The organism is Anabaena sp. CCY 9402-a (genome assembly GCF_963920945.1).
GTDB classification, from domain to species: domain Bacteria; phylum Cyanobacteriota; class Cyanobacteriia; order Cyanobacteriales; family Nostocaceae; genus Trichormus; species Trichormus minutissimus.
The window spans coordinates 1-46,894 of record NZ_CAWUDL010000051.1 but is presented as its reverse complement, the minus strand read 5'-3'; the positions used below and the strand labels follow the sequence as shown (position 1 = coordinate 46,894).

The following is a 46,894-nucleotide window of genomic DNA, read 5'->3' as shown; positions in this document are numbered from 1 at the left end:
GTCAACGGAGTTCTCAGGTAGATGAATGAGTATCAAAGACTCGTCAACGGAGTTCAGAACCGGATAAGTCTAACTCCTTTGCCAAATTTTAATGGTTTTATCCAAACTCCCACTGACCAACATCTCGCCGGAACTGGTAAAAGTCAGCGCGGTGACAATATCAGTGTGACCTGTAAAGGTAGCTAATAACTCGCCGGAGTCAAAATGCCATAACTTGATAGTTTGGTCAGCACTGCTACTAGCAATAATTTGTTCATCGGGACTAAGCGCGATCGCATACACTTTATCTGTATGTCCCTTAAGAGTGCGAATTAATTTACCACTCTCCAGATGCCAAATTTTAATAGTCTGATCCCAGCTACCACTGGCCAGCCATTGACCATCTGCACTAATTTTCAAAGCACGGACAATGTGACCGTGACCCGTGAGGGTATGTAGGGGTTCTTTGTCTTTGAGATTCTTCGTATTCCAGGGTTCTGAGGTATGCCAGACTTTGATTTTACGGTAGCTACCGGTTACTAAGGTTTGACCGTCACGGCTTAACGCCAAAGAATGAGCAGCCGTATCATCTAAAGATAGGATAGCTTTTACCTGACGACTCATCAAATCCCAAAAGAAGATTTTTCTGTCATCGCCTCCAGTGGCTAACATTTGTCCATCGGGAGTGAAAGCAACGCAGCGCACCACGCCATGATGTTTGTGCAGAATATCTATTAAATCTAATGCGCCTGTATGCCAAATTTTAATTGACGAATCTGCGCCACCACTCACCAACATCTGGCCGTCTGCACTAAAAGCTAGGGAACTAATTTCATCTATTAGTCCAGAAAATACCCAAGGATATTCTGACAAAGTATCGATTAAATCGCCCTTGCTTAAATCCCATAACTTAGTCTCTCCATGACTACCACTAGCCAATATCGGTGTAATTATGCCGTTGTCATACTTAGAATTAAAAGCTAAACAATTAATTCCTTTAGTATGTCCTTTTAACGTCTGCCAACATTCCCAATCACCAATAATTTCTTTTTTAGGATGGTCTGATGATACAGTTTTAATTGTTTCAGGGATGGTTCTTTCAACAACTATTGGCAAGATATCTTTTTTAATATCTTTTTTAAGACTTAATGATTCTAAATACCAACTTAAACCCCCTGCATACAACAAGTTACTAGGAGCAACATACATTTTGGGTTCTGTTAATCCGATTTGATGGGTGGGTAAAAAGCCAGCAATCACAGCTTGTTTTTCACAACCCAACTTACCCGTAGATGGATAAAATAGACACAGAAAAACTAATACTTGGTGATGTCTTAAATCATCTTGAGTGACTGACCACCTGATTTTATCTTTCTTAATGCCATTAAAACTTTCACCATCAGCAACATAAACTTGTACACTCAATTTAGGGTTATCTGCTAACAAGTAAGTAAACTTACTTTCACCCCGCAAGTTCCCTTCATCGTCTAGCACCATATTCTGCGCGGTGTCTTGGGGAATTTTCTTTAGTAGCTTCCCTAGACGCGTGCTGATAATGCGATCAACAATTTGCTCGCGCAAAATATAATCTTCCGCTTGCTGCTGGAAATATGTCGGAAAAGGGATCGTCCAGTCAGGGGGTTCGGGATATTCGGGGGGTATGGGAGGCGGATTTTTCGCCAGGATTTTGGCTTGTTGGCGAGAAAATTCGATAATTTTTGCCAACGGCTCTCCACAAAATGCCATCACTTCGCTGTGACACCCTCTAACTTGACTTTCTAACAAAGATAGATCGTAAGTTTTGGGTTTTTTCACACGTTGAAGGAAGTCAGCCTGTTGAGCTTTGAGTAAGCTAATCCAATCCATCTGCATTCCTGCGGCACAATGTTGCATACTTAAGGTAAGCTATACCAATGCAATGACTCAAGTTTATAACTTCTAGTTAATTAAAAATTCCGTAATCCTCGCAGTCTAATAGAACACAATCAAAGGCAGAATTTGCAGAGAGTATCCACCATAAAGGATGAAGACCCTTGATTGAGAACGGGACTGAAGTATTGAGAATTTAAATGATGTCCGTCAATTCTAACTAACCTTAACAATAAGATACTGTTGCCCTAGAAACAGTTATATTTCTAAAGACAATTATTCTTGAAGATGATTAAGCCTCAACATAAAAAGCTGATTTAAAAGTAACCTAATGTTACAAAAACAAATAGATATACTAATTTGTTATGTTGTGATACATTTTCATCAATTTTAAGTTTTATGTTCCGGCGTAGAGGATTGAGTACCTGCGTTGTAAGTGTTATTCGATTCTAGTTGTTTAATTTTTCTGTGCAAATCAAACTCTTCACTACTGACTATTGTTTCTAGATTGGCGATTCTTTGCTCTAATATCTCTATCGGTTGGCCTGATAAAGATTTGGATGGTGATTTTTTATCATCAGAACGCCAGACAGCGACAGTACCAGCAACTGCACCGCCAATAGCTGCTAACGGGAGGATGGGGCCACTTCGAGTCACAGCCGATAGTGGAATACAAATGGCGAAAAGACCAACTGTCATTCCCCAAATTTTCGAGGTAGCAGCAACCCTGATATCTTCCTGTGGTTGTTTAGCCATAAATTTTGCCAAGAGGATTTACTTAACTAGATTCGCACAATCGCCGATAAAAATACCTCCCACATTAGGGTTAAATATAATTACGCCTCCACCTCTGATACAATCCTTTGAGCGTAATTGATTTTTATTCAAAATTCCTATGACAAGTACATCTCACATTTTCCTTGTAGGAGCTAGTCGCGGTGTTGGTAAAGAAATTGCCAATTACTTGAGTAAACAGAATATTCAAGTCACCGCACTGGTCAGAAACGAAACATCTCGTGCTGAACTCGAAGCAATGGGAGTTGAGGTAGTTGTAGGAGATGCCTTAAATATAGATGACTTAGAAAGTTCTATTATTACAGACAAACCGATTCACGCTGTTATCAGTACACTAGGCGGTTTACCTACAGACCAAGAAAAACCAGATTATTTAGGAAATAAGAATATCATTGATGCCGCAGTAAAAGCTGGCGTAGAGAAGTTTGTTCTAGTAACTTCCATTGGGACTGGTAATAGTGTCGGTGCTTTGTCTCCCCAAGCTTTAAACGCACTGCAAACAGTTTTAGTAGAAAAGGACAAAGCAGAACAGCATTTAATTGCTAGCGGACTCATCTACACGATTATCCGTCCTGGTGGGCTAAAATCAGAGCCAGCCACAGGTAACGGTGTGTTAACGGAAGATACACGCATTGTTGGGAGTATCCATCGCGCAGATGTAGCAGAGTTAGTTTGTCGCTGTTTAAGTTCCGAGAGTGCTAATAATAAAATTCTGTCAGCAATAGATAAGAAGATGCTCTTTACACAAACAGAGTTTGTTGAGTTTAAACTAGATTAGTTGGGGACTGGGGACTGGGGAATAATAACTAATAACTATTGATCTATGCCAAATACTATTTCAATTACTGATTCACTAGTTCCTAATCCTGTACCGAAATCAACAATCATTCGGTTAGAAAACATCTTTAAAATTTACGGTAGAGGAGAAACTGAAGTTAAAGCCCTCAATGATGTAAATCTTGTCATTAATGAGGGTGAATACTGTTCCATTATGGGGCCTTCAGGTTCAGGTAAATCTACGGCTATGAATATTATTGGTTGTCTAGACCGCCCCACCACAGGACATTACTATTTAGATAACGTCGATGTGGCGCAAATGAATGACGCAGACTTGGCGCATATCCGCAATAAAAAACTGGGGTTTGTCTTCCAACAATTCCACCTATTACCCCAACTCAGTGCATTAGAAAACGTGATGCTGCCAATGGTGTATGCTGGTGTCAATCCTAGCGAAAGAAGCGATCGCGCCGCCCAAGCACTCACCAAAGTCGGTTTAGCCAATCGCATCAACAACAAACCCACTCAACTATCAGGCGGACAACAACAAAGAGTAGCGATCGCCCGTGCTATTGTGAACCGTCCCGTTGTCCTGCTAGCTGATGAACCCACGGGCGCACTCGATTCACACACCACTCAAGAAGTATTAGATATTTTTACCGAACTCAATACTAGTGGTATCACGGTAGTTATGGTGACACACGAACCAGAAGTTGCCCGTCAAACCCGGCGTATTGTCTGGTTTCGGGACGGTCAAGTTGTACATTCTCACCTCACACCTGAAGAATTAAATAATCCGTAATTCGTAATACTCGCAAAGCGAGTTCGCGGAGCGTTACGCAGTAAAGCAAGCTACGTAATTCGTACTTAGACAGTATTAATTACAAAAATTTTTTCCTGTCACCTGTCACCTGTCACCTGTCACCTATCTACGCCAATAAAACTGAATTCTCTACTAAATTATTGCCAATAGTCTGTAACTTCGTAACCTAGTTCTTCCAGCATTTGCCGGAGTAGGGGTAAACTGAGTCCGATAACGTTGCTGTGACAACCTTCTATTTTTTCTACAAATAGACTACCAAAACCTTCTAGAGCGAATGCACCAGCACACTTGAGGGGTTCACCTGTAGCTACATAGGCTTGAATAGCGCGATCGCTAAGTTGAGCAAAATATACTCTTGTCACCTGACATTTAACTACAGTGCGGTTTTGGTCAACGTCAATCAAAACATGACCTGTGTATAAATCGCCAAAGCTACCCCGCATTAATTGCCAACGTGCGATCGCTTCGGCTGCATCTGCTGGTTTGCCGTGAATCTTACTATCGATTGCTAATACTGAATCACAACCCATAATCAACCCTGATGCAAACTGCGGTACTACAGTTTCCGCCTTGCGTTGAGCCAGAATTTGAACTAACTGTGCAGGTTCAGTGATTTGAACTTGTGACTCATCAAAATCACTAGGACTGACTATTGGTTCAATCCCAACAGTTTGCAGCAAGCGTCGTCGCGCTGGGGAAGCAGAGGCTAGTACGAATTGGGGAATTTTCATAAAATTTTTGGGTAAGTAGAGACGCGATATATTGCGTCTGCACAATAGTCATTAGTTACTCTACCTTGTCTCCCATACCCCATGACGGCAGTTGCTCCACTTGAGGAGACCTCCTTCTCTACGGGACACTACGCGCAGAGTCCCGCAGGGAACAGAGACAAGACCACACTACCTCCCCCACACTCCATTCCCTATTTAATACACAGAAAAAGAATTGACTACATCTTTCATCATGTTTTTAACTCTTTGCCAACGTCTTTCGGGAATAGAGGCATTAAAGGTAAAAAGTTTACCACGGCTCACAGCAACACTAGTCACGTTGTGCCGTTTTTGCTGATCGGTAAGTGTTACCAAATACTCAAGAATATAATATATTTTTCCATCAGATTCTTGTTCTAGGGCGTTAACCAATTCAGCCGAACGTCCAGAATCAGGAGGTGCTAAAGCTGACTTACCCAACTTGTATCCTACTTCCGTTGGTGTTCCTAATTCTTTTAATGTTTTGTTCTCTGGAACAGGACTAATGATCACAGAGACATTTTCTGATATCTCAATTAAATCGTGAAATACAACGTCGGGGCCATTGGCAACTTTCACCTGCAACCAGCCATTAGGATATAAAAATTCATAGCCATCAGTTGTGTCTACAAAGCTTTTGAATCCGGCAGCAGAGGCAATATCAGGATTACTGAAGCTGAAACTTAACACCAATAGCAAAATAAATACAAGTCTTTTCCACATTTTTACAGTTTCCTTTCGGCTGGAAGCAACACAAGCAAGCATAATTTCTCATTTTCATTGTCCCATCAACTGTGTCGCTTCGCATCATTTCGCTCTCTTAGTAGATGAGGATCACTAACTATATGCTTACCACTAACGAATTACGCTGGTTTCATCCTGGTACGCTCCCATCAGATATTCTGGTTTGGTTTCAGCAAAATTGTTTGATTAATCAATTGCAACCACCAGAAGTAAGAGAGGATGTGTATCTATATGCGCCAGGATCTGATTTTTTGGGAATCAAACTCAGACAAGATAGGCTGGAAGTCAAATGGCGCAAAGCAGAACTGGGTATAGTTGATTTTGGTAAATTAGTGGCAGGAAAAGCCGAAACATGGGCTAAATGCTCGTGTAGCGATTCCACGGGGGAAATTTTTCAGCCTGCAACAGTTTTAGGAAATGCTGCTTGGGTAAGTGTGCAGAAAGTTCGTTATTTACAGCTTTATCGGATTTTGCCAGATTTTTCACTAATACCACTTACTAATCATGAAAATATTAATAACGGCTGTAGTGTGGAAATTACGCAATTACTAGTTCAAAATTCTCCCTGGTGGAGTCTGGCTTTTGAAGCTAATGGTGATGATGTGCGACTAATGGCAAATCTTCAAGCAACAGCTAATTGGGTATTCAATACTTACCAAAGTACAGCATTACAGGCTGCTAATTCCTACGCTTATCCTCACTGGTTGGGACTTAATAACTAATAAATTTGCAACACAACTAGCGTCATATCATCAGTGTTTTGTCCATCTTGTCCAATAAATTGCTGTACCTGATCAAATAGGTAATCAACAATTTCCTGGGGACTATCACAAGACCTACAAGCTTTATGGAACGCAGCAACAAAATTTTCTTCGTCGAAGCGATCGCCACTAGCCGCCGCCGCATCGGTTAAACCATCTGTATAATAAATAACTGTATCCCCAGGCTCTAACTGTACTTGGGCATCTTCATATTGGCTATTGGCATCCAAGCCAATTAACATTCCCAAGGTATCCAAACGGCTAATACTTTTCGTCGCTGCGTGCCACCACAACGGAGGGTTATGTGCAGCATTACTATAAGACAAAACGCGATTGTGCGGATTATATTCTGAGTAAAATAGCGTTATAAAGCGGTGAGAATTTTCCAAATCAGCATACATGACTCGGTTTAAGTTTTGCAGCACTCCCCCTGGAGAATTGCCATGCAAAACCTCTCCTCGCAGCATTCCCCGCATCATCGTCATAATTAGACCAGCCGGGACACCTTTCCCCATGACATCCCCAATTACCAATCCCCAACGTCCTGCATTCTGACTACTGTTAATAATGTGTGGATAAATTTGATTGTGATTAGTGGGAATAAAATCATAGTAGTCTCCACCTACACGATTAGCTGGTTTACAGCGTGCCGCCAAGACAGCACCAGGAATAGAAGGACATTGACGGGGTAGAAGTCGCCTTTGAATCTCCGCACCAATTTCTAATTCTTGGTCTAGGCGTTCTTTTTTTCTCAGTTCTACTCCTAGTTCATCATTTTCAATTGCTACCGCCGTTTGATCTGCCACTAGCCGGACTAACTTTTGTCTGGTTTCTGTCCAGCTATATTCCGGGTCGCGGCTGAGTACATATAACCATCCCCGTTCTGTGTGCTTGACCAAAATTGCTGTGCCGAAAATCTGCACATCCGGCCCTAAGTGACGGTGCATCTGCGCGTCCAAAATCCCTGTTGCTGTGGCTAGGGGTGCGCTATTGGCTGCCAGTGAAACTTGACTACTAGCGGTTTCTAAAGCTTTGCGGATGTTCTTGCGTTGGCGACTATCCTGCCAATGTAACTGCTCTAACCTAATTTGACCATTGGGCTTATAAAGAAACAGCGCACTACCATCAGCATCTGTAACTCTTGTCGCCATTAATGGAATCAGTTCCAAAAACTGATTCAAATTATTAAAGCTTCTGAGGGCAAATCCCAAGGAACTCAGCAAATCTTGAATTTTATTCTGTTCCCGGTGCAACCTTGCCACGAGTTCTTTGAGTGCTACAACTGGTGTGACATCGGTCGTCGTAGCACTAATATTATTGTCAGTAGGTTGAGATGACACTTGAGACACAGGTACAGTTACTATTGCACTGGAAAAATAGACATTAGATTACTTATACAATTTTTGCCTTGACATTGCTAAACCATATTGGGTCAAGATTTGTCACTTTAGCAAGAGTAAAAAGACGTAAGACATAACTCGATACAAGTATTGCATTGGGTTATAAAACTTATATCTCAAGATAGGAATGTTAATAAATGCAGTTTTAGGCAAAAATTGCTCCGCAAAAATCAGCAATTATCCTTCTCTATGGGAAAAAAGTTTACCCTTACATATCACAATTAGCAAATCATACATCTTCAGACATAGAAATTCCGAACTATTCAGACGTTTTTTGATGAATTCAAAAAAGAACTATAAATGTTGATAACACATAAATGCAAAAAAGCACATCATGCCATATCTAACCCGCATTTCTCACAAACAGTAGGGGCGGGTTGAGCAAAATATTTCGTGAATGATTCGAGCATATCTGTGAACCCGCCCCTACAGACTCTGGACTGAGGTTGCAATAATTGGTGATAAATCCGGGCTAAGTGCCGTATTAGTGGGAAATTTTAGCTTGAACTAGAAAAATGGGGCATTGGGCATTAGGGTAGAATTATTCTGCCTTCTGCCTTCTGCCGTTCTTTTTGACTTTTGACTTTTGAATTTTGAATTCCGCTACGCGGTGCTAGCCACTCAATAAGGCTTCGACAAATTCATAACTAGAGAAAGGGCGTAGGTCTTCCATTCCTTCGCCTGCACCAATAAAACGGATGGGTAAGCCTAGCTGCTGTACTACTGCTAGGGCTACGCCTCCCTTAGCCGTTCCATCTAGCTTGGTTAAGACTACGCCACTGAGTTGAGCAGCTTGGGAGAAGACTTCAGCTTGTCGCAATCCATTTTGACCTAAAGTAGCATCTAAAACCAAAAGCGATTCTATTTTGGCATCAGGGGCTTTTTTGTCGATAATTCGCCGGATTTTACTGAGTTCATCCATTAAGTTTTTCTTATTTTGCAGTCTGCCGGCGGTATCCACCAAAAGTAATTCGGTTTCTCTGGCTTGAGCAGCTGCGATCGCATCAAATACCACGGCTGCCGGGTCAGTATTCTTACCAGGGTTAGCAATCACTTCTACACCACTTCTAGCACCCCAAACTTTCACCTGTTCTACTGCGGCAGCCCGGAAAGTATCAGCTGCGCCAATTAAGCATCGGTAGCCAGATTTTTGGGCTAGGTGAGAAATTTTACCGATGGTGGTGGTTTTGCCTGCACCATTCACCCCAGTGATTAACCAAATATTTAGGGTATCTTTTTCCGGGGCAAAGCTGGCTGTATGGGTAGTGTTGAGGGGTGCTTCTAGCATATCCCGCAAGATTTTTTTCAAGTAGGCGATCGCTTCTTCTGGTGGTGTCACTTCTGAGCGCAGTTTTTTCTGGAGCGCACTGATAATATAATCAGTTGCTTCTACACCTACATCCGCTTGCAGCAGTAACGCCTCAATTTCTGTGACAGCCGCTTGGTTGAGTGGCCCTTGTCCAACAATTGCCTTCAGTTGGTTAAGGATATTTCGACGGGTTTTATCTAATCCTTCTCGCAGCTTTTTCAGCCAGGTAATTTCTTCAATAGAAATATCTTCCGGCCGCCTACCTTGTGATGCTAATACTTCGGCTGACCAAACAAATCCGTCATCAAAATCTAATCCAGGAATTACTTCTACCGCTTCCGTTGTAGTCGCTACTGGTTGCACTACTTCGGGTTCAGGTACTTCAATCGCACTGGCAATAAGTCGTTCCTGCTTGGCTGCTTGTTCAGCTGCTGCCCTTTCTAAAAAAGATAAAGTTGTAGGTTTTGCCGTCTCTTGGGCAATTTCTGGCTCTGTTGAGGTTTCGACAACAGTTGCAGTTTCTTCTACTATTTCTGGTGTATTAACAATTATTTCTGGAGACTCTTCCGTCGCTACTTCTGCTTCTGAGGTAGTTTCTGTAACTTCAGTTATAGCAGTTGTAGTTGCTTCAACTTCAGGCGTTTCCTCTGGTGTGGAAACATCTGCTGAGTCTGGTTGAGGCTGTTGTTTCTCTTGGATATTTTTATAAGCAGCTTTAGCAAACGCCAACAAGTCGGCCGTTGAGTCTGGTGCAGCGTCTGCTGTTGTTGGTGACGTTGCGGCTGACTCTGGTTGGGGTTCTTGTATCGGAGGTGTTTCTGCTGGTTGTGTATTCGGGGAATTTTTATCTTGACGATTGAACCAATTAAAAACCATTGCAGCTAGCGGTGTTAGTTGTTCTGTGAGGTAGGAGCTATGCGTTTATAAGTTAGAATCTATGAGTTTAATTTAACTTGTTACTCTGATGTGGTGTGAAAACCTCCGGGTTATCCTCACCTGTTCGTCCTCCTCACTACCCACTCACAACTTACCACTCATGATGGTTCTTTTCGTGAACGTCTATGACTTTTGACTTCCCTCGTTCGCGTAGCGTCCCGTAGGGAAGCGACTTAACTTCTGCCCTGCGGGACTACGCAGGTTGTTTTTGCTCTGTGACTCGGCGCAGAACACCGTTAATAAACCGATGACCTTCATCGCCACTGTAGCGTTTTGCTAGCTCTACAGCTTCATTAATTGCTACTCTATCTGGGAGGTTGAAGAAGAGCATTTCTGACACAGCAATTCGCAGAATATCTCGATCAATTTGGGCTAAACGGGTAACTTGCCAGTCTACTAAAGCCAAGGAAATTTGTTCATCAATGATAATGCGATTTTCGTTGATGATTTGGACAAGTTTGATAGCATATTTACCGACTTCCCGATCCTGATTGGCTAGCTGAATTAATTCGGGGAACTCTAGGGCTGCGCCTAATTGATTAATGGCGGTTTGAGTACATTCGATCGCCTCTTTAAGCATAGTTCTCGCACTATTGAGATCAGAAGCGCGAGTTTCACTGGTTAAAAGGCGATCGTGACTGCGTTGTAGCTCCCCAGTGGCGTTATCCAAGCTATCTTGTACTTCTGCTCTAAGGGTACGTACTGTAGCTAACACCAGCTTAGGTAGGTGTTCTTCTGTCAATTTTTTGGGATTAACTGGTAACTGGCTCAGGCTTAAAAGTGCCAGTTCACGGGCTATTTGTTGTGGTTTGCGGTCTTGCATAAAAGTTTAACTGTTTCAATAATAATGTAATTTCAGAGTTACAAATCTATCAATTTTAATTGAGCCAAACATCCATATTATTCTGTTTGGCTACAAATTTACCGGATTTTTTTTTAGGTTTCTTCGATAGGGATGATGGGATGTGGAATATCGCTATTGGATTTTTCTAGTTTGTGTTCTTTGATCGCTAAAGGGGATAAAGGTGTGTTGGGGGTGACAATCCCTCCAGAGACTACGACTTTAAAGGCATCTTCAACCGATATTGAGAGGTTGACTACTTCATCTTCTGGAACTACGGCATACCATCCTGTGGTCGGATTGGGAGTGGTGGGGATAAAAATACTTAACATTGGTTGAGACATTTGGGCTTGAATTTCACTCCCAATGACACCTGTCACAAAAGCGATCGCCCATATTCCTTTGCGGGGATACTCGACTAAAATGACCCGCCGAAATTTGTTATTAGAGTCTTTGAGGAGAGTTTCCAAAAGCTGCTTCAGTGTTTTATATACCTGTCCAGCTAAGGGAATCGCCTGTAATAATCGCTCACCAAAATCTAGTAACCACCGCCCAGCAATATTGCGAGCCATTAACCCAATCAACAGAATACTGAGTAATGGTACAGCTAGCCCTACCGCTAAATTCAGGAAATTTACTAGAATTGGGTGTAATCCATCAAAGGGATTTAGTTGTTTAGGAACTTGAGTGAGAAAATTAATTACCCAATTAGCAATGGTAATCGTTAGCCAGATAGTCGTTGCTAGTGGAATCACTACCAACAGTCCAGCAATTAAGTCATTCTTCAAGTCCTGTTTTAGACGATCAATTCTCAAGCCCCTATTCTCCTTCTTTAGAATAGTGGAAATTTCTTTATTCGTATTCATGCCATTAGATTTGTCCAATGATTAAGACATGACTTGTGATATTTTTTACCGCAAGTTACTGTCTACAACGACAAGTAGTTAAGTTATTGCCATGACATATGCCCTATTAACTAGGAAACTAGTTGTTTACCTGCAAAAGTGCAAATAGACACATTCCAACTTAGATTAAAGCCAGTTGGTTTTTGAGGTTGTTACTTTTCTTTGTACGAGTTGTAAACGATTGTTGCAAATATAGGAGATATTAATTATCCTATCGCGCTTAATTAAAAGCTGCTAATACTGAAAAATTAGCAAAAAGCAGTAATTAGCGCAGTTTTTTATCCTGATTTGCAACCTAGGAGGGGTGATTTTTCTGAGAATGGGATTTAAAAATTTTAACTGATCGTAACGGCTAAATAAACTCACCCTGAATTAAGTGACTAAGACAGCTAGGAAATCTCAGTCACTGAGTCTAAGAGCAATTCAACACTCAAAATTCCAAATTCAAAATTAAGAAATAAGTAGAACAACTTGAAAATACCAAACTATGTTAAATAATGTAAAAAACCTAAGATTGAGTTCGTAGTAAGGACTTTAGTCCTTTTTTGTTCGCGGAGCGTCCCGCAGGGAACGGAGAGAACGCAGAGAGAACTAAAGTTCTTACTACAAACCTTTAATTATTTACCCTGTTCTACTTAGGCTTGGACATTGGTGTAACATTTCCCCCATCACCTATCACCTGTCATCTGTCACCTGTCACCTATTTACTTAGGCATTTCTGAAACTGTGTAGCTCACTTCTAATTGGCTTTGTTTTTCTTGAGCCACGGGTGCTGCTAGGCTAGGTGTGGGGATGTTTTTCATCTCCCAAGCTTTCAACAGAATTAGGTATTCATAAAAAGCCTGTAAAGTACACCAAGCCAAACCAGCGCGTCCGTCTAAGCAACCACCCAGAAAAAAGTACATATACAAAAAGCGCAGTAAAGGTCTAGCGGGTAAACGCAAAGACAAATCTTTCAACGCTCGTCGTTTTTCAATTTCCGACTTACCAAAAAACAAATCTCGCCAGTCTACCTTGCCCTTTTCTAATTGATACAAAGTTTCTCTAGCTTCATCAGTAGAATAACGGTTGTGCTTTTCAATCCAACGGCTCAAACCCTTGCTACAAGTATAGTGAGGATAAGTTTCTTTGACGAAACTGGTTGCACCATCGCACACTTCCCGTTCAGTATGACCATAGTCTGTAAACCAAACTTTCCCATGACGGAAAAGACGCATTTGATAGCGGGGGTATTGAGTGCTGCGGCGAATCCATTGATTGAGGAAAATCACCCGTTCAGCAACGTAGTAGCCGATGTAGTCTGGGTTTTGCTTTGCCTGTTCGCATTCAGCAAATAGTTCTGGTGTCATCCGTTCATCGGCTTCGAGAATATACACCCACTCGTGTTTAGGGGGGATAGACTCTAACATCCAAGTGCGTTGTCGTCCGTGACTCTCAAAAGCGTGTTGAACAACGCGGACGGGATAACGACTGGCGATTTCTACAGTGCGATCGCTACTGCATGAGTCTACAACAATAATGTCATCTGAGAGCATCGCCGACTCGATACAAGCGGCAATATCTAATTCTTCGTTATATGTCAGTATGTAAATTGAGAACATTTTCTAAAATTATAGTAATTTTGCTAGATGCTAATTATCTTTTTATTATCAGATTAATAATAGTTAAAGACAGTATAAATTATCAAAAATTGTTTAATATTTTATACTGTCGTAGTGAATAGTGAATTAACGTGCTGGTACTTTACCTTTAGGTTTACTACCTTGAAAAGCACCCATACCTCTTAAACCTGTCCAACCAATGATGATATAACCAATAGCTAGGAGTAAGCTGCTAATGCCAATTCGCAGTCCTGATTTCCAAGCGTTGTCTTTAGCTTGTTTGGAAGCATCGTCCCTACGTTGGCGAATTTGATTCAATCTTTGATTAGCTAGTCCTTGAGGATCTGTTTGCTGGGCAATAAACTGATCAAGTTCTTTGGGATTGGCTTTAAACTTCTTGAGCAGTTCTTTTTGTGCGGCTGGAATTTGGGGACTATTGAGTGCTTGTTGATATTTTTGCTCGTCTTTGAGTAATTCGCTAAACTGAGCTTTTGCTTGGGTGCGTAATTGTTCTAACTGAGCTTTGCCTTGCTCATTGTTTATTTGCGCTTGAAATTGGTTTAACTGATTTTTTAGTTGACTTTCCGCCTGGTCGGCATCTTGGCTAATTTGATTCACTGTTTGGGTGCTAGCTTGTCGCACATTGTTCAGGTGTAAGGGAAAAATTAGCAAGAATATTAACCCTAAGATGCTAGACAGTATTAAAACAGGAAATCTGAAGTCAAAACCTTTGGGGCCATCACTAGCTTCCTGCATCCAATAACCGGTAAATAATGCTCCCACACCAACCAAGGGTACGATACCTCGATCAACTAGTGCGGTTGCTACGTTGATTTGCCATATCCTATCTGTGGGTTGGAAAGGAAACAACAGAATCAAAAAATCTAGCAAAAAAGACACAATTAAAATGATTCCCACCACTTTTAGGGTGAGAGCGGCATTTGCAGAAGTAAAACGATTAACCATAGTTGTGCAAACTCTTACTCAAGTCAGAAATGATGATCCTATTTAAAGTTACTGGAATATTGTTCCCATAATGCTGTTTGTCATGTGAATCTGTCTGCACATATTAAGATGGAGTAGATATAATTTGCTTGCAAACTACACTACGGTAACATTTGTTATGCAAAGTGTACGATCAAAATTAGAGTATTTTAAGATACAAAGATAATCTATTGCTCATTACTTTTCTCAAGGTTAGCGTTTGTATCTAAGATTCTTTCCCAAATCCGTAAATCTTCTGGACGATCAATATCAGACAATGCAGGTAAGCAAACATACGAGATGTTAAGTTTTTTAGCAACATCTACAGTTTGTTGTAAAACTTGAGCAGTTCCCCAATTGATGTTAACGAATAGTTCCGGGATGAAATGACGTAAGCCAATCAAGTAATAGCCTCCGTCAAGTGCTGGGCCTAACACTAAGTCAAAAGTTTGCAGTTGTGCAAAAGCTTGAGCCAGAATTTGAGAGTTAGCGTCAGGGCAATCAGTACCTATGATAATTACTTGTGCGGCATTTTTCTCGAAAGACTCGAAAAGCGATCGCGCCATGCGATCGCCTAAATCCCCTTCGCCTTGACACTGGTATAATAAGCTATATCCCAACCACTCTTGCATAAGTTGCAAATCACCCCCAGCAAATCGCACTTCTATAGATATGCTGTTTTGCAACGCTTGAGCCTGAGATAGTGTGTACTCAGTCATCTGTCGTTGCAAGTCAGCAGCACCAAGAGTACCCAAAGCTGGGATCATTCTGGTTTTCGTCTTCCCCGGTTCTGGATAGCGAGTAAAAATAATTAGGTGCTGTTTGGCAATTTTTAGTGATGTCAGCACACAAAACCTAGATAAGAACAGTAGATATTTTAATAGCAATAATCACCACTACCATTGGCTGTTTTATTTTCTTTTTCTTTTCGCATTGCCCCTAAAATTGTAGAAATATAAACACAACGCTTGGCTTTACTGCCATACCTACTAGACAAAGTTATTCTTCCTAGAGGTGGTTGCGGGACATTACCCTTATAATCAAATTGAATGTTTTTGACACCATTTGATTCCTGTAGAGTTGTTTCTTCGTCAAAACGAACACTACCATCAAGCTTGTTCCACTTAGCCACAGCAGGGTCTACACTAGCAGGATGAACTGCTAATTGCAAAGTACCATTTTGCTCGCGGAAACTAACTTGCCAAGTTAATTTTTCTTTACCTGCTTGGCTTTTAGCTTGTTGCATAGCATCGTAAACTTCATTTTGTGCCTGACTAAGACGCTGAGTATTGACGAAAGTTAACCAGCTAGGTGAAACCAAAGCAGCTAAGATACCGATAATTAAAAAAACTACTAATATCTCTGGCAGAGTGAAACCACTTGTTGAGCGGTGATTAGAGATATTTTTTTTGTAACTGATAAATAGTAAACGCACCTGAAAGTAAGTTTATTAATGGTTATATTAACTAATTTGTACTTTTGTATTTATCTTTGTCAATAATTTGGTAGATATATCAATAGGTAAAATAATAATTACAACCGTTTTTAAGAATAATTTCAATATAAATTTTGTTCGTTTAAATCTAGCAGATTCGTTCAAAAAATAATTATAGAGAAATTTAGCAGCAACTAAACCTTTCTGTCTACTAAATGGTTGTTGCAGAGCTTTGCAGGTGAGGTACTTGTATAGATTTGCGAGACTGAGACTCATATTATTAACCATCAAAGGTCTTCGTTGATAAGCAGATTTCATTACTTGCAGACAGGCTTTTTCTTGTCTTGCAAGATTAGTAGATAATGAATTACTGCTGACTCTATACAAAATTTGCACAAATGGGACAGCTACAAACTCATATTTATCTGCTAATCGCAACCACATATCCCAGTCTTGAGCAGCATCAAGTGATTCATCAAACCCACCTAATTCTATTAACACTTCTCTACGAATTAAGGGATTAGATCCATTTTCTAAAAAATTGTTTACTAATAACTTATCATAAACATCTCCATTGGCAGTAATATGTGTACCTGAAACTAAAAAGTTAGCATTCTCATCTATATAATCAGTCCAACTATAAGCAACTTGAGCATCTAAATTATTTTGTAGAGCTTCTAATTGTAACTGTAGTTTATTCGGTGTCCAAAGATCATCTGCATCTAAAAAGCTAATAAATTCACCAACAGCGCGTTTTAAACCACGATTGCGACTAATATTTCCCCCAGCATTCCCGAAGGAAAATATTTTGAGCCGAGAATCTTGAAATTTTGAAATTACCTCCAGCGTAGAATCTGTTGATCCGTCATTGATAATAATTAATTCAAAATTATTAAATGTTTGATTGAAGACTGAATCTATTGTATCTGCAATTGTTTTTTCACTATTAAATGCTGGTATGATAATAGATATACTAGGTAATTTATTCATGCTGTAAAGTGTTTGTTTGTGCTTAATAAATTTTTAGTGTGATATTTTAAAGAATAAAAAGGACTTATCATGATACTGAAATAAAATTGCAGTTCACAAGCAACTATTAGATTATTTTTGATATTAAAATTGTATTTAATTATATGCTGTACTAATCGACGTAAACCACCTATAATTGTTCTAAAAAATATTATTGGTTTTTGCCATTTTTTTGCATTTATAAAGCGTAATTCACAAGTAGATAAACCACAACCACGAGCTAGATTAATTAGGTAGTTTTTTTCCAATCTCCAAGATGGTATTTGATGATAAGTGTGCATTTTGGGGTTATACCAGATTTGCCAACCTGCTTTATGTATATACAGTAGTGGTTCTAAATCTTCACCTCCCACCATTGATTTACCTAATCTGCCACTAAATACCAACACATTAGGAACACTATCACACCATGCTTGTTTATTCACAACTAATGCTGCACCAGGCGGTAGTTTTAGATTTACAGGATCAAATAATTGCGGTTGACCACCTTGTTCTTTGATAGCAAGAAAAGCTTGTATTCTTTCAAAGTTTGGTGGTGGTTTTACCTCAAATTCACCATGAATTTGACCACTCCAAGCACCAGCTTGAGGATGTTCTTGGCCAAAAGTATAAGCTGCCGCTAACCAGTCTGATACAGGTAAATTATCATCATCTAAAAATGCCACGAACTTCCCTTGAGCTTCACGAACTCCACGCAACCTTGCAAAAGCAGCACCTTGTTTAGTTTCTAAGTAGTATTTTAATCGACAAATATTATTAAATTTTTTTTGGTATTGCTGAAATATGATTTTTGTATCATCAATACTATTATTATCAACAATAATAATTTCCCAATGAATATTTTCTATACCTGTTTGCAATAACAGCTTTTCTAACAGTTTGGGTAAACGTTCTGCACCATTATAGGTAGGAATAGCTATAGTAATATCAACATTACTCTCCCAGACTTTATTCATATAAACCATAATCTTGTATTTATTTATTTATTTAGATAGCCATTTTTCCAAAGGTAAAAAGGGCTGATTAAAGTGCTAATAAATAGCTGCATTTCGCAATTAGCAACTAAATCTTTATTAACCCGATGACCATATTTAATTAAATGTAGAATAAGTTTGCGAATGTCATTTATGAGATATGCTAAAAATACAAATGGTTTGTATAAAGGTTGTATGTTTACCATTCTGGTAACATAACGACTTAAACCAATACCTCTAAAAAATGGGATTAAATATTCTTTTTGTAGCCTAAATTGGGAAATTTGATGATAAATTTCCATTTCTGGATTGTACCAAATTTCCCATCCTGCTTTTTGAATGTAACTTAGCATTTCTAAATCTTCACTTGTCAACATACTATTAGCCGTTCTACCAGTTAATATAGGTTGATCAGGTACACTTTTTAACCAAGCTTGACGACGAACAACAAGTCCGGCAGCAGGAGGAAGTAAATTTTTTCTAGCATCATATAACAATGCTATATTTCCACGCTCTGTAATTGCTAAAAACGGGCTTATTCTACCAAAATTTTCTGGTGGTTTTACTTCCCAATTTGGGTGAATTTGACTACCATATGCTCCTGCTTTAGAGTATTTTTGACTAAAAGCATAAGCGGCTGCTACCCAATTTGCTACGGGATAGTTATCATCATCCAAAAATCCTATAAGACTACCTGAAGCTACTTCAATAGCTCGTTTGCGAGCATAAGCTGCACCCTGTTTAGCTTCAAAATAATATTTAAGTGGATACGGACGTTGCCATTTTTCCTGGTAGCTTTGAATAATTTGAGATGTGTTATCAGTGCTGTTGTTATCTACTACAATAATTTCCCAGAGGAAATCCTCTGTACCTATCTGATTGTATAGTCGTTCTAACAGTTCTGGTAAACGACTAGCACCATTGTAAGTTGGTATAGCTACGGTAAATTCTAAAATCATACTCATCTCACTAGGCTATTGTCGATAATTAGCTGAACTATCTCAGTTCAAGTGTATGAAGTTACAAATAAACAAGTAGTGTTTCAAAATAAAAAAGCACTGCATATTACAATTTTGCTGTCAATATCCAGCGTAACGTACAGTGTTTTTACCCAATTTTACAAAAATTTTGCTAAATCTAGATATGTTCAGTTAATTTTAAATACATTTATCATCTTTTTCTGTCAAAACTGAGCCTAAGAGAGTTTTAACAATGACGCATCTCTTTGTGCTACTTGGAGATGTAGGACTGGTAGTATTGGGTATCGCTAACACAATTTTTAACCCAGGTGCTTCAGTTGAACCTAATGGTGGAGTGCCAAAATCGGCATTAGGTAAAATACCCGTGTAGTCAAAAGTAATGGTTTGTATGTTAGTGCTGGCATTATATGTACTGGCATACGCAATGGAACTGTCAGCAGTATTTTGAGCAGTCAAATTTGTACCCAATAAGACTGAGCCTGATTGAATTTGTACATCCTCACCTAAATTTTTCCAGTAGCTATCGGGTGCAGAAGTGCTGGGATGAATGGCAACTTGTGCGACTTTATCACTACTGGTGGTGGTAAAACTGACACTGTAGCTGAGTTTAGTCTTTTGTGCTTGTCGTTGTGCTTCTTGGATAGCTGCTACTACAGTATCATTAGCTTTATTCAGTCGTTGTCGGCTTAAAAACCTAAACCAGTTAGGAGCTAAAATTGCTGCTAACACTCCTATCATTACTACTACTACAATCACTTCTATTAAACTAAAGCCAGCCTCTGGTTTAGCAAATCTCACAGCAAAGCGGCTAGCTAAATTTTGCTTTTGATTCTTTTGATTCTGTATGCAGGTATGCAATAACTTAAAACTTAGCCTGTTCATAATCAATTGCCGTGAATTTACGCTTTTGGTTTCGGTTTCTATTGAGTAAACAAGTATCCACGTCCTTGGACTCTGATGCTTGCAGTTGGAAAATAAGCATTTTTATTAGTTGTATAGTCCAGATTATTTGTTTGTAAACGAGCGATCGCATTACCTCGTAAAAATACCTGCGCTGTGGTGTTAATTCTATCAACACAGCCATAAAAACTCGTCATCTTAAAAGTGTCACGAGTATTGAAATTAGTTGTATTTGGGGCTACTAATGTCGAACCAGTGGGACAAGTGATTTTAGATGGTGCGCCTGTAATAGTTTGATCTATGTAATCAAGCAATACTATGGGAGTAGTAGTGTAGTTAACTATCGTTGTCTCTGTGGATTTTGTTCCATCTGCGTCTGTAGTAGTTGTTTTATATTCACCGAGTCTCTTCCAGGCATTCATTTTTTCTTCTAAAGTCCCTATACCGTCAAGGTTAAAAGGAGCATAACCACTGCTGGGACAATAACCACTGACATACTTTCCTGAATATCCGTCACAAGATACACCGCTAGCACTGGCTACACCATCTCTAATTTGCCATCTAGCGATGCGAGCAGCATTAGACCAAGTAGCGTTACTATCTTTGATTAAATAATAGGCAACTAATGAATAAACATAAGTATCATCTTTTTGACTGCCTGTAATTGTAATTACGTTGCTAACTAATTCTCGTTTCCAGAAAACCAAGACTGGAACTCTATCTGTTGAGCTTGAGCTAGGTAGTTCAGCCCTGATAGCATCAACACCAGTAGCATCATAGATGTAAATAGCCTGTTGCAAATCACGGGCAATGTAATCTAATGCAGCTTGTATTTCTTGCTCTGTATTAGCTTTAGCTTGCTCTTGTCTGTCTGTACTCATGACGCTGATCATGAAGCCTAGCAAGGGTGTGATGACTAGGAATGCTATGATCATGGCTACTAACAATTCAATTAGGGTAAAACCGCTAGGTTGCTCTATGCGCTTAGAGCGTTTTAGTTGGCTACTGAGCAGGAATTTTAGTACCCTCATCATAACTTTGGTTTTCCCTAGAGTGAATAGATACACAGATGTTAAATAATGAAATTTTGCCCATTAATCACAGGCTTTATTCGTTGCTACACCCAGACGCTGACATAAAGCCCTAAAGGAAGTGTTAGTGTTAGCAATGTCAGTTGTCATTTCTAGTAGAGGTGATTGCCGATCGCCTATTCCAGCAGTAAAAGGGTTTTGGGTTTTCTTTTCAGTTTCACCTGTGCTAGCAGTACGAGTTTTTGTAAAGTCAACATCTGCTCGGTAAACCCGAATTGCCAAACGGTAGCCATCGTCAGAGGAACTACCTGTAACAGCAATTCGAGCAGCCTGAATGTAATATTCAAATGGCTTATTTGTGCAATCTGTCGTTGTGATATTGCCAGCTTTTGTAAAGCAGTATAAACCAGTCGCCGATGCAGGAAGTGCCATTTTAGTCAAAGTATTAACTAAATAGTCTCCAGGTTTGCCTGTGACGGCTGGTGTACCTGCAACATCTGAAACCCGTCTAGGATCAGTTGTACTTGAGGGATCGATCGCAATTGTTTCACTGGGTGCAGCGATCGCCCCAGTTCTGATACCATCAATGAAGGATTTGGCAGCTTGTGTTGCTAATTCTACACGGCGAGCCTGAACTCTAGTAGCTGTCGATAGGACTAGTACAGGTGCGATCGCAGCTAGTAAAATAGCCGCTACAAGTATTGCTACCAGAGACTCAATAATCGTAAAACCAGAATCACTACAAAGAGGTTTTTGGTGATGTTGTTTGTGCTTTATCATTGCTCATTACCAACTTCTAAAATCTGCTTCTTACGAGCAAGCATCAGTTGCATTAGTATCATCTGCGGCTTTCTTGGCACACAACAGAGTTTTCACCCAAGGATCATCTCTGCCAACTTCTCTAAAGAACTCATCAGGCAGATCATCTGGTATGGTGATTAACTTTTGGGCAAATAAGTCAGGCGATTGAGATAGCAGTGCCACATCATAACCCCATTGCCGTAAAGGAGCTAGGTAGTAAGGAATTACACCCCTAGTAGTACCGTTAAAGCTATTGATTTTATAGAAGTCACTGGAAAATGCTGCAATAAATGGTGCAGTAGCATAGGCACTACGTTTGACTTGATAAAAAGCTCCGCTCATCCTGACAGCAGTGGCAGTGGGATCACTATTCCAATTTTCAATAAAGCGCACAAAGTTGGGTAGTCCACCATTATCTTCAGCACCACGACTTGGGCTAGTTGTTCTAGATGATGCGGCTGGGGTATCTCCCACTGCTGAAATTACGTTGAAGGTAGTTTCTGTAGCTGTTTGTAACCATTTTCCGTGTTTTCCAGCTTCTAAAATACCATTATCTGTTGTTGCCAGAGTACCGAATGGTCTGTCAAATTGGAAAATTGGTTGAAAAACAACATTATTACCACTTGTTGTACTTCCTGCGAACCAAGGGATGAAATAGGGTTCAGGTGGAGTGCTTGTATCAAAAGCATCTGCTATTGATGTTGCTGATGTTACCGGCCAAGGGACTTCTTCTATCGTATTAGTTGTATTAACACCGTAAACTTTTAATGGAGTCGTTATGTTACCGTTCGTAGTGTTGCGTGCAAATGCAATTCTATATGGTTTACCGTCTAAAAAGGGACAAGTTGAAGTTGGTGGTGTGCCAATAAATCCTGTTGATAATAGATCGGGTTGAGCAACAATTATGTCCCTCCAATTAGCGTGTGTTACCTCACCTTCAAGGGGACAATCTTTTTTAATTGTCCAGTTTCTAGGTTCACTACATGGTGTAGTGTAACAAACTTCTAAAACTAGTTTTTTAGCTCGTACTTTTCGCACAATTGGTGTAACAAAGTTGTTGAGATAGGAACTACCTTGAAAGTCTGTTGTTGTCGCATCACCAGCTACATCTGCCACCAAATCTCTAGGAAAAGCACTACTGGTACTCTCATCATGCCAATTGGCATTCGGTACGAAGGAATTAACAGTTGAGAAAAAGTTGGTATAGGCGTTTGGCAGACCATATTTAGTTGGAAGTAGGTTAATGTTAGACTCAACTTCAATTGTAGTAGGGTCATCAGTGTCAAGCTGCCAATCATAGCCTGCTTCATTGCGGAAGCCAAATCTAAAGTTATTGGAAAGTACAGTCATTGAATCTGCCAATACAGTAGCAGACCGCCATTTATCACCAGTGGTACACTTAGGCAATCTAGGATCGCCTGGACGACAGGCAAAATTAGAATTTAAGTCTGTGCGACTATAGAAATTGCCCCAAGTACTATTCAGTGCTGTTACAAATTCTTCTTGAGTGTGGAGATTAAAGTCACCCTTAATATATGCGGGTACATTGGTGGCTAAAATTAAACCCTTTTCTGCGTCTCGATAAGTATTAGTTGTAGCGCGTCCAATCTCCTTCCCATTGACTAACATGATGGCATTAGGACGACGATTTGGATCAAGTTTGTAGTCTACGGGACTCTCTAGCTTCCCTGCTTCGGTATCACCTCCACTTAAATCTAGCAGTGCGTCATCACGAGAGGCATAGACAATACCACTATTAGGTAGTAAATACTCTTGTGCTGGGGTGGAATTACCAATTGTTTTTTGACGGAGCTTATCAATATCTAAGACGGTGGCACGAATTTCTAAAGGTTGTCTGTCTTTCTTGGGTTTATCGTAATTTGTGCTGTCGGGATTAGCATGAATATCTTTAATTTGTCTGGCATCCAAAAAGGCAGTTTCATAAATCGCGCCATGAGGAATGACAGTATCACTGGGAGTGTTAAGAGTCCCATCAAAAATTGCCAGACCACAGATTGCGGCATCAATAGCAGACTTTTCTGAGAGAGTGCGCTTAGTAGCATCTGTTTTGTCTAAAGCCCTCCTGAGTAATCCATCATCAATCAAACGTCCACTTGTTGGGTAGGTTAAGTCTGCGAGGTAACTCAAGACATCTGAATAATTACTTTCAGTCTTAGTTGTAGGGAAATCGTAGACTATACCGTTGTTGGATTGAGCTTTAGTGTCATCAAAAGTTGCACCAGTATCAGCAGGAGGATTCCATAATGTCGAGATATTTCGAGCTGTGTCTTTATCGGTAGGGTCGTAATAGCTACTGACACAAGCAATAGGCGTAGGGCTAGTCTGGCTGTAACCACTAGACTTATAGTGATAGACTGCCGTAGCCCGCATCCGCAGATATGGTTGATCCGTAGGCTGAGGTACTTTATACTCTAGCTCTAAACCATAGTCGTTGTAGTAAGGCTTAATTGGGCTAGGAACTGAACTAGTTTTTACAGGTAATAGATCAGGCCAAATGTCTTTGTTGAGGGTGGAATAGGTAGTGGAAGCTAAGTTAGCTGCGGTAACAGTCTCAGGTAAATAAATTCCTGCTCCGGTTATTACCCGCAAGCCACCTACAGGTTCTTGTGGGCTGATTGGGATTTGAGCTGCTGCTAATTCCCAGTCGCCATCTCTATCAGTAGTACCTAAATCTTTTAGCGTTTCTACACGAGAGCGACGAGTGCGATCGCCCTCTCCATTATCCCATTTATAGTCTTTGATTGTTTGGGTATCTTCAGCATTGGGGCCAACAAATGCTTCTTTAGTTTTGTCCCACCACAGTTGAGGAAGATTATTACCGATTAAAACTCTATCCCCAAAGGACTGCTCTACACCTTGTAATTCTTTTGCTAGTTTAATTGGTTCAGTTGCCGGCGGGTTCAGCTTGTCTGTACCATTTGTACTTAGAGCCAACTGAGCATAATCAGTTGCTGTTACACCATCAGCAGAATCAACAGGATATATCCAAGCATCAGGGGGACGTAAAGTATCGCCACTACCTTGCAATACTTCATCTTGCTTGCTGCCACCAACAGCATAATCTCCTAAAGCACCATTGCCAAAACCAACTTCCTGATAAGGTACTCTGCGAGTGCGTCTTTTAAAGTAAAGTTCTATTTGGTTGCGGCGTAGTTTATCTTTCTCAATTGTGGTTAAGTCAGCTAAAGTTCGACCTTGTTTGGTGACTATAGCTTCCATCCCTTCAGAGACTTCCGATGGGTCGCTGCTTTCTGCATTAGCTACTTGGGCTTCAACTAAGCGGTTGATGCGCTGTACGTAGGCTAGGCTATTATAAGCAACGTCTCTTGGGAAATGGTTGACTGATTTGTTGTTAGTTGTTGCATTTCTAACAGCAACATTAGTAACAGCAGTTGTTTTACCTTTATATAAGTCAATTGTTGTTCCATTTGAATCAACGTTCCTTATAATTACACCAGAGCTAAGATTTCCTCCAATGACTATTTTGGCGTTATCTGGGTCGTAAAAACAGGATGAGTTACCACTAACTTGATATAATCTAATACCAACACCACCAGCAGGTAGACCAGTCAACAAGTTACTATTAGTGAAAATACGTCCATTTAACCTGAAAGCAGGCCCAGGAGCTATTCCTAAATCATCTTCATAAACAACAGCATTGTTAACTAGGGGTAGTTGCACCCGGTCTTGCTGATATTCTAAAGCTGAGAAACCTTTATTACCCTTTTTAGTTTCATAGTTAGTGGGATCTGTTGGTTCTGAAGTAATAGGAACAGTAGCAGTGTAAACAAAAAAGGCCTTTTTCAACTTAGTACCATTTCTAAACCAGCCTGTATTACCTACCAAGGCTGCACTTGTATCTTGACCGTCTCCACAACTGCTACTGACGCTACCAACGGTCATAGGCGGGGTTCTCGCCTCTAGGGCGTTTCTTTTGCGGGTATATGCACCACCCGTAACTGGAGGATTTTTAAAGTAGATTCCATAAAGGGTATAACTATCAAATTTACCATTGTTATCAGTATCTACAGGGTACATCCACCCTGTTTCGAGTTCGTTTGCACCTTCAACCAGTTTTAGTGGTGTTTCATCCCCAAAAGTATATTGTTTTAATGAATCTGGGCTACTTGTTACAGTCCCATACAAAGCATCATCTGTTGGTGTAGCGCGAGGCAATTTTGGGTCTTGAAATAGTTTATTTATTTTTGCTCTGGCGCGGTCAAGTGCGGGGGTCGCGGCATTCAGTGCCATCTCATTTACACGCACATTACTAGCATTCTTCGCCCGTTCAAAAGACCGAAATAAAATTGCTGTGGTGAGTAACACTACTACTAGAGCTACCAGTGCTACTGTCGGCAAAACGAAACCAGCATTTGCAGAACTTCGCCGTCTCTTAGTTAAAAATAAATTCCGCAGCAGCCAAATAATTGGCTTTTTAATTGCAGATAAATACTGCTTAATAAGCCGTTCCAGACTTTTAAAAAGCTGTTTTTTAGTTTTGAATAGCTGACGTTTTGGCGACATAGCTACTTTCCTGTGAAGTGTTTTACAAAGAATTGAAAAAGGCTTTTGCTATTAGATAATCATGCCTGACCATTAATTTTTTAGGCATAATTAAAAGTAAGATTACTGTAAAGGATCACCCTGTGTTAGCAACACTAAACTCAGTAGCAACACAAAATATTACTATTTATTTACGTTATATCATTGAATAAGTTAACTATCTTATTCGGAAAATACTGATTTTCTAGCATTTATTTTGTTGGTAGTCACTCAACTAAAACAACACCGTGAATTCACATGAATGTGGCAGAATTTTATTTCATTGAGCTATGATTTTGTAAATATATTGTGAATAGATTGAACTTATGTTACCCATCTAGTAAAGAAAACATATCAGTTCAATCCCAATTTATTAAAGTATGTTTAAAATTTACAACTTCCCCATAATGAAATACAGGTAAGCAAAAATTGAGAACCCCACTTTCTTCAAAAAAGCGGGGTTCTCATCTCTTAGGAACAATTTAGTATTGATATACTGACTTTTGCAGCATTTAACTACCAATTTCTTAATAAAGAGCGACTTGTGAGGTTGAATACCCCTCACAATTTTGGCAACCTGGTATTAGTAATGATTCAGGTTAAGGCCAGCTTCTTTTGCCATTGCTTCTATTCCTAGCTTATCTAAGGTTTTGATAGCTTTGGTAGATAGCTTTAGTTTTACCCAACGGTTACCACCTGGCCACCAAACGCGCTTGCTTTGCAGATTAACTTGCTGAAGGCGTTTGGTACGGCGGTGAGAGTGAGAAACTGCAAAGGCGTTATTTGCTTTTTTACCGGTCAGTTCACAACGGCGAGACATAATTATTTATCTCCAGATTTGGAATTGAAGTACAACCTTTCTATTTTAGAAGCTCTAACGCAAATATTGGGGTTAGGGTTATCTTTTTAAGGGGGATTTATATTAATTCTATGAGAAGCTGCACTTTATAAATCCTGTAGAGACGTTGTATACACCGTCTCTACTAAGTTTTTTTAGGTACTGAAGTGCCTATTACTGTGTCAATTTAGTTTTGACGGTTCGTAGCAAGGACTTTAGTCCTTAGCAAAATCAGGACTAAAGTCCTTACTACAAACGGATGATTATTTGCTAGCTTGTTCTGTTAGCTTGGTAAGTACCTCATTTGATCTCTCAACAAAGGATTTCATTCCTTCAGCGTCAAATCCTTTTTGAGACATCAACGCCAAATCATAAACGTGTTGGCAAATTAAGTTTACCAATGGATTTGTCGTTGATTGTCCATCACCTTGAATGATAGTACCTTGATTGAGGCTGGTGAGGTTTTGAATGAGGGGATGAGCGGTGTTTACCAGTAAGATGTGATCTTCGGGGAACTCTGCATTCTGCTGCTGCATCATGGCGTTCATTTCCCGCAGGCGGCGCAAAATTTCTGGTAACAGAACCATCGCAGGTGGTGTACCTTGGGGGTCATCTGATTTTAACGCCTCGGTGCGGATGTTGACTTTGGGTTTATTGAGTGCGTTCTCAAATAACTCCTTAACAACCTCACTCTTAGTTTTATTGGTTGTGGGGTCAACAATTTCTCCGGCTTTGTCTTGATCGAGTAGGGTATTATCTAGGTCAGAGTCTACCCGTGTAAATTTGACATCCTGATATTCCCGTTCTAGGAAATTAATAAAATGGGTATCGATGAAGGAGTCCATAAACAGGACTTCCAAGCCTTGGTTTTTGTGCAGTTCTATATAAGTCGATTGGCTAGCTTCATCGGTGCTGTATATTACCCTATTTTCGTGGCGTTCTTTGTTGCGTTCTAAGTATTCTTTCAGCGTGGTGTAAGGACTACCAGACACAGCTGGTTTGACATCTTGCCAAGCATCACCTTCTTCTGTTTGCACTTCAACTGCTGGAGTTTCAGTAGTTGATTCCCCAAATTTGGCTGTGCTGCGGAAAACAATGATGTCTTCGACTTGTTTTTTAAATTTTTCGTCGTTGAGAACACCAAACTTCACAAAAGTACCTAGGTCTTTCCATGCACTGATGTATTGTTCTCGGTCTTCCCGGTATAATTCTTTGAGTCTGTCGCCTACTTTCTTAGCTATATAATCGCCGATTTTACGGACAGTGCGATCGCCTTGCAAGGCACTGCGAGATACATTTAATGGAATATCGCTGCTATCAATCACACCCCGCATGGGTACGAGAAATTGGGGAATAATTTCTTCGCAGTTATCACTGACAAAAACTTGGTTACAAAATAATTTGATCTGTCCTTTAGCCACATCTACATCAGGACGCATTTTGGGGAAGTACAGAATCCCGTTGATGATAAAGGGATAGTCAGTATTTAAATGTACCCACAGTAGAGGTTCTTCTTGGAAAGGATACAAATAGCGGTAAAATTCCAAATAATCTTCTTTCGTCAAATTACTGGGAGACTCCCGCCAAGGAGCTTTTTGTCTGTTTAAAACTTCACCATCCATTTTGATGGGAACTGGCATGAAGTCACAGTAAGTCTTGACCAGATTTTGAACCCGTGCTGCTTCTAAATATTCTTCCTCATCAGGTAAAAGAGTCAGAATGATGGTAGTACCGCGAGTTGTGCGGGGTGACTCATCCAGGCTGAATGCTGGCGAACCATCACAAGACCAATGAACTGCTTGCGCTCCTTCTTTATAGGAGAGGGTATCAATTTCTACTTTCTGCGCCACCATAAAGGAGGAATAGAAACCCAGACCGAAGTGACCGATAATCGGCTGATCTGCTTTCCCTTGATATTTGTGAATAAATTCTTCCGCACTGGAAAAGGCTACCTGGTTAATGTACTTTTTCACTTCATCGGCGGTCATCCCAATACCGTTATCGGTGATGGAAAGAGTTTTTTTGTCTTTATCAATGGCAATTTGAATTTCCGGTTCACCAACTTCTCCCGTATATTCACCTGCACGGGATACCATGTTCAGCTTTTGAATTGCGTCTACAGCATTGGATACCAGTTCCCGCAAGAAAATTTGATGATCTGAATAAAGCGATTTCTTGATGATCGGGAAAATATTCTCAGTATGAATACTGATAGTGCCTTGTTCTAGCATGGCTATTTGTGTGTTTTAGTTACAGGAATACGTCTGAGGATCAATGGATCAATTTTCCGCAATTTTATCTTTTTGGAGGTAAGGAATACCTCATTAATGATGATTCGGATTTCACTACTATAAACGAGGTAAGGATTGGTCACTAGTACAGCACAGAGTAAATAGCGCAAAGTTGAGCCACTGCGTTGCCGGGGTTCTCCCGGTTGTAGCAAGTGGCGTGGCGGTGTCGGTTTCCGTCCCGCCAAACTTTGTAAGAGAAACAAACGATTTCAAATGAACGAAATGCTGATGCTGTATTCATCTTGACTTTTGACCCTTCTCCTATTGGAGACGCTACGTGTTGGCGCAGCCTTTCATAGAGAACAACTGCGTTCAGGGTCAATACCTCAGCTACGTTCGGTGTTGACTCTTTACCGAATCAAGGAATTACCTTGTTTATAGTTTGATACTGGCGAAGCAGTAGAATATGAAAACCGTTGATATAGTGCATCATAGTTATACGGACGCAAAGGTCTTCTGGCAATAGACTCTTTTATGTGATTAATTATTCCATATCGCTTTAATTTTGGAGATTTATTGCCTTGATTTTTTAAAAGTTCTAATTCAATGGTTTGTGTTGATTTATTACCTTTAATCCGCCATCCAATAGAGTGATTAATTTCAGAAAAATCACCGATTTCAATAGGTAATTTTTCTAGAGGTGAATTCCACAAAGGAACAAATTCATCTACATAAAAAGCAACAATTAGAGATCGCAAAGACCACAAACAACTACCTGCTCCTGAGTATGAATCAAGAATACTTAAATCTGGAGTAAAGTAACCTTGTGTAACTGTACCTTTTTGTAATGAATTATGTTCTATAAAAAAACGCCAAGTCAAATCTAAAGCGCGGAAAGCTAAACCTGGGGACACTTCCTCCGGTGCTAATATAGTTCCAGTTAATATTGGTGCTGGTGCAGCCATACGGTAACATATACTTCTTCCCATTGCGGGAAAACCATTTTTACTAAAGAAATAACGGTAAAATTTTAAGAATTCTGCATGGGTTTTTCTAATAAAAATAGGGTCAAACTGAGGATCTATTTGATCTAACCAGAAAAGACTATAATGAATAGCCCAAGCATTATAATAATCTACGCCTTTGGGGGGATCATTGAACCATCCTTCACCCATGTAATATCGTTGTTTATAAGTTTGATATAATTCATCAACTAGGAGGCTATATTTGTTGTTACTTACTCCTAGATTTTCCAGGGATTTCTGAATAATTATCGGGAAAAGATACCAGTTATTATGATGTATTTTTTTATTCATTACTTGCTCTAGCCAATTAACAATTTGTTGGCGTTCTTGAGGTGAAAATGTAGTCCAAAGATGGTCACGACTAATCCAAAGTCCAAGAGCAATATCTGCGGCTTCGACAATGCGTTGATCCTTGTCTTTCATTTTTCCCCAATACTCGGTATTGTGTTGATCAGTTCCTGCCAATATACCTTGATGTAAAAGTTGAATTAGATCAATTTTTTCACTATTAATATTTAAAATATTTCCATGTCCTCTGGAAATCCATACGGCAGCAAGAGGAAAAAAGCGAGCAAATCCTTCTAGTCCATCTAACTTTCTTCCATGAGAACTAGCCGCACCTGGATAATAAATAAACGCACCATTAGGAGAACGGTATTTGAGAAACCCAAGGGTAAAATATTCAAATAATGCTTGGTAGCCTAAAAACGGAGATTCCTGATTTGTATTTATAAAAGTAGTTTTAATTTTTTCATCTATTTCCTTATATCCCAGGAATGGTTGACTTGTTTGATTCCATCCTTCTACTGCTTTGCGCGAAAAATTTTCTAATTTTGCTCTGATCATCACTACACACAAAGCTGTAATGATAAAAATTAATAGCCACTTCATAGCATTTTCTGCAAAAAAATTCATTTTTACCTCTTCGAGCAAGCTGTATTGTTAGTATAGAGCAGTGTAATATCATGTCGATTTAAATAATTATGATATCCGGTAAAACTGGTAATTGGCAAAAATCAATTAGCACCCCTAACAGATATATTATTAAGTAATTAAACGGTCATGATATGCGTCAATTAACCACTAAAAAATTCACAAAAAGCTTGTGTAATCTGTATATTTAGCGTTTAATTCTGCCTTGCCCTACTAGCTATCACTAACTACAATTTACAGTTGTGATTTTTACAACAACTTTACCGTGTTAGGTAGAGATACAGGTGCTTTGTTGCTAAAAGTTAGACCATTTTCAGCCTTATCAATGTAAATGGTATCTCCAGCGATAAATGTATTCTCCAATAACTTGGTAGCAATGGGGTTTTCGATTTCTCGCTGAATCGATCGCTTCAGGGGACGTGCGCCGTAAACTGGGTCATAACCCCTCTCTACTAAGAAATTACAAGCAGATGCGGAGATTTCAAAGGAGATTTTTTGTTCTCGCAGCAGATTTTCTACGCGCTTGAGTTGAATGCGGATGATTTGCTGCATTTCAGCACGGCTGAGGGTGTGGAACAAGATGATATCATCAACGCGGTTGAGAAATTCGGGGCGGAAGTGCGATCGCAAAGCTTCCATTACCCGCGTCCGCATTGTCTCATACTTGGAATCATCACCAGACACATCTAATATATGTTCGCTACCAATGTTACTAGTCATTACAATAACTGTGTTGCGAAAATCTACTGTTCTACCTTGAGAATCAGTAATCCTACCGTCATCCAACACCTGGAGCAAAATATTAAATACATCTGGGTGTGCCTTCTCTACTTCATCCAATAGCACCACAGAATAAGGATGACGGCGAACAGCTTCCGAAAGTTGACCGCCTTCTTCGTAGCCTACGTAACCTGGAGGCGCACCAACCAATCGGGAGACTGAATGTTTTTCCATGTACTCAGACATATCTAAACGAACTAAAGCATCATCCGAGTCAAAGAGAAACTGGGCTAAAGCGCGGGCGAGTTCGGTTTTACCGACACCAGTCGGCCCCATGAACAAGAATGAACCGATGGGGCGGTTGGGGTCTTTCATCCCCGCACGGGCGCGACGAATAGCGGCGGAAACTGCTTCTACGGCTTCCTGTTGACCGATGACGCGTTGATGTAAATGGCTTTCCAGTTGCAGTAACTTTTGGCGTTCTGATTCCAGCAGACGATTGACGGGGATACCTGTCCACTTAGCGACGATTTCGGCGATGTCGGCTTCGGTGACTTGTTCGCGTAGGAGAGTAGAACCTTGGCGTTGAACTGCTGAGAGTTCTGCTTCTTTGGCTTCAAGGTCACGCTTTACTATCTCTAATTTGTCATACTTCAACATAGCCGCTTTATTCAAATCGTAGTCACGTTCGGCTTGCTCAATCTGCACTCTTAAAGCATCTTCTTGTTTCTTTAAAGCACTGATGGCTTCTAAAAGCAGCTTTTCACCTTGCCATTGATTGGTTAAATCCTGCTGTTTTTCCGTTAAATTGCTGATTTCTAACTCAATGCGCTCTAAACGTTCCCTAGTTTGAGCAGGAACTTTCTCTTCCCCAGCTAGAGATAGCTTTTCCATTTCTAGCTGCATCAAGCGGCGGTCAATAGTTTCTAGTTCTGATGGTTTGGAGGTAATCTCCATTTTTAATTGCGCTGCGGCTTCATCTACTAAATCAATAGCTTTATCTGGTAAGAAGCGGTCAGCAATGTAACGTGCTGATAAAGTCGCCGCCGCTACCAACGCCGAGTCTGAGATTTTCACGTTGTGGTGGACTTCGTAGCGTTCCTTCAACCCCCGCAAAATGGAGATGGTATTTTCCACACTGGGCTGATCAACATATACCTGCTGAAAACGGCGTTCTAGAGCTGCATCTTTCTCAATAAACTTGCGGTATTCATCGAGGGTAGTCGCTCCAATACACCGCAGTTCTCCCCGCGCTAGCATGGGTTTGAGCAAATTACCTGCATCCATCGCCCCCGCTTGATTAGAACCAGTACCGACAACAGTATGTAGTTCATCAATAAATAAGACAATTTGACCGTTAGATTCCGTAACTTCCCGGAGAACAGCTTTGAGACGGTCTTCAAATTCACCCCGATATTTAGCCCCAGCAATCAAACTACCAATATCTAAAGAGATGAGTTGACGGTTTTTCAGAGATTCCGGGACATCACCATTGATGATACGCTGTGCCAGAGCTTCTGCGATCGCAGTCTTACCCACCCCAGGTTCACCAATTAATACAGGGTTATTCTTACTCCGGCGAGACAAAACCTGAATCACCCGACGTATTTCATCATCTCGTCCAATTACAGGATCAAGTTTTCCAGATTTAGCCTGTTCTGTTAAGTCTCTACCAAATTTTTGCAGAGCTTCATAGCGAGACTCTGGATTTTGATCTGTCACTTTTTGACTACCGCGCACTGCTTTAATACTCGCTTCTATTTTGCTATTGTCTGCATTAAAACCTTTGAGTACACGCTTACCAACACGTTCATCATCGGCAAAGGCTAACAGAATATGTTCTACAGAGATAAACTCATCTTTCATCCCTGTCCTAATTTCTTCAGCCTTATCTAGCAGCGTATCTAAGCTGCGTCCCAGATAAAGCTGATCACTTTTGCCCACTTTAGGTTGACGTTGAGTAAAAGCTTCTAATTGCTGCTGCAAACGCACTGGATCAATTTCCGCACGAGCTAAAAGCCTAATTGCTAAACTAGTTGGTTCTTCTAATAGGGCAATAATTAAATGCTCAACATCTAATTGCTGTTGTTGATATCCACGAACTATATCCTGGGATTTAACAATTGCTTCCCAGGCTTTATCAGTAAATTTATTAGGATCTGTAGGCTGCATCTTTAAGATTTTGAATGTGAAACTTTCAGCGTTTGTAGTTTTAAGGTAAAAATTGCGTGATCAGGAAAGAAGAGTCTAGAGGTTAGTATTGTTACGCAGCACTTTTTCCAATTTCTACTCCCTAATCAGTAGTTCAAATATTTTCAGTGTGTATCCGCGTATTTATTTTGTGGCAGTCAGGGATATAGCAACTAAGTTATAGTTTTACCGACTACCTATTCCCTAATTTAACGTAATGCGGAAGTCCCCAACCTCAGCGTAGCAGGTTAGGGAGTGGGGTCGGGGAGGAGTCGTCAATTTTTGCATTTGGTAGCCTATCAATCCAATCTTCAACTAACTGGGTAACTGTTTTTTCCTTGAGGGATGGGGGATAAGGAAGGGAGAATTACTTATGAGTCCCCAGTTCCCAATCCCCAGCAGTTATTTAATTAAGGGACTTCCAGATAAAAAAATATCCAAACTGTAGGGTGCGTCAGTGCGATAGAACCTAACTATACTCAGAAATTATTCATACTGACGCACCCTACCCAACTGAGTCCCCAGTCCCAATCTGTGAATTACTGAGTTACAAGTTGTTCTGATGATTCCTGTTTCACTGTTGAGCCTTGAGTACCTAGTTGGATTAGTTCTATTTTGTATCCGTCTGGGTCTTCCACAAAGGCAATCACTGTAGAACCGTGTTTCATTGGACCCGGTTCTCTCACTACTTTACCGCCAAGATTTTTAATCGCTTCACAAGTTCCATAGATATCATCTACCCCTAGGGCAATATGACCGTAAGCATTCCCTAATTCGTACTTGTCTACTCCCCAGTTGTAGGTTAGTTCTATGACTGCTGTGTCACTTTCATCGCCATAACCAATAAACGCCAGAGTAAATTCCCCACTGGGATAATCTTTCCGCCGCAGTAACTTCATCCCCAGCACGTCACAGTAGAATTTCAAAGACTCTTCAAGATTGCCAACCCGTAGCATTGTATGTAGTAAGCGCATATAGACCTTTTCTCTGAGTGTGTTCACCTGCCAACATTTTACAGAGAGAACTGGCGTTGGGGTTTTTACCGTTCGGCTGACGCGGAAATTGAGCTTGTCGAAACTCATGGCGGAAGCCTACCTTGAGAGGGCAAGATTTTGAATTTTGAATTCGGAGCGCAGCGACGTGACTATTGACTATTGATCAACAAATAATCGAAAATCCAAAGTCCGTCTATTAGACATCGATGACCTAATCTTTGGAAATCTTCATTTAATCTCAGCCGATAGTTCGCCTCAGAGCATATGCTAGCGATTGGGTTGAGCTAATAGATTTTGTGCGATCAACGGTAAGAAGGAGCAAAAACTAATGAGTAGTAACATTGTAGATACTTCTATTGAGGCAATTGTCGCCCGCGAAATTCTCGACTCGCGGGGTAGACCAACGATAGAAGCAGAAGTACATTTGCTAAATGGTGCTATGGGACTAGCACAAGTTCCTAGTGGTGCTTCTACAGGGACTTTTGAAGCCCATGAACTACGAGATAAGGATAAAAGCCGTTACGGTGGTAAAGGGGTACTCAAGGCAGTACACAACGTCAATGAGATACTTTCCCCAGAGTTAATTGGCTTGGATGCCCTCGACCAAGAACTGATAGACCGGACAATGATTACTCAGGATGGTTCAGGGAATAAATCTAACCTGGGCGCAAACGCAATTTTGGCAGTTTCCCTGGCGACTGCAAAAGCTGGGGCGGAATCTTTGGGGATTCCTCTTTACCGCTATTTGGGTAATCCTTTAGCGAATTTGCTACCTGTGCCTTTGATGAACGTCATTAATGGTGGGGCGCACGCTTCTAATAACGTAGACTTTCAAGAGTTTATGATTGTCCCCATCGGTGCATCTTCGTTCCGGGAAGCGTTGCGTTGGGGTGCGGAAGTATTTGCTACCCTCAGCGAAGTGCTGCATGATAAGGGTTTACTGACTGGTGTCGGTGATGAAGGTGGTTTTGCCCCTAACTTGGAATCTAATCAAGTAGCTTTGGAATTGCTGGTAGCTGCTATTGAGAAGGCTGGTTACAAGCCAGGGGAACAAGTGGCTTTAGCTTTGGATGTGGCTGCTAGTGAGTTTTACAAGAATGGGCAGTATGTCTATGATGGTAAACTTCACGCACCAACAGAGTTTATTGATTATTTAGCGCAGTTGGTTGACCAATACCCGATTGTCTCCATTGAAGATGGTTTACATGAGGAAGATTGGCAAAATTGGCAATTACTCACCCAAAAGATTGGTTCAAAGGTGCAATTGGTTGGGGATGACTTGTTTGTAACTAATGCTACTCGTTTACAAAAAGGCATCCAAGAAAAAGCCGGTAACTCCATTTTGATTAAACTCAATCAAATTGGTTCTCTAACTGAGACTTTGGAAACAATTGACTTGGCAACTCGGAACAGTTTCCGGTCAGTAATTAGCCATCGTTCTGGTGAAACTGAAGACACTACAATTGCTGATTTAGCCGTCGCCACTCGTGCAGGTCAAATCAAAACCGGTTCTCTGTGTCGTAGTGAACGGGTAGCTAAATACAACCGTTTACTCCGTATTGAAGATGAACTAGGCGATCGCGCAGTTTATGCTGGTGCTGTAGGTTTAGGGCCAAAGTGAGTCCTGAGTAATGAGTAATGAGTAATTTTTTAACTCAGCACTCAGCACTCAGCACTCAGCACTGACTAAGGATAAAACCCCAACTTGGGCAACCCTAATGTCTCGTCCCAACCCATCATAATGTTGAGACACTGAATTGCTTGACCCGCCTGTCCTTTGATTAAGTTGTCTATAGCTGACATCACAATCACTCGGCCAGTTCGCGGGTCAACTTCTAGACCCATGTAACAAATATTGCTACCGCTTGCCCATTTGGTATGAGGATATATCCCAGTTTCACAAATTTTTACCCAAGGGGAATTACGATAAAAAGCTGTATAAATTGTAGTTAAGTCATCTCCTACAAGACCAGGATCGCGGAGTGAGGCGTAGACTGTTGCTAAAATTCCCCGCACCATCGGCACAAGATGGGGGGTAAACTGTACCGTAACTTCATGACCAGCCAGTTCACTACAAATTTGCTCGATTTCTGGAGTATGGCGGTGACGGGCAACGCTATAAGCAGCTAGGGAATTATCAGCTTCCGCTAATAATAAGTGAGTTTTGGCTTGTCTACCGCCGCTTGATGCACCAGATTTAGCATCAATAATTGCGGTTTCGGGGACGATTAAGCCTTGTTTGAAGAGTGGTATAAGTGCTAACAGACTGGCTGTAGGATAAGCCCCAGGACAGGCAACTAGTTGAGCATCAGCAATGCGATCGCGATAAAGTTCGGGTAATCCGTACACTGCATTAGCTGCTGTGGTGTGATCACTTCTGTTATTGCCATACCAACTGGTATAGGTTGCCAAATTTCTAAATCTATAGTCCGCACTCAGATCCACTACCTTACATCCTTTTTCTAGTAATGTTGGGGTAATTTGGCAAGCTAGACCATTCGGCAGTGAAAGAAATATTACCTCACATCGGCGGGCAATTATTTCGGGATCTATTGCTTCAATTGGCAATTTCACCGCATTAACCAGATGGGGATAAACAGACGTAAAAGGCTTACCGGTACTGTTCTCGTCTCCTAAATAGACTAGTTCGACTTCTGGATGCTCCATTAGTAACCGTACTAGTTGCACTCCGCCATAGCCTGACGCGCCAACAATCCCAACGGGTACGCGCCTAAAATTACCCATGATCTCAAATCCTCATCCGCTTTTGGTTAATCTAATCTGTCGTTATCTATCAACTACTAGCTACCAGAGGCGAAACTGAACAAAACGCCACAGAAAACCAGCACCAAAACATATTCAAATTCACAGCACTAAAGCCCAATTTTAATGGTATTGATGACTTATGAGAGTAGGGGACAGGGGATAGGGGACAGGAAATCACCCATATTCCCTACTCCCTTTTTCAAGACTATAGAATTTTCTCTATGTCAACGAAACATTGCTAGTCTATATCTCTGCTGCACAAAGGAGCTACAATCTACAATAAGAAATTATTAAAAAACATTACGATTACTAATTAACTCTGTGTGCAACTTAATCTCAAACCTCACCCCCGATTTCTTCCCTCTCCTAACCCTACGGGAAGCAAGCTAGACTTCTACACCCACACCCCATTCCCCATTCCCTACTCCCTTTTTATGTTTGATTCTATTGATGCTGCCTTGACAGACCTCAAGGCTGGTCGTGCCATTGTAGTGGTAGATGACGAAAATCGAGAAAATGAAGGCGATTTGATTTGTGCGGCTCAATTTGCTACGCCTGACATGATTAATTTTATGGCGGTAGAAGCCAGAGGATTAATTTGTCTGGCGATGACAGGCGATCGCCTGGATGAACTCGATTTACCCTTGATGGTGACAAATATCACAGATCCTAACCAAACGGCTTTTACTGTCAGTATCGATGCGAGTCCGCATTTAGGCGTATCTACTGGGATTTCAGCCGATGACCGCGCCCGCACTATTCAAATAACTCTCAACCCAGCCACAAAACCTTCAGATTTACGCCGTCCTGGGCATATTTTCCCGTTGCGGGCTAGAACTGGTGGTGTCCTCAAACGCGCCGGACACACGGAAGCGGCTGTGGATTTATCTCGATTAGCCGGACTATATCCAGCCGGGGTAATTTGTGAAATTCAAAACCCTAATGGTTCAATGGCGCGGTTACACCAGTTAATTGAGTATGCAAAACACCACAATCTGAAAATTATTAGTATTGCCGATTTAATTAGTTATCGCCTCAAACACGATCGCTTGGTATATCGAGAAGTGGTCACTAAGCTACCTAGTCAGTTCGGTCAGTTTGATATTTACGCCTATCGTCACACCCTAGATAATACAGAACACGTTGCCATTGTTAAAGGCGACCCCGCTAACTTTCGGGATGAGGCGGTGATGGTGCGGATGCACTCAGAATGTCTCACAGGTGATGCTTTAGGTTCTTTGCGCTGTGATTGTCGGATGCAGTTACAAGCCGCACTAAATATGATTGAAAAAGCTGGTCAAGGTGTGGTGGTTTACCTCCGCCAAGAAGGACGGGGTATTGGCTTGATTAACAAACTCAAAGCCTACTCCTTACAGGATATGGGACTGGATACTGTAGAAGCCAACGAGCGTTTAGGATTCCCCGCCGACCTGCGGGACTACGGGATGGGGGCGCAAATCCTCATGGATTTGGGGATAAAAAAGATTCGCCTGATTACCAATAATCCTCGGAAGATTGCGGGGGTTAAAGGCTACGGATTGGAAGTTGTCGATCGCGTGCCATTGTTAATTGAAAGCAATGATTACAATTCCTATTACCTAGCGACTAAAGCCAAAAAGCTGGGTCATATGCTGTTACAGACCTATTTGGTGACAGTGGCAATTCACTGGCAAGATGACCCGCAATTGGTGACAAAACGCTACGAACGCCTAGAGAAACTGCGGCATTTAGCCAAAAGCTATGATTTATTGTTGCAGGAAGAAGCACGTCCGTTGGCGATCGCTTTATTTGATGAGCCATCGTTAACAGTACACTTAGGTTTTGACCAAGCAAAAGTAGCAGATGGTGATTGGTATCAGCAAGCTGGGCATCCTTATATACAAGCCATTTTGCCAATTTTGGATAACTTAGCGGCATTACCTTACGTCCAGAAACTAGAATTTTTGATCTCTTCTGGTAGTGACCCCCTAAGTAACTTGCAAGTGCAGCTAGATCGGCAAATAATTCTAGATGGAGAATTACCATCTGTAGTAGGCGATCGTTTAGAGACTCAGCAAATTTATAGTTTTAGCAGAATCACCTCTATCTAGGTAGAAAATTCTTGTGAACTACCCACACTTGCCTCTGGGTAAGATGACCAGGTGAAGCACCGATTCATTGGCGATTGCTCACCACCCACCAAGTCATTTGTTTAGAACAAGCACTACGGGTGATTCGATGGTACACATGGCGATGGCGAATTGAACAACTTTTTGCCACCCTCAAAACTGCGGGATTAAATCTCGAAGCCACTCAGCTTGAGTCCATTGCTGCCATTCAACGACTGACTGTATTAGCTTTGTCCGTCGCTGTACGAATTTTACAACTGATTCAGGGACGGGATAACCCTGATTTACCTGCTAGTAAGTAATCGCACAGAATTATTTACACATGAATTTCTATTCTGGATAAGGGTTTCATGGCTTAACTTTGTGTAATTAATTTTGTTTATCTACTTATTGCTTTTTCGCATGAACAAATTACACACAATCGGCAAAACTAGCGATCGCGCTAAAATCATGTTTGCGCGATCGCTAGTTACACTTAAGAAACTGTCAACCGCCGGGTTTGATAACTTAAGAATGTAAACCGCTTATGAAACTCCGCCCATATATGCTGATAGGTTTCTTTCTCAGCATCCTTTTGAGTATTTTGCCTGTGGCGAGCAATTTGACGATCGCAGCCACACCCACACCAGCCGTTACACCCGTGTCTGGTTTGTCTTTTACTCAAGGAGTGCAGAAAACAGTATTAGATAACGGTTTAACTGTACTCACCAAAGAAGTGCATACTGCGCCAGTAGTGAGTGTACAGGTTTGGTATAAAGTCGGCTCACGGAATGAAGCCAAGGGAGAAAACGGTATCTCCCACCAGCTTGAGCATTTAATGTTCAAGGGAACTACAGACCGTCCGGTGCAGTTTGGGCGGTTGTTTAGTGCTTTGGGTAGTCAGTTTAATGCTTTCACCAGCTACGACGAAACGGCTTACTTTGGTACGGTAGAACGAAACAAACTAGAAGCTTTGCTGACTCTAGAAGCAGACCGCATGAAAAATGCTTTGATAGAGCCAGAACAATTAATTAGTGAAAAACGAGTGGTGATCTCGGAGTTGCAGGGATATGAAAACTCACCCAATTATCGTTTAAGTCGGGCAGTCATGCGAAATGCTTTTCCTAACTGCGCCTATGGCTTACCTGTGGGTGGGACAAAAGCCGATGTGGAACAATTCACACTAGAACAGGTAAGGAATTACTACCAAAAATATTACAGTCCAGATAATGCCACCTTGGTCATCACAGGAGATTTTGCTACAGAACCTACAATAAATGTAGTGCAAACAACTTTTGGGAAATTACCACGGACAGATCAAGAGGACAAGGGGATAAGGAAAGAACTGGATAAAAATACTGCTAGTAAAGCACCGATAGTTTTGAAAGAACCTGGAAGTGCGGCGTTATTGCAAGCGGTGTATCCTTTACCTGATATCAATCATCCTGATGTCCCAGCAATTGATGTCATGGATGCCATTCTCACGGGTGGACGTAGTTCTAGACTTTATCAAGCTTTGGTGGAATCTGGTCTGGCTAGTTCTATAAGTGGTAGTGCAGTGGAACTGATCGAACCGGGTTGGTATGAAATTACTGCTACAGCCGCACCAGGACAAAAACTAGCCAAAATTACTGAGGTATTGCAAACATCTCTATCCAAACTGCAACAGCAGCCAGTTTCCCCAGGCGAATTGAACAGAGCAAAGACGCAACTACAAGCAGCGTTTGTGCTGGGTAATCAAGACATCACCAGCCAAGCTAACCAATTGGGATACAGCCAAACGATCGCCGGAGATTATCACTATATTGAAAAATATTTAGCTGCGATCGCTCAAGTCACCCCTGCTGATATTCAAAAAGTCGCGAAAACTTACCTCAATCCCGCAAAACAAACCATCGGCTATTTTGAACCAACCCAACTCGATGGTCAAGCCGGAACTACCGATGCTAGTTCTGGTCGTACTGTAGAGAACTTCGACCCCGGTAAACCCGTAGACCCGGCAGAATTGGCTAAATATCTGCCTCCTGTCACCACATCTACAGATACCAACAAACAATCTTTACCACAACAGCTTTCTCTCACCAATGGTTTGCGGGTGTTGCTATTACCTGACCGTAGTGTCCCTACAATTAACTTAAGTGGACAAATTGACGCGGGTAGTGAATTTGATGGTAATCCCAAAGCAGGATTAGCCAGTCTCACAGCTATTAATTTAATGAATGGGACAAAGACAAAAGATGCTCTCACCTTGGCGCAAACTCTAGAAGACAGAGGTGCTAGCTTAAATTTTGGTGCTGGACGTGAAGGTGTTAATATCAGTGGTCAAGGGTTATCAGCAAATCTGCCGATCATCATGCAAACTCTAGCAGATGTGCTGCAAAATGCCGCCTTTCCCAACGACCAGCTAGAACTCAGCCGCCAAAGGGCATTAATTAGCCTCAAAGCCCAATTAGATGATCCTAGCGGATTAGGTAGAAGAGTATTCCAGCAAGCAATTTACCCAGCAAATCACCCCTTCCACAGCTTCCCAACGGCGGAAAGTTTAAACAGTATTACTCGTAATGATGTGGTGAACTTTTATCGCAACCATTACCGACCAGATACGACAACACTGGCTTTAGTGGGTGATTTTGACCCAGTGCAGGTAAAAGAGTTACTCAATCAGTCCCTGGGGAAATGGCAAGCTATTGGTCAACCGCGTACCCTGAAATCACCAACAGTATCATTACCGCCAACTTTGACCCGCATTAACAAGGCGATTCCAGGTAAAGCCGAAGCTGTAACTTACATAGGCTACAACGGTATTTCTCGCAAAGACCCCCGTTACTATGCAGCATTGGTACTGAATCAGATTTTGGGTGGTGATACCTTATCCAGTCGTTTAGGTACAGAAGTGCGCGATCGCCTAGGTTTGACCTATGGTATTTATAGCGGCTTTGCTGCGGGGATAAATCCTGGCCCCTTCGTCATTCAAATGCAGACAGCACCAGGAGATGCTAATCAGGCGATCGCTAGCACCTTAGCATTACTCAAACAGTTACGCCAACAAGGAGTCACTGAAGCCGAATTAAACACCGCCAAACGTTCAATTACCAACAGTTATCCTGTGAATTTAGCTAACCCTAGTGATGTATCCAGCATCATTTTAGATAATGCAGTCGTGGGACTATCACCAACAGAAATCCGTGAATTTCCCCAGCGCATTCAGTCAGTCAATATGGCTGAAATACAGCAGGCAATTCAAGATTTAATTAAGCCAGAAAATCTGGTGATTGTCACAGCCGGGACGCTAAATACAGCATCTCAAGGTAACTAAGGGTATTCATCACAAAAATCTCCCCAACTTCTTAAACCTTTCCTTCCCCTAAACCCCTATTTGTTAAAAATCTCCCACTAGTGCCGTTAAACACTAGCAAAAAATCAAAAAACACTCTCTTTCTACTCTGTCACCTGTCACCTATCACCTGTCACCTCTATTTCAAAACCTCCCGCTAAATCAGGTACGCCTGATCTAGCGGTGAGTAGTTTATTGTTGGCGTGTAGCTTCTAAAATGCGAGAGAAGTAAAAACTAGTCTTAGTAAAAGCCTTCCTTTGGATAGCAAAGCCATTGCTTTCTAAAATTTTGATGACATTAGCTTCACGATGCAGATAGGCGCGGGTTGTTTTACTTGGACCAGGAAAGAAACTGCCAATTTTTTTGAGCAAAGTCAAAGCACAGGTTTTAGGCGCAAAACTGAGAATGATTCTAGACTGAGCCAAAGAACAGAGGTGAGAAATCATCTCATCAGCTTTATCTTGGGGATAATGGATCAAGACATCTAAGCAAATAACAGTGTGATAATTGCCACTTAAAGATTCTAAATCCTGGACAGCAAAGGTAGGATTTTCGGCATTTCCCAAGGCTTCTAAGGCTCTTTGTTTACCTTCTTCTACCATTTTTTCCGAAATATCGCTGGCATAGACCTTAGCACCTGCTGTAGCTAAGGGAATGCTCAGACTACCCACACCACAACCAGCATCACAGATTGATAACTCTGCTAAATTGCCATCATTTTTCAGCCATTCGATAACACTATCCACAGTTTGCTGGTGGCCGTTGCGGATGTCTAGCTGGACTTTATTGACTTCGCCATCGCCATAAATCCGTCTCCATCGGTCAAACCCTGTGGAATTGAAATACTCACGAACAATGGTTTTATCGTCGGCTGCGTTCATAAACTTCGATTTTTAAGGGTTCTCAATCCTTAAAATTATCATTGATAGTCAACAACAAGAACACTCTTCCAGATTTTTCTCAAATTATCTCTATTGAATTAGCCTCTGTGCTGATTGATGGGTAAAAATACTTGATAACAGCTATATCTAACTACTTCTGATACTAATTCTTACTTAGGTTACTAATCTGTTATTTAGTCTATCAATTAAATTAAAAGTGAATAAGGTTTGTTATTATAAGCCTATTCATTTTTTCAGGCTTTCTAAATTAATGTAAGTATTGTACCTGGTAAATTTTGGCAAAAAATCGTTTTTTAGACAGATTTTAACCTACAGACAATCATCATAATTACATATGGGTTCTAACTTACTAACCGATACTCCTATTATTGCGTTTACAATACTTCTGACAGTAATTTTTACTGTACCGCCGATATTTGAGAGATTAAGATTACCTGGATTAGTAGGACTACTATTAGCTGGTGTAATTTTGGGACAAAGTGGATTAAAGCTTCTCGACCCAGATTCTGACACTATCACATTACTTTCGGATATCGGCAAAATTTATTTAATGTTTGTGGCAGGGTTAGAGATTGATATTGAACAATTTCGGAAGACTAAAAATCGCTCAATTGGATTTGGAATTTTAACATTTTTAGTGCCAATGATTGCTGGCATTCTGGTAGGACGAATATTTAATTTTAGCTGGAATGCTTCTGTATTAATTGGTTCTTTATTAGCTTCTCATACCCTCTTAGCATATCCAATTGTGAGCCGCCTAGGAGTAGTAATGAATGAAGCTGTGACAGTGACAATTGGTGCGACGATCTTCACTGATACAGGTGCATTGCTAGTGCTAGCAATTTGTGTCGGAATTCATAGCGGAGAATTCACAACCTTAAGTTTATTAACTTTGTTAGGTGGGCTAGCAATTTACTCACTTATTGTTCTGTTTGGCTTTGACTGGTTAGGTAAAGAATTTTTTCGTCGTTCTGGAGATGAACAAAGTAATCAGTTTTTGTTCATTTTACTAGCATTATTTTTAGCATCTGTTGGGGCGCAAATAATTGGAATAGAGAAAATTGTTGGTGCATTTCTAGCAGGTTTAGCTGTTAATGATGTTGTAGGACGTAGCCCTGTCAAGGAAAAAATTGAGTTTATTGGTAGTGTATTATTTATCCCTTGCTTTTTCGTAGATATGGGATTGTTGATTAACATTCCTGCCTTTATTAAAACTCTTTCTTCCTTTTGGCTGACTTTGTTTATTGTTGTAGCTCTAATTGGTAGCAAATTTTTAGCCGCATTCTTAGCCAAATTGATTTATCGTTATAATACTGCGGAACTACTAACAATGTGGTCACTGTCACTACCACAGGTAGCAGCTACATTAGCAGCGACATTAGTTGCCTATCAAAGTATGAATGGTGCGAATGAAAGGTTAATTGATGAAGGTGTCTTAAATAGTGTAATTGTTTTGATGTTGGTGACAGCAATTTTAGGGCCAATAATTACAGCTAGGTTTGCCACTTCCTTACAACTTCCTCCAGCAGACTTAGACACAGATAGCCCAGCCATTTGGTGGGGAAATGTTGAGGAACATCTAGTAGAAGAAAATCACTATCCCTTTACCGTATTAGTACCAATCTATAACCCACAAACCCAGCGATATCTGATAGAAATGGCAGCATTACTAGCGCGTCATGAATCAGGGCGGATCATGCCATTAGCGATTGCTCAAGCTCATGTACATATGGATGATCCACAATTAGGAATAGCACTAGAAAAGAGTCAGCAAAGATTGAAATTTGCTAAAGATATTAGTCAAGAGTTCGATGTGGAAGTGCTAACTGCTATTCGGATTGATGATGATGTAGCTTTAGGCATTAGCCGCACCAGCCGCGAACAAAATGCTAGTTTAGTGTTGATGGGTTGGTCTCGAACCACGGGTTTACGCGCTCGCTTATTTGGTAGTGTAATTGATAGTGTTTTCTGGTCATCTCATTGTCCAGTAGCGGTAGCACGTCTGTTAAATAGCCCCAGCACAATCCGCAGAATTTTAGTCCCAGTAGGGGATTTAATGCCGCAAACTGTAGGTGCTTTACGGTTTGCTCAAATCTTGGCTGATAGTAATCAAGGGGAGGTAGTATTATTACACGTATGCGCCCTGAATACGCCTGTACCTCTGGTAGAACAGTTTGCATCACAATTGTCTGATATTGTCACTAACAGTCAGGTACAAGTGAATATAGAGATTAAAACAATTAGAGATGATGATGTTGCTAAAGCAATTATTCGCGAAGCCTCAGCTTTTGATTTAGCGGTGTTGCGTGCTGTTCGTTATCGGACAACAGGTGGATTTGCCGTTAGTGAGGTGACGACTCAAGTAATTAACGAATTGACCTGCTCTATTGTATTATTGGGAGCGTCTCATTCATGATTGCATCGTGATTATACTTTTACTCATCCTATACTTAGGCGTTGCTGCAAGCCAGCCAAGACAACCTGAATCATCGCTGAAAAATTAGATTCCCGACTTTTTCAAAAAGTCGGGAATCTAGATTATCGCTGATACACTTACTAAAATTGCCAACATCGTGTATTACTCTAATTTCTTACACATGAACTAAAAAAATTTTCTCGCGCAAAGCGTGGGACTGGAGTTTAGACTAAATCGGTCATGTTCAAGAAAAAAAGGGAGTCTGATTGA

The 46,894-nt window shown here is 40.9% G+C and carries 34 protein-coding genes and 1 pseudogene; 8 read left to right on the top strand and 27 right to left on the bottom strand.

What is annotated here, in order from left to right; genetic code table 11:
- Positions 1-69 precede the first annotated feature (69 nt).
- Both ACM0OR_RS18570 and ACM0OR_RS18565 read right to left on the bottom strand, forming a co-directional pair.
- Complete coding sequence (locus tag ACM0OR_RS18570; protein WP_323266447.1) at positions 70-1,845, bottom strand: WD40 repeat domain-containing protein; 1,776 nt, start codon at positions 1,843-1,845, stop codon at positions 70-72.
- A 393-nt stretch (positions 1,846-2,238) separates the two neighbouring features.
- Complete coding sequence (locus ACM0OR_RS18565; RefSeq protein ID WP_323266448.1) at positions 2,239-2,604, bottom strand: hypothetical protein; 366 nt, start codon at positions 2,602-2,604, stop codon at positions 2,239-2,241.
- A gap of 139 nt (positions 2,605-2,743) precedes the next feature.
- On the opposite strand from ACM0OR_RS18565, the gene ACM0OR_RS18560 reads away from it, so the two are divergent.
- Positions 2,744-3,421, top strand: a complete 678-nt coding sequence (locus tag ACM0OR_RS18560) for an SDR family oxidoreductase (RefSeq protein ID WP_323266449.1) — start codon at positions 2,744-2,746, stop codon at positions 3,419-3,421.
- 45 nt (positions 3,422-3,466) lie between these two features.
- Positions 3,467-4,222, top strand: a complete 756-nt coding sequence (locus ACM0OR_RS18555) for an ABC transporter ATP-binding protein (RefSeq protein WP_414577920.1) — start codon at positions 3,467-3,469, stop codon at positions 4,220-4,222.
- Positions 4,223-4,380: 158 nt separating this feature from the next.
- Here ACM0OR_RS18555 and ACM0OR_RS18550 read toward each other — a convergent pair whose 3' ends face one another.
- Together ACM0OR_RS18550 and psbP are read right to left on the bottom strand one after the other, a co-directional pair.
- Complete coding sequence (locus ACM0OR_RS18550; protein ID WP_414577918.1) at positions 4,381-4,974, bottom strand: Maf family protein; 594 nt, start codon at positions 4,972-4,974, stop codon at positions 4,381-4,383.
- 195 nt (positions 4,975-5,169) lie between these two features.
- Positions 5,170-5,715 (bottom strand): photosystem II reaction center PsbP, encoded by a 546-nt coding sequence (gene psbP / locus ACM0OR_RS18545; protein ID WP_414577917.1) that lies wholly within the window; start codon positions 5,713-5,715, stop codon positions 5,170-5,172.
- Between the two features lie 122 nt (positions 5,716-5,837).
- Between psbP and ACM0OR_RS18540 the strand changes: the two genes are divergently transcribed.
- On the top strand, positions 5,838-6,458 hold the full coding sequence (locus tag ACM0OR_RS18540) for a hypothetical protein (RefSeq protein WP_414577915.1): 621 nt from the start codon (positions 5,838-5,840) through the stop codon (positions 6,456-6,458).
- Here the strand turns inward: ACM0OR_RS18540 and ACM0OR_RS18535 are convergent.
- From ACM0OR_RS18535 to gloA, 21 genes are all read right to left on the bottom strand, one after another.
- Positions 6,455-7,846 (bottom strand): PP2C family protein-serine/threonine phosphatase, encoded by a 1,392-nt coding sequence (locus ACM0OR_RS18535; protein WP_414577913.1) that lies wholly within the window; start codon positions 7,844-7,846, stop codon positions 6,455-6,457. The genes ACM0OR_RS18540 and ACM0OR_RS18535 overlap by 4 nt on opposite strands.
- A gap of 664 nt (positions 7,847-8,510) precedes the next feature.
- A complete protein-coding gene (gene ftsY, locus ACM0OR_RS18530) occupies positions 8,511-10,082 on the bottom strand; it encodes a signal recognition particle-docking protein FtsY (RefSeq protein ID WP_414577911.1) in 1,572 nt (523 codons plus the stop codon).
- A gap of 253 nt (positions 10,083-10,335) precedes the next feature.
- Positions 10,336-10,965, bottom strand: a complete 630-nt coding sequence (nusB, locus tag ACM0OR_RS18525; RefSeq protein ID WP_323266456.1) for a transcription antitermination factor NusB — start codon at positions 10,963-10,965, stop codon at positions 10,336-10,338.
- A gap of 113 nt (positions 10,966-11,078) precedes the next feature.
- On the bottom strand, positions 11,079-11,849 hold the full coding sequence (locus ACM0OR_RS18520) for a DUF502 domain-containing protein (RefSeq protein ID WP_414577910.1): 771 nt from the start codon (positions 11,847-11,849) through the stop codon (positions 11,079-11,081).
- A 743-nt stretch (positions 11,850-12,592) separates the two neighbouring features.
- Positions 12,593-13,489, bottom strand: coding sequence for a glycosyltransferase family 2 protein (locus tag ACM0OR_RS18515; RefSeq protein ID WP_414577908.1), 897 nt, complete (start codon positions 13,487-13,489; stop codon positions 12,593-12,595).
- A gap of 126 nt (positions 13,490-13,615) precedes the next feature.
- Positions 13,616-14,455 carry an HpsJ family protein gene (locus tag ACM0OR_RS18510; protein ID WP_414577906.1) on the bottom strand — a complete coding sequence of 280 codons (840 nt, stop codon included), beginning with the start codon at positions 14,453-14,455 and terminating at the stop codon, positions 13,616-13,618.
- A gap of 206 nt (positions 14,456-14,661) precedes the next feature.
- On the bottom strand, positions 14,662-15,321 hold the full coding sequence (locus ACM0OR_RS18505) for a TIGR04282 family arsenosugar biosynthesis glycosyltransferase (RefSeq protein WP_414577904.1): 660 nt from the start codon (positions 15,319-15,321) through the stop codon (positions 14,662-14,664).
- A gap of 29 nt (positions 15,322-15,350) precedes the next feature.
- Positions 15,351-15,908 (bottom strand): Tfp pilus assembly protein FimT/FimU, encoded by a 558-nt coding sequence (locus tag ACM0OR_RS18500; protein WP_414577902.1) that lies wholly within the window; start codon positions 15,906-15,908, stop codon positions 15,351-15,353.
- A 27-nt stretch (positions 15,909-15,935) separates the two neighbouring features.
- Entirely contained in the window at positions 15,936-16,898 is a 963-nt protein-coding gene (locus ACM0OR_RS18495; RefSeq protein ID WP_414577901.1) for a glycosyltransferase, read from the bottom strand.
- On the bottom strand, positions 16,895-17,893 hold the full coding sequence (gene hpsE / locus ACM0OR_RS18490; RefSeq protein ID WP_414577899.1) for a hormogonium polysaccharide biosynthesis glycosyltransferase HpsE: 999 nt from the start codon (positions 17,891-17,893) through the stop codon (positions 16,895-16,897). The genes ACM0OR_RS18495 and hpsE (ACM0OR_RS18490) overlap by 4 nt, the downstream gene beginning before the upstream one ends.
- A 23-nt stretch (positions 17,894-17,916) precedes the next feature.
- Positions 17,917-18,876: a hormogonium polysaccharide biosynthesis glycosyltransferase HpsE gene (gene hpsE, locus ACM0OR_RS18485; protein ID WP_414577898.1), complete on the bottom strand. Its 960-nt coding sequence runs from the start codon at positions 18,874-18,876 to the stop codon at positions 17,917-17,919.
- Positions 18,877-19,068: 192 nt separating this feature from the next.
- A complete protein-coding gene (locus tag ACM0OR_RS18480; protein WP_414577896.1) occupies positions 19,069-19,773 on the bottom strand; it encodes a Tfp pilus assembly protein FimT/FimU in 705 nt (234 codons plus the stop codon).
- A gap of 38 nt (positions 19,774-19,811) precedes the next feature.
- Positions 19,812-20,822, bottom strand: a complete 1,011-nt coding sequence (hpsC, locus tag ACM0OR_RS18475) for a hormogonium polysaccharide secretion pseudopilin HpsC (protein WP_414577921.1) — start codon at positions 20,820-20,822, stop codon at positions 19,812-19,814.
- Positions 20,823-20,885: 63 nt separating this feature from the next.
- Complete coding sequence (gene hpsB / locus ACM0OR_RS18470; protein ID WP_414577894.1) at positions 20,886-21,602, bottom strand: hormogonium polysaccharide secretion pseudopilin HpsB; 717 nt, start codon at positions 21,600-21,602, stop codon at positions 20,886-20,888.
- 30 nt (positions 21,603-21,632) lie between these two features.
- Positions 21,633-26,168 (bottom strand): hormogonium polysaccharide biosynthesis protein HpsA, encoded by a 4,536-nt coding sequence (gene hpsA, locus ACM0OR_RS18465; RefSeq protein WP_414577893.1) that lies wholly within the window; start codon positions 26,166-26,168, stop codon positions 21,633-21,635.
- A 601-nt stretch (positions 26,169-26,769) separates the two neighbouring features.
- Positions 26,770-27,006 (bottom strand): 50S ribosomal protein L28, encoded by a 237-nt coding sequence (gene rpmB, locus ACM0OR_RS18460; protein ID WP_190703272.1) that lies wholly within the window; start codon positions 27,004-27,006, stop codon positions 26,770-26,772.
- 281 nt (positions 27,007-27,287) lie between these two features.
- Positions 27,288-29,255, bottom strand: coding sequence for a molecular chaperone HtpG (gene htpG / locus ACM0OR_RS18455; protein WP_414577892.1), 1,968 nt, complete (start codon positions 29,253-29,255; stop codon positions 27,288-27,290).
- 2 nt (positions 29,256-29,257) lie between these two features.
- The gene (locus ACM0OR_RS18450) at positions 29,258-29,518 is read right to left on the bottom strand and encodes a hypothetical protein (protein ID WP_414577890.1); all 261 of its coding nucleotides are present in this window, start codon (positions 29,516-29,518) and stop codon (positions 29,258-29,260) included.
- A 147-nt stretch (positions 29,519-29,665) separates the two neighbouring features.
- Positions 29,666-31,195: a DUF2264 domain-containing protein gene (locus ACM0OR_RS18445; RefSeq protein WP_414577888.1), complete on the bottom strand. Its 1,530-nt coding sequence runs from the start codon at positions 31,193-31,195 to the stop codon at positions 29,666-29,668.
- Between the two features lie 267 nt (positions 31,196-31,462).
- A complete protein-coding gene (gene clpB / locus ACM0OR_RS18440; protein WP_414577886.1) occupies positions 31,463-34,105 on the bottom strand; it encodes an ATP-dependent chaperone ClpB in 2,643 nt (880 codons plus the stop codon).
- 557 nt (positions 34,106-34,662) lie between these two features.
- The gene (gene gloA / locus ACM0OR_RS18435) at positions 34,663-35,097 is read right to left on the bottom strand and encodes a lactoylglutathione lyase (protein WP_190703284.1); all 435 of its coding nucleotides are present in this window, start codon (positions 35,095-35,097) and stop codon (positions 34,663-34,665) included.
- Positions 35,098-35,446: 349 nt separating this feature from the next.
- On the opposite strand from gloA, the gene eno reads away from it, so the two are divergent.
- Positions 35,447-36,739, top strand: coding sequence for a phosphopyruvate hydratase (eno, locus tag ACM0OR_RS18430; RefSeq protein WP_414577884.1), 1,293 nt, complete (start codon positions 35,447-35,449; stop codon positions 36,737-36,739).
- A gap of 65 nt (positions 36,740-36,804) precedes the next feature.
- Here the strand turns inward: eno and argC are convergent, their stop codons facing one another.
- Positions 36,805-37,863 (bottom strand): N-acetyl-gamma-glutamyl-phosphate reductase, encoded by a 1,059-nt coding sequence (argC, locus tag ACM0OR_RS18425; protein ID WP_414577883.1) that lies wholly within the window; start codon positions 37,861-37,863, stop codon positions 36,805-36,807.
- A 455-nt stretch (positions 37,864-38,318) separates the two neighbouring features.
- On the opposite strand from argC, the gene ribBA reads away from it, so the two are divergent.
- The 3 genes and pseudogenes from ribBA to ACM0OR_RS18410 all read left to right on the top strand — a co-directional run bounded on the left by ribBA (position 38,319) and on the right by ACM0OR_RS18410 (position 43,287).
- On the top strand, positions 38,319-39,974 hold the full coding sequence (ribBA, locus tag ACM0OR_RS18420) for a bifunctional 3,4-dihydroxy-2-butanone-4-phosphate synthase/GTP cyclohydrolase II (protein ID WP_414577881.1): 1,656 nt from the start codon (positions 38,319-38,321) through the stop codon (positions 39,972-39,974).
- Positions 39,975-40,024: 50 nt separating this feature from the next.
- Positions 40,025-40,285, top strand: a pseudogene (locus ACM0OR_RS18415) (transposase); the annotation flags it as partial.
- Positions 40,286-40,518: 233 nt separating this feature from the next.
- Positions 40,519-43,287, top strand: a complete 2,769-nt coding sequence (locus ACM0OR_RS18410) for a M16 family metallopeptidase (protein WP_414577879.1) — start codon at positions 40,519-40,521, stop codon at positions 43,285-43,287.
- Positions 43,288-43,497: 210 nt separating this feature from the next.
- Here the strand turns inward: ACM0OR_RS18410 and bchM are convergent, their stop codons facing one another.
- Entirely contained in the window at positions 43,498-44,187 is a 690-nt protein-coding gene (gene bchM, locus ACM0OR_RS18405; RefSeq protein WP_323269109.1) for a magnesium protoporphyrin IX methyltransferase, read from the bottom strand.
- Positions 44,188-44,542: 355 nt separating this feature from the next.
- On the opposite strand from bchM, the gene ACM0OR_RS18400 reads away from it, so the two are divergent.
- A complete protein-coding gene (locus ACM0OR_RS18400) occupies positions 44,543-46,624 on the top strand; it encodes a cation:proton antiporter (RefSeq protein ID WP_414577878.1) in 2,082 nt (693 codons plus the stop codon).
- Positions 46,625-46,894: the final 270 nt, after the last annotated feature.

Bases quoted from the DNA above. Each gene is read 5' to 3' on its own strand.
- ACM0OR_RS18550 (WP_414577918.1), bottom strand. From the start codon at position 4,974: ATGAAAATTCCCCAATTCGTACTAGCCTCTGCTTCCCCAGCGCGACGA.
- ACM0OR_RS18510 (WP_414577906.1), bottom strand. From the start codon at position 14,455: ATGGTTAATCGTTTTACTTCTGCAAATGCCGCTCTCACCCTAAAAGTG.
- clpB (WP_414577886.1), bottom strand. From the start codon at position 34,105: ATGCAGCCTACAGATCCTAATAAATTTACTGATAAAGCCTGGGAAGCA.
- argC (WP_414577883.1), bottom strand. From the start codon at position 37,863: ATGGGTAATTTTAGGCGCGTACCCGTTGGGATTGTTGGCGCGTCAGGC.
- ACM0OR_RS18495 (WP_414577901.1), bottom strand. From the start codon at position 16,898: ATGAATAAATTACCTAGTATATCTATTATCATACCAGCATTTAATAGT.
- ACM0OR_RS18560 (WP_323266449.1), top strand. From the start codon at position 2,744: ATGACAAGTACATCTCACATTTTCCTTGTAGGAGCTAGTCGCGGTGTT.
- ACM0OR_RS18520 (WP_414577910.1), bottom strand. From the start codon at position 11,849: ATGAATACGAATAAAGAAATTTCCACTATTCTAAAGAAGGAGAATAGG.
- hpsA (WP_414577893.1), bottom strand. From the start codon at position 26,168: ATGTCGCCAAAACGTCAGCTATTCAAAACTAAAAAACAGCTTTTTAAA.
- ACM0OR_RS18555 (WP_414577920.1), top strand. From the start codon at position 3,467: ATGCCAAATACTATTTCAATTACTGATTCACTAGTTCCTAATCCTGTA.
- ACM0OR_RS18480 (WP_414577896.1), bottom strand. From the start codon at position 19,773: ATGAACAGGCTAAGTTTTAAGTTATTGCATACCTGCATACAGAATCAA.
- htpG (WP_414577892.1), bottom strand. From the start codon at position 29,255: ATGCTAGAACAAGGCACTATCAGTATTCATACTGAGAATATTTTCCCG.
- bchM (WP_323269109.1), bottom strand. From the start codon at position 44,187: ATGAACGCAGCCGACGATAAAACCATTGTTCGTGAGTATTTCAATTCC.
- nusB (WP_323266456.1), bottom strand. From the start codon at position 10,965: ATGCAAGACCGCAAACCACAACAAATAGCCCGTGAACTGGCACTTTTA.
- ftsY (WP_414577911.1), bottom strand. From the start codon at position 10,082: ATGGTTTTTAATTGGTTCAATCGTCAAGATAAAAATTCCCCGAATACA.
- hpsB (WP_414577894.1), bottom strand. From the start codon at position 21,602: ATGATAAAGCACAAACAACATCACCAAAAACCTCTTTGTAGTGATTCT.
- ACM0OR_RS18445 (WP_414577888.1), bottom strand. From the start codon at position 31,195: ATGAATTTTTTTGCAGAAAATGCTATGAAGTGGCTATTAATTTTTATC.
- ACM0OR_RS18570 (WP_323266447.1), bottom strand. From the start codon at position 1,845: ATGGATTGGATTAGCTTACTCAAAGCTCAACAGGCTGACTTCCTTCAA.
- hpsE (WP_414577899.1), bottom strand. From the start codon at position 17,893: ATGAATAAAGTCTGGGAGAGTAATGTTGATATTACTATAGCTATTCCT.
- eno (WP_414577884.1), top strand. From the start codon at position 35,447: ATGAGTAGTAACATTGTAGATACTTCTATTGAGGCAATTGTCGCCCGC.
- ACM0OR_RS18400 (WP_414577878.1), top strand. From the start codon at position 44,543: ATGGGTTCTAACTTACTAACCGATACTCCTATTATTGCGTTTACAATA.
- psbP (WP_414577917.1), bottom strand. From the start codon at position 5,715: ATGTGGAAAAGACTTGTATTTATTTTGCTATTGGTGTTAAGTTTCAGC.
- ACM0OR_RS18410 (WP_414577879.1), top strand. From the start codon at position 40,519: ATGAAACTCCGCCCATATATGCTGATAGGTTTCTTTCTCAGCATCCTT.
- hpsC (WP_414577921.1), bottom strand. From the start codon at position 20,822: ATGAGGGTACTAAAATTCCTGCTCAGTAGCCAACTAAAACGCTCTAAG.
- ACM0OR_RS18565 (WP_323266448.1), bottom strand. From the start codon at position 2,604: ATGGCTAAACAACCACAGGAAGATATCAGGGTTGCTGCTACCTCGAAA.
- ACM0OR_RS18540 (WP_414577915.1), top strand. From the start codon at position 5,838: ATGCTTACCACTAACGAATTACGCTGGTTTCATCCTGGTACGCTCCCA.
- gloA (WP_190703284.1), bottom strand. From the start codon at position 35,097: ATGCGCTTACTACATACAATGCTACGGGTTGGCAATCTTGAAGAGTCT.
- rpmB (WP_190703272.1), bottom strand. From the start codon at position 27,006: ATGTCTCGCCGTTGTGAACTGACCGGTAAAAAAGCAAATAACGCCTTT.
- ribBA (WP_414577881.1), top strand. From the start codon at position 38,319: ATGTTTGATTCTATTGATGCTGCCTTGACAGACCTCAAGGCTGGTCGT.
- hpsE (WP_414577898.1), bottom strand. From the start codon at position 18,876: ATGAGTATGATTTTAGAATTTACCGTAGCTATACCAACTTACAATGGT.
- ACM0OR_RS18515 (WP_414577908.1), bottom strand. From the start codon at position 13,489: ATGTTCTCAATTTACATACTGACATATAACGAAGAATTAGATATTGCC.